The sequence below is a fragment of the Ruegeria sp. P8 genome, from assembly GCF_056534665.1.
On record NZ_JBQERC010000004.1, the window covers coordinates 1 to 55592 of the forward strand.

Below are 55592 nucleotides of genomic sequence, written 5' to 3' on the forward strand. Positions count from 1 at the left end.
CGGCCGGCAAAAAAAAGCCCCGCCTAATATATAGAGGGTCCCTTTTTTGTTACTTCAAATCAACCTACTGATCTTTGCCCAGCATGTGATCCATCGAGATCGACGGCTGATCGCATCCGGCCTCGCCCACGATCTTGGCCGGGATACCGGCAACGGTCTTGCACGGCGGAACGTCCTGCAACACCACCGAACCGGCGGCGATACGACTGCAATGGCCGACCTTGATGTTGCCCAGAACCTTTGCCCCGGCCCCGATCAGAACACCGTCTCCGATTTTGGGATGGCGGTCTTCCTCTTCCTTGCCGGTTCCGCCCAGCGTCACCGAATGCAGCATCGACACGTTGTCTCCGACCACGGCGGTTTCACCGATGACAATGGAATGGGCGTGGTCGATCATGATCCCCTTGCCGATCCTTGCAGCCGGGTGAATGTCGATGCCGAAAATCTCCGACGATCGCATCTGGAAGAAATAGGCCAGATCATAACGCCCCTTGCGCCACAGCCAATGCGCGACGCGATAGGCCTGCATGGCCTGATAGCCCTTGAAATACAGGATCGGCTGCAACAACCGATGGCAGGCCGGATCACGCTCATAAACCGCCATCAGATCGGCGCGGGCGGCTTCCAGCAAACCGGGATCATTGGCATAAGCCTCGTCCACGATCTCGCGCAGAACCATCATCGACATTTCGTTCGAACACAGCTTGGCCGCGATCCGATAGGACAGTGCACGCTCAAGGCTGCGGTGATGCAGGATACAGGCGTGCACAAGCCCGCCCATAAGCGGCTCTGTCTCGACGGCTGCTTGGGCCTCGGATGTGATACGGTTCCAGACCGGATCGACCGGTGTCACGGGGCTGCGTTTTTCAAACATAGCTTTTGATCCTTTGCTGCGCCTAGAATGCCATTTAGTGGCAAAAAGGCCAAACGCAAACCCGTGATCCGCGATACAACGAAAATGAATGAGTCCGAACGCGCATATTTTGAAACACGAATTCACGAGCGTCTGGCCGAACTGGATCAATTGTCCGCATCAGGCCAGCAGGCTCAGGCCGTTGTTGAACTGGATCAGCAGGCGGTTGGTCGCCTCAGCCGCATGGATGCGTTGCAAAACCAGGCGATGGCAAAGGCGCAACAGGTGAATCGCAATGTCGAAACCCGCCGCCTTCAAGCCGCGTTAAAGCGGCTGGACGAGGGGGAATACGGATATTGCGAAGATTGCGGCGACCGTATTCCCGATGAGCGATTGTCTCTGGATCTGGCCGCCAGCAAATGCGTCAGCTGCGCGACCGGGTGATCAGAAACTCGGCAAGATGGTGCAAAACCATCGAAAAACACTGACAATATTGCAAATCGTCAAACCCCGGCTCATCGGCCAGCACCCTGTTGCGCGCAACCGCCATCAGCGATCCGTTGCCGTAAACCGGATGCAGCTGACCCGTGCGCGCCCGGTGTATGTCGGCCAGTTCCGCTTCATGGATCATCCGGACGCATAAGCGGGTCCGCTCTGGCGGCGGCGCCGCCAACAAGGCGCGCGCCGCGGCACTTACATCACCGTGCAATAGCGGTCGCATCGGGCCGCTTACCCGACAACCAGTCGCGCCATCGCACCGGGGCCGTAAATGGCCGACACCTGCGCAATCCCGACCTCATATGACCCGGTCAGACCATCTGCCGCCTTCAATGCCGCCGAATAGGACCACCCTGGCAGGGATGTCATCTCTTCACGAACAAGGGTTCCCCCAGCAAAGACACGCACAAGATAGGATTCGCTTTCCTCGCCCAGTGGAACCTCCAGCCCTGACCAGTCATCCCCATCCAACCGGGTGCGCCGCACCCAGGTCAGGTGATCGCCGGTTGCGTCGGATCGCACCCGGAGGTGAACCGGGGAAAACGGGCGCAAACCATTGCCGTCGAATGAGGCGATCAGATGCTGGTAAGCCGGATCATCGTAACCACGGGTCGCCGGGCCGATGCGATAGTGTTTGGCCAAACCCCGCTCGTTGCGCAACAGGTTGATCTGCTGCACCTGATCGTTCAGCAACACGAATATGGACCCGTCTGGCCAGACATCCGGTATCAGGGCATCCGACCCCAACTGGCCTCTCAACCGCCCGCACAACGCGTAAACGCCGGGGGACTCAAGCGTGGCATCCGAGAACTGGAACACCTCCCAGTTGCCGGGTGTTCCGTCGCCGATGGCCGCCAGATTGACACCGTTCAGAACCGCGCCACGCGGACGCGATTCCAACTGACCGGCCAACAGCCGCACCTTCACGGCCGCGCCTTCGTCCCAGACGCCGATACTGGCGCGCCTCAGCGGTGTTTCGGTCACGCCCACAATGGCCTGACCGGGGATCACATCACTCAGGCTGTACCCCTCATCGGTTGAGGAGGAATAAACCGTCGCGGCCCCCGGCCAGGGATCAGCGGTCACCGCAAGATAAGGTGCATGCGGGACCTCTGCCCCGGTGATCAGCGGCAGGTCCAGAAACACCGGCAACACGGGAACGGGCGCGGCATAGGGTCTGACAACCGCCGGGTCGTCGCGCAATTGCGATGCCTTATACACACCCTGTTCAACCCGGACCGCTTCGACCAGTTGCAGATCGGCCGATTCCAGTCGGTCAATCCGGTAAAGGGGGCTGTTTTCGGTTTCTGACAACCGCACCAGATCACCTGCGCCCAGATGCAGCAGCGATGGCGGCAAGGCAAACCGCACCGTATCGCGGGAAACACGGGCCTCGCTCAACCAGCGCTCAGCCGTTTGCCGGCCTTCGGTGCGTGTCATGGACAACGGCATCTCGTTGACCGAGACAGAATGCGTGCTGTCCTCGGGCAGAACCGCCTCTTCCGCAACCAGATCGTGATCCGCATCCGACTGGACAAAGCGCAGGCGCACGCGGCCCGTCATCTCGGCCTCAGCTTCACGCCGGTGTTCAACCGTGCCATCCAGATCACCGCTGATCGCCAGATGATCGGGGTTCAGGGCAATCGCGCCATAGCCATCCCGCATCTGAAAGCGCAAGATGCCGTTCCGTTCGATCGCGTCGAACCCATAGCGCAGCATCAGCGGCTGCAAAGCCGACCGCGCATTTGTCACATCTTCGATGACATATCCCCGAACCACGCCATAAAGCCCGGTAACATCGATATCTGTCACCCCTGCCGCGTGGCATATCTCAGTCACGACCGAGGCCAGCGTGCGCGAGCCGGACCGGCCGTTCAGCCAATGCCCCCGGTCATAGTTCGCCCCATCATCCCACTGGCTTCGCAGATTTGGAAAGGTCGGAAACGGGCGGGTATCCCACGCCCAGACATAGGCATTCGCCAGGTCCAGCATTGGTCCGCCATAGACTTGCGACACCGGGTTGACGTCCGGGTCGCTCCAATATCCAAGGGTCGCCGCCAGGTACTGGACCTGAATGAAGTCGTCACGCAGCCCGTTTGAATATGCAGGCAACAGCGATTCAGACGATTTCGGATCCAGAAACTTGTTCGGCTGGTTCGTGCCTTTGTCGATTGCCGCACATCCCAACTCGGTAAACCAGATCGGCTTTGATCCGGGCACCCAGTCGGTCGGATTGGGCTGACGAACACCGCCGATCCGCTCGTGATGCAGACTTGACCACCAGCCGCGCAGGTCCTTGTAGCGCCAGACCCATGGCTCATCATGCTCCTGATCTTCGATGGGCGTTCTGATCTGTGCCTCGGCCTCTTCCGGCGCGGCATAATACCAGTCATACCCCTCGCCCCCCTCGATATTGCCGCGCAGATACCCAAGGTCGTAGACCGACGGCGCACCTGCCTCGGCGTCCACGTGGTTTTCTCCATCACGCCAGTCGGACAAAGGCATGTAATTGTCGATGCCAATGAAATCGATGTTGTCATCCGCCCATAACGGGTCGAGGTGAAAATACCTGTCTCCGCTTCCATCCGGCTGGTATCCGAAATACTCGCTCCAATCCGCCGCATAGCCGATCTTGGTGTCCGGGCCCAGAATCTGGCGCACCTCTGCCGCCAGCGCACGCAGTTGCGCAACGGCGGGAAACCCCGAAGCCCCGCGGATCTGAGTCAGGCCACGCATCTCGGACGAGATACAGAAGGATGACACCCCACCAGCCGCCTTGCACAACATGGCATAGTGCAGAATGAACCGGCGCAGGCCCCATTCCTGCGGGCCGGAGTATTTGACGATTTTCGTGGCCGGAACGGGACCATTGCCAAGCAAGCCGCCAAACGTGCCGCCACCGTTTACCCATTGCAAATCGCCAGGCCCGCGGTCATCCGGCCGCCCGCCAAGCACGGGGCCCGAGCCTCTGACGCCGCTGCCGCCGCCCGTGTCCACCGGGGCGTCAAATCCTTCGTTGATCGTAAAATCCGCAGCACTTGCCGTCCCAAAGAACGCGGCCACCTGCGCGTCCGCCGCCGCGGTCTGATCAGCAGACCCTGCGCGCCCCGGCGCCACATCCAGCGTGATCCGTCCCCGCCAAGGCAGATGGGGCTGGTTTGTAGCCTCCGACCAGGGGTCCGGCAGCCCGTTTCCCGGCAATTGCTCCATCAGGATGAACGGATAGAACATGACCCGCTTTCCCGACTGGTTGAGGTGTCGGATCGCCTCGACCACCGCCGGGTCTGCGGGTGTCCCGCCATAGACCGGGCGACCGTCCTGCCGCGCGACCTGGCCCGCCGTGCTGCGGACCTGGTCCGACACGATCCACGGCATGTTGCGGCTGTCCGTGTCGCTCTGTTCGACCTTGGGCCGGATCGTGCATGCGCCGCATCTCAGATCGTCACCGAACCACGAAACCACCAACGAGGCCGCGTCGCAATTTGGCAGCTCGGTCTCCAGCGCACGCGTCGAGCTCACAAGATCCGATACACCGGACGCGGAATGCACATTGGCCGCCCAGCTTGTCCCGGATTGCGTATAATTCACCTGCGAACGGGCCAGCGCATACTCGCCCGTACCCGGAATCATCGCCACGCCCCGCACGATCTGCGGCAGGGCGCTTGGGTAATCCGGCATGTCGCGCTGCGCGGGGCGCACCACCTCGAACGAGAACTGCGGCACCCGGTTGCCAAAACTCGCAAGCTGGAAATCCTCGATCACGACATAGGCTGTACCGCGATAGGCCGGCACCGTGCCCGCCCCTTCGATTGCTTCGATAAGGGGATCGGGCAACTGGTCTTGCGTGCCGTGATAGATGCGCATGTTCAACCCGGATCGGTCCTGTTCTTCCCCGTCTGCCCAGATGCGCCCGACATCGGCGATTTCACCCGCGCCAACGGCAATGGCCAGCGAAATCGAATAGCTGTAGCTGACGGTGGTCACTTCGGGCGCCTTGGGTTTGCCTTTGCCCCCGCCTCCGCCGCCCTGCGTTTCCCGGGTCTCGGTCTCCAGAAAGTCCGAGGCCCAGATGACCTGACCGCCCACGCGCATACGCCCAAAGACCGTTGTCACCGGCGCGCCCTCGCCGGTTTCCGTCAGCCTGAACCGGTCCATGCGGCCTGTTTCGACGACTTCGCTGCCACTGCCCATGACCGACTGGCTGAAGAACCTCTGGTCGATGACCCGCCCAACCGTCGCGCCAATGGCCCGGCCGATGATTGCGGTGGACAGGCCCGCGACTGTTCCGCCGATTGACCCGCCCAGCGCCGCCCCGGCTGCGGAAAGAAGAATAGTAGCCATCAGAGCACCTCCAACGGGAATTCGAAACAGGAAACGATTCTGCGACGCCAAGGGCCGCTCAGCGCGTTCTCGACAACGCCATGGCCGGAATAGGCGTGAATGAACCTCGGCTCAGGGCCTGCGACGCTGACGATGCCAAGATGTTTGGCCACGCTGCCATCGCGCATCCGGAACAGCAGCACATCTGCGACCGCGAAATCGCCGACCGGTTTTTCGACCAGATGCCGCCGCGCCGCCGCCCACATGCGTTCCTCGCCCTGCGGCTCGGACCAGTCCAGACTGTAGACCGGAACCGCCTCGGGCTCCTGTCCGATCACGGCGCGCCAGACGCCGCGCAGCAGGCCCAGACAATCCGTGCCCGCCCCCTTGGTCGAGGCCTGATGCACATAAGGCGTCCCCAGCCAGCTGCGCACTTCTGCGACAATATCCTGCCTGTGTATCGTCACCTCAGGCTCCCTCCGCTGTTGGCTTTGCTCTGTTTGGGAACGGCCATCACCCAATCTTCGCCCGGAAGATCGGGAAAGCCCTGAAAGTTCAGAAGGTTGTTGAACTTCAAACGACAGGTCTCCATGCGTTTGTCGCACCCCGCCCTCAGCCTGACCGTGTCACCCGGCACCAGGCTTTCCCCGAAACCGGACCAGAGCGTGATCTGCCGCCCGTCCGCCACCTGCTGGTCATGCTTGATTGATGACCAGAGCCCCTTCGCCGCTCCCGACACAACGTCAATCCTGCCGCGCTCGAACCAGCCGTCTTCGATGGTTGCCCCGCCCGCGACAAGCAGAACGGTTCCACCATCAAAACCGGTGACGGCGCCCTCAATCCAATAGCCGGGCGTATCCATGTCGAACCGACAGGTCCGGTCCCCCAAAACGGCAGTACAAGGCTTCTGATACACGCGCCCCAACGGGCGGTTCAGCAAATCGGTCAGGCCACGCAACTCGGCGTGGAATGCACCGCCTGCGCGCCGCAATTCCCCGATCGAGCCCCGGAACTGAAGGATGCGCTGATCCGGGTCGGCCCAGTTGACCAGCCACGCGCGCACTTCGGCCCCGTCGAACCGCCCCGCCTCGATATCCTCTTCGCGAATGGCCGCATCCGACAGCGCGCCCATGGCTTCGGTGTTGTCAATGGACAGGCCGGTGGCCTGCTCGATGGCCGCCGCCGTCAAACCGGTGCTGGCCCTGAACGTCAATCCGTCAAAGCCAAGTTCCAGATCATGATCGGTGAACCCGTATTCCTGACCATCCCGGCGTCTGATCGCCCAACACCGGCACACGGTGGTCATCCCGCTTTGCAGATGCGCGTGCAGGCCCTGTTCATCCACAGCCATCAGACACGCACCTCAACCACGGGAACGTTCGGCGCCTCTCCGGCCTGAAAACTGGCGACGCTGGTATGGATCTTGTCGGTGTCAAACCGCACCGGCACATCGAATTCGAACCCGGCGGTGATATCCACCTCTTCCGGTGGCGGGTCGGCAAAGGTGATCCGGCCTGTTGCCAGATCAACCTCGAATTCCACGCCCTCCCGGATCTCATCCTGATCCAGCCCCAGACGCACCGTCCCAAGCACCGGCTTGACGATGGGGCGGGCATAGCTGACCCCGCCCGAGCTATAGGTCTTGATCAGCTGAAACTCGGTCCGCACACCGTCGCCGCGTGCGATAACCTGATCTCCGACATCGACATCCAACGTGGCCTTGCCGGATTTGAAATCCGACCAGTCCTTCCAGCGAAACCCGTACATCTGGCCCTGCCGCGCCTCGAAGAACGAGATCAGCGTCTCGATATCGTCCAGCGAGCGCATACCCAGCCCCGCGTCATACCTGCGCCGGGAATGGGCCCAGGGCGTGTTGCGCTCTTCGAACCCGTTGGCCAGCGTCACGATATCCGTGCGCCGCTCGGGGCCCCCGACCGAGCCAAAGCTCAGGCTGGCGGGAAATCTCACCTCGTGGAAAGTCATCACCTGCTCCCTGATTTACCTGTTGCGATTGCCGCGCCCCAACGCACGGCTCATCTGTGCTGCAATCTGTCCCTGCGAGCGGCGGAACCCCTGCACATCCGGGGTCGTGATGTTCATCACCACATTCACCGAACGCCCACCGCCCTGCGTGCGCACGCCCAGCTTGCCGTCCGCGCCGCGCGCCAGCGGCATGATCGCCTCGGGGCCGGCCTCGCCCATCAGCCCGGTGCCGCCGCGCATCGGAAACATCGTCGGGCTGCTGACCACGCCGCCATTGGCAAACGGCATCACCCGGCCCTGGCTGAAACTGCCGCCATCGGCAAAGGGCAGAAGACCCTGCACCAACCCGCCGACCGAGTTTGCCAGCAATCCGCCAAAATGATCCGTCACCGGCTTGATCGCGGCTGCATAAGCCGTTTGGATCAACGAGTTCTTCAGCACATCCAGCGCGCCCGACAGGCTCATCCCGTCCAGAACCACGCCATCGAACGCCTTGCGCAAACCGCTGGACATGCCCCGTTCCAACGTGGCGACATCCTTGCCGGTTTCCTCGAACGCGGCGCTGATCCGCTTCATCTGGCTGTCAAACGCCGCGGCCATCGTCGCAGCATCACCCAGGGCATCGCCCAGCGCTGCCCCCCGCTCCTGCAAGTCGTCAAACCCGTCACGATCCGTCATCACGCTCTCCTTGTTGCTTGTCCGGGAAGGCGGCCAGCAGCGCGTCAAGGCCTGCCCGGTTCATCGCGGACATCCCGGCGCCCTGCCCCAGCATCAGCCGCAGTTCTGCCGGGGTCAGACGCCAGAACTGATCCGGCGTCAGCCGCAGCCCCAGAAACCCGGCCCGCATCAGGGCGGGCCAGTCAAACCCGCTCATGTCGTTTCCGGCACCATGAAGGCGCGGGCCAGCAGTTCGGCCGCCGCTTTGGCCGCAGCCATCGGGCCGCCCTCGATTTCGGCATGAAGCAGGTCGGCGCGGCTGGTATCCCGGCCCCCGCCCCGCAATCCGGCAACGATCAGCGCCAGCACGTCACTGCTGGAATACGCGCCACCCTCGAACCGCTGCACCAGCTCGACCAGGGATCCGGTGTTCAGCTCCTGCTCCAGTTCCGCCAAAGCGCCCAGCGTTAGCTTGAGCACCCGCCGCTCTCCATCTATGGTCAGTGCCACCTCGCCCGTCCACGGATTGGCCATGCGATTACAGCGCCGTAAAGCTCAGCGCACCGGCGCTTGCCATGCTCATCTCATAGGTCGCCTCACCGTTGTGCGAGCCTGCATATTCGATGCCCGTCACCTGAAACGCCCCCTCGACAATGCCGAAATCGGGGATAATCACCTGAAACGCCGGGGTCTCGCCGTCAAAGAACAGCTGCCGCGCGCGTTCGTCCGTACCTGCATCCTTGAACACGCCCGAGCCCGAGATCGAGGCCGATTTGACCCCCGCCCCCGACAACAGCTCGCGCCAGCCCCCCTGGCTTTCCAGGCTGGTGACATCCACGCTTTCGGCGTTGAAACTGATCCGCGTGGCCCGCAGGCCCGCAATGGTCTGGAACAGGCCCGTGCCGTTCATATCCACTTTGACCAAAAGGTCTTTTCCGTTCTGGGCAGCCATGTGCTCTCTCCGTTGATTGCTTAGTCGTCTTCCACGCGGGCGCGGAATCTCAGGTCGATCTGGCGGATGCTGCCGCCTGTCCCGGTTCGCCGGGCCGAGGCGCGCTCGAACCACAGCCCGACCAGATGCCCGCGGCTCAGAACCAGCGGCGCATTGTCCAGCGCGTCACACACCGCCCCGGCCAGCGTCTTTGCCGCGCCAAACCCGGCGGCTTCGGACACCACCGAAACCGTAAAGCGGTGGATCGCACCCGCGCCCGACCGGTCCGAGGCGTCGCGGACCTCTTCCGGGCCCAATGTCACATAGGTCTGCGGAACCGTTCCCGTGGGCACCGCGTCATAGATCGCGCCACCGGACTGGCCGCTGACATCCGCATCCCCGGTCAGGTGCTGAAACACCGCCGCCTGCAAGGCGGCTGATATGCCATAGCTCATGCCGCCACCTCTTCATCCGCGAAACAGGTCAGGTACTGGCCGCGCGCGTCGCGCTCAGCCACGGCGCGGATGACGAACCGGCGATTGCCCTCGCGAAACCGCTGATCCGGCGCCGGGCGCATGGTCGACCCCTCGGGCGCGCCCCGCACCACGATGCGATACCCCACGCGCGAGACGGAAACGCCGGCGATCTGCCGTTCCGCGCCACTGCGCGCCGTGACCTCGGCCCACAGCGTTCCCAGCGCGGCCCATGCCTCGGTATATCCCCCGGACCCGTCAGCGCTGCGCATCGGGGCCTCAAGCACCAGCTTGCGGTTCAGACGCGGCGTGTTCATTGCACCACCCCCGCCCCAAAGCGCACCATCCGATAGCGCTGGATCAGGCTGGTGACGCCAAACGGCATACACCCCGCGCCCAGCGCGGTCTCGTCCCGGTATTCGTAATAGTGCGCCGCCAGCAACAGTACCGCCTGGCCAAGATCGGCAGGCAAACCGGCCCAATCCGTGGCCATCCCGGCCGTGAAGGAGATCTTCACCGCACCCCCCGTTGCAATCGCAGGCAGGGCCGACCCGACCGGCCGCAACCGCGGGCGCTGGCCATCGCGTTCCAGCCGATACACCGCCGCATCCGCAACGGTTTCAGAACCTGCCGCATCGGTCAGCGTCACGGCCTGCACCGATGTCACCGGAGCAACCGGCAAAACCTCGCCCGACGGATCGCGCCAACCGCTCAGGCTCCATGAAAAGTCGCGCTCGATCAGAACCTTACCGGTGCGCGCCTCAATCGCGGCCATGGCCGCCCGCAGGAACCCCTTCAACACCTCGTTCTGAACGTCATCCTCGGCAAAGCCCCTGCCCAGCCGCAGATGCGCCTTGAACTGATCCACCGGCAGCGCCGCATCCGCGATGGCGGTTTCTTCGATCAACATCATCCATTCACTCCGCAATCTCGGACCCCACCGGGGGCCTCAGTCAGGAAAATGACGGGCACGCGCCGCCCCACGTTGCTCGGACGGAGGGGAGCAGCTAGACAACGCGGGGGATCTCACCCCGGCCCGCGCCCGCCGCCCGAGGGGCCGATGGCCCCCCGGATTCGCCACCGCTTAGGCGATGCCGAATTTCACCAGCTTGATGGCTGCAAAGTCGCTCACATCGCCGCCCACACGCTTGGTCGCATAAAACAGGACATGCGGCTTGGCGCTGAACGGGTCGCGCAGCACGCGCAGATCGGGGCGTTCAGCGATGGTGTAACCGGATTTGAAGTCGCCAAACGCGATCGAGAAGCTGTCCGAGGCCGCGTCCGGCATGTCCTCGGCAATCAGTACCGGATAGCCCATCAGGCGCGCGGGCTCACCGGCGGCCAGACCGTCCGACCACAGGAAACGGCCATCGCTGTCTTTCAGCTTGCGGATCACACCCGCCGTTTTCGAGTTCATGACGAATGTGCCATTGACCCGGTATTGCGCGCCCAGCGCATAAACCACATCGACAATCGCATCCGCATCGACGCCGCCATCGATGCCGGTGGCAACATACCCCAGGCTACCCCAGGACCATGTGTCATCGGAAACCGCACGGTGGATCATCAGACCCTTGGGTTTGTCCACACCGTCACCCGTGATAAAGGCCGCCGCCTCGGCACGGGCGAACTTGTCGGCAATCCGACCGGCCAGCCAGCCCTCGACATCGAACGCGCTGTCATCCAGCAAGCGCTGCGAGGCTTTGGGCAGCGCGCTCAACTCGTGCAGCGGGATCGAGATGCGATCGATCGACGGGGTTCCGGTTTCGGAAGTGGCCGAATTCTCATCTGCCCAGCCGGCACCGACATCGGTATGGTCGATCAGCACATCGAACGAATTCGCCTCGACATTCACCACCGACGCAATCGAACGGATCGACGCAGTTGCGTTCAGAACCGACTTGATCGTCTCGGCAGTCTGCGGATCGACCAGATACCCGCCATCGCTGTTGACGGCTGTGGACAGCGATTTGCTCTCCATCTCCAGCCCGCGCAACCCGTCATCCTCGCCCGAGCGCACATAGGCGTCGAACGCCTTCTGGTGCGGGGCACCGTCCAGGGTCGAGGCCGCAAGATGCGGGCGCGCCGCGATGGTTGATTTACGATCCAGCATGGTCAGTCGCTCTTCTGTCTGTTGCAATTTGGTTTTAACTTCAGCCTTCAGGCCCTTGAATTCATTCACGAAGCCAGCCATCGCCTGCTTCACCTCCTGAACCAGGGGCGCACCCTCTCCGGTCAAGGCCGGGATCTCGGTCTTGCTCATCAGCATGTCCTGTTTTTGGGTGGGTTTGAGGCGCGCTAGGTCCGCGCCAGCTCCTGCCGGGCGTGGTCAAACACCTCGGCAATACTGCGCCAGGTGTTCTCGGCGTCGGGGTCGCTCCCCTTTGCCGCCACCCGCGCACTGGGCAGCATCGGGAAGGTCACCAGCGACACCTCCCACAGCTCCAGTTCCGTCAGGACCCGCTGGCCCTTGTCATTCTTTACGGCCCGTTTGGTGCGATAGCCGATCGACAGGCCATCCATCGCACCCGCCCGGATCAGCTCGGCCGCTTCCCGGCCTTTCTGGGTGCTTTCCAGCAGGCGACCCTTGACCCACAGGCCCTTGTCGTCCTCGCGCACCTCGTCCCAGACACCAATGGGTTGCGCCGGGTCGTGCTGCCACAGCATCTTGACCCGCTGACCCGCCTTGGCGAGCCCCTCAAGCGAGGCGCGATAGGCCCCGCGTTGCACCGTATCACTGCCCTGATCGACTTGCCCGAACAGGCTGGCATAGCCTTCGATCATCGCATCCTCGGTCACTGACAGGATGTCACCGAACCCTGCGAACTTATGTTCTAAATCCATGAACTTCTCCATGTAACCCACTGAACTTATGGCGTTACCACCAGAAATGACTGAAACGCCTGCGCCAGGATCACTGCGGCCACGCCATAGACCGTCAGCCACAGCCGTTTCTCCAGCCGCTCCATCATCTCTTCGATCTGATCCAGCCGCCTGCACAGATGCGCGTGCTGGATCTCGGCCACCCGCTCATGCGCGGCCAGACGTAGCCCCGGCGCGCAGTCGAACGGCGGATACCCCTCAGCCATCGGCACGCTCCGGCAGCCCCAGCAACCTGCGTTTTTCTACATCGCTCAGGAATTCCGCCCGGTTGACCCGCGCCCATTGCGCATCCCGCTCGGCGGACAGGGCCGTTACCTGATCCAGATCGGGCTTCAGGATCAGATCCTCGCCGGTAAAGCCCGTCAGCCACTCCGACACCGCCGCCGCCACCCGCGTCACCAGGGGAAGCACGGTCAGGCGGTAAAACGCCCGGTTGGCCTCCTGATAGTTCGAATAGGTCGCGTCGCCCTGTATCCCCAGCAGCATCGGCGGGACCCCAAAGGCCAGCGCGATCTCGCGGGCGGCGGCTTCCTTGGTCTTCTGAAACTCCATGTCTGAGGGGGAAAAGCCCATCGGCTTCCAATCCAGCCCCCCCTCCAGAACCATTGGACGGCCAGCATTGCGCGCCCCGCGATAGTTCTGCTCGATCTCGTCGGACAGGCGGCGGAACTGCTCCTCGGCCATCATTCCGTGCCCATCACCGCCCTTCCACACCAGCGCCCCCGAGGGCCGCGCGGCATTGTCCAGCAGCGATTTCGACCACCGCGAGGCGCTGTTGTGCACGTCAATCGCCGTCGCCGCCGCCTGCATCGGCGAGAACCCGTAATGATCATCCTGCGGGTGGAACGTCTTGATATGACAGATGGCCTCGGCCGAGAACCGGTGCGTCTTGCCACCGACGCTGTAATCATAGGCCTTGGGCCACCCATCCGCCCCCGGCACCACGCTCATCCGGTCCGAACGCAAAACGTGCAGCTCAACCGGCAGCCCGTCCTCGGCCTGCACCGCCTCGACATAAGCATTACCCGACAGCAGCAACTGCCCGAACAGGGCCTCCAGCATCTCTGCCCGCCCCTGCGCCGCATTCGGGCGTCGCAACAGGGCCAGGATCGGGTGCGCATCGAAACGCTGCCCCTGACCCTGCAATATCAAGGGCAGAGCCGCCGCCGATTCAGCAATCAGCTTGACCGACCGAAACCCCACCGGATTGCCCGAAAACCCCGTCCGCGTCAGAGACACCGTGTCCCGCGGGCTCCACGCCACGCGCCCGCCAGTCTGCCACGCCACCACAGGCCCCGTCGCGCTCGCCTTCGCCTCGGGCGCGCTGCCGGCCGATCCACGACGCAAGAAATCGAATACCATCTGTGCTCCTTTCTGCCGCCGCTCTGCCCGGCTTGTTGAAAGGAGTTATGACGGAAAGACGTTTAAGCCTTGGGAATGGGGCGTACGGGGGGGGGGCAACGGGTCAGTTCTGAATTGAGGAAAGAAGTGAACTACGTGCTGCAATCATACCTTCACGCACTTCGTCAATGGACAGACTTTCGAAATCACCAGGACGATTTGTAGTTTCGACCGTCAATCGAAAACCTGTTCCGAAAGGTTGCCAAATCGAACATTCCCTCACTAATTTTGTTTCAGCATCCCAAAGACAACTAAAACCCTCCCGCACGTCACCTTGCCTAAAAACATCAGGTGAGTCCCAATTCCAGTAGTATGCAGGTTTCCCAGGGTCTGCCGGGGAAGAAACACTGAACTCCACCAACAACGGCATGAAGTGGTTAGAGTAATTGCTGCACCAAGACGGCGGATCAGACGCCATACAAACAGCAGACAAGGATTTGTGTACGGCTACAGGGTTGATCTTGATCTCATTCACAGAAATTACTCGAGAAGCATTCTCGCTGATCCCACACAGGTAGGAGTGCTCTCTTTTTCTCTCTGGGTTGGCCCAGTATTTTTGCTTCTCTTCGGGCCATACGAGAGGGCGCATTTCCGAGGGTATACTTAGTTTTTGACCTGCAACGTTTACCAGCAGAGGTTTACCGTCGCAGGAGTTTGGCACGTACTGCCCCCACAACATACTTCCTGCGACCAGTGCTGCTAATCCACAAACAACAATTGCTGAAACCACTGCTGGCACTCCGAGCAAACGCAAAATTGCACCCCAACCGGCACCAGCCCCGGCAGCAAGCAACGACGCTACAACAACGATTACATAGCCAAGCCCATCATACTGCGTGCCTGAAGGCATTTGTCTGATAAACAGCAATGGCAGCGCGGCGAGCAACGCAGTGAAGAGCAGTCGCCAAAATGACCTAAATCGAACTGCCATAGCAGCACACATTGCGACTGCGACCAAGGTCAAGCTAAAGAGTGTGGGCGAATTTATTGGAAACAAATGACAAATACCCTTTGAATTCAAGATGCATCTGCCTGTCTCAAATATCCATTCTGGAATTCCTTACTCAGACTTCTAGCGGTATTTGCTATTCAATTCACAACGCCCGCACCCTCGGCCTTCTAAACACCCCCGCAGGCCCCACAACTAACTCATGCAGCGCCCAGACCAGCGCGTCGACCCGGTCGGGCGAGCCCTGCCCTTCAAACCCGCGCGCGGTCATCTGGCACATCTGCTCCTCCAGCGCGTCCAGCCCGGCCACATGGGCCACCCGCCCCTGCTCGTACAAAGCCGCGACCGGCTCGGCTCGCGCCACCTTGCCGCGGGAGGCCCGCACCGCACGATAAGGGACCAGAGGATCCACTTGTCGCACGACCTCTTCCACCAGTTGCCCGCCCTGATTGACCTCGGCCACCAGCCGTTCGGCCCCGAACTCATCCATCGCGTCAATCGCCGCCTGCGCCCAGCCTGCCGGGCCAACGCCCTGCACCGTCCGGTCAGCCAGCACATAGGCGCGCCACGCCTCGGGCGGGCCTTGCACTTGCGCGCCAACCACCACGATCCCGCAGGCATCCGCGCCTGACCCGGACGTCACCGCCGGATCCAGCGCCACCACGATGCGATCCAATTCGGGCACCTTTGCGCACCGCGCCGCCTCAAGCATCGAACCCGTCCACAGCGCGCCTTCCGCATCCGACAGCAGCACTCCGTCCAGCTCCTGCCGCCCCAGCCGTGTACCCGCATAGCGCGCGCGCACTTCTTCCAGAAACGACGCCGCCAGATTGGCCCGGTTCGCCTCGGTTGGCGCATGGGTCTGCACGGTGGAGGGCGACGCCAGCAAATCCTTCAAAACCTTCACATTGCGCGGTGTCGTGGTCACGCAGACCCGGGGCCTCTCGCCCAAACGCAGCGCAAATTGCAGCATGTCCCAGGTCTCGCCCGCTTTCTTCCACTTGGCCAGCTCATCCACCCAGGCCGCATCAAACTGCGGCCCGCGTAGCCCTTCGGGATCATGCGCTGAAAACGCCTGCGCCTCGGCCCCGTGGGGCCAGATCAGCTTGCGTTCGGATGCCTTCCACGTGGGCCGACGATCCGGGGGCGAGCATTGCAATATCCCGCTGTCGCCAAAGATCATCACGTCGCGCACCTGATCGAATGTTTCACCCACCAGCGCCACGCGGCACGCCTCGCCCTTGTCCAGCGGTTTCGGCCCCTCGACCATCGACCTTACCCACTCAGCCCCGGCGCGCGTCTTGCCCGCACCGCGCCCGCCCATGATCACCCAGGACCGCCAGTCGCCCTCGGGCGGCAATTGATGCGGCAGCGCCCAGAATTCAAACAGGAAAGGGAGGGCACACAGCCCCCCCTCCCCGATCTCACTCAGAAATCTCTCCCGCACCGCAGCATTGGCGGAGGCGAGCCAGCCTGCACCCGATCTCAAATCGGGCCCGCTCAAGGTCGAGCGCATAGCCCCCTTGGGCAATTCCGGCTTGTCTGTAATGTTGTTCGACAAAGCTTGTCTCCACTTTCTGGCAACTTCGGATCAGCCCCTCCAGCTGACCGAGTTGCTTGGCTGAACCAGCAAGATCTGCATCCTCCCCGGCACCGATCTGTTTGCGCAGGTCTTCTGCCGCTTGCCGCAGATCGCGAATGGACCTTTCCAGGGACTGCAACAGTTCAGCCGTCTGGGAAATCCGCTCTTCCGGGGTAATCAAAGTCATGTTTGCCTGTGACCTCATGCGTGAGTGTTCTCCGCACGAGAGAAACGAAAAAACGGCCACCGGGTCACCCCGAGGCCGTTCGCCCACTTCTTCTAGCATGACACAACCTATACGGGATAAAGCGCGCAAAGTCAAGGGTTTACGCAACAGTCGCGCAACAGGGATCGTACGGTGCAGGTTAACGGACAGTGAATTTCCGGCTGTAGTAACCCTCGGCCTAAACGCCGCCCCGCCCTTTTGCCTCCCTAGCCCTGACCGCTTCACCGACCAGAGGGGTTAATACAGGGTTACCCCCGTGCCGCTTTCAGCGTGTACAAATTGTACAACCCCCGCGCGGACGCGTGTACAAACCTGACATTTTCCGAAATCGCGCTCAAAATCGCCCGCATCACCCGATTTCGGCGCCGCAGGGTCCGGCGCGCTGCAAAACCAGTCCTTGACATTTCCCCCCGAAACCCTCATGTGCCCCTCATCACGGCGCCACCGCGTGAGCATCGTCGGGCTTCAGGCCCCACAGCGCCAACACATAACTCCCAGTTCCCCTTCACGCAGGGTTCTTTAGGCGATGGCCGGATGGCGCTGGATTCGCTCGCGCATCCCGAGGTCTCGCTCAACCCTGCCGGTCACATGAACGTGGCCAGTCATCACCTGCTCGCGGGGCTTAACCTGCGGGCTGTAAAGGATAATTTTTTGTTCGACTTCGACATGCTCGGCCTCGCGCCGACACTGAACGACGCGTTGAAACGCGCCAATTTTACTCAACCCACCCCGATTCAGAACCAGGCCATTCCGCTGGCCCTGAACGGGCATGACATCCTCGGGCTGGCCCAAACCGGCACCGGCAAGACACTGGCCTTTGGCCTGCCCCTGATCGACCACCTGCTGGCGCAGCCCGGCAAGCCCGATCCCAAAACAGCCAAATCGCTGATCCTCGCCCCTACACGCGAGTTGGTGAACCAGATCGCCGACAGTTTGCGCACCCTCACCAAAGGAACAAAGCTGCGGGTCGCCACAGTTGTTGGTGGCCAGTCGATCAACAAACAAGTGATGTTCCTTGCCCGCGGCACCGATATTTTGGTCGCCACCCCGGGGCGCCTGATTGACCTGATGGAACGCGGCGCTGTTGACCTTGGTTCGGTGCGCCATCTGGTATTGGACGAAGCAGATCAGATGCTTGACCTGGGCTTCATTCACGCTCTGCGTCGCATCGCGCCTGCACTGGGAACACCCCGCCAGACCATGCTGTTCTCGGCCACAATGCCGAAACAGATGGAGGAGCTCAGCCGTGCCTATCTGAACAATCCACAGCGGGTGCAGGTTTCACCCCCGGGCAAGGCGGCGGACAAGATCACTCAGTCCCTTCATTTTGTTCCAAAAGCCGAAAAACCCTCTAAACTTCGCCAAATCCTGTCGCAGGACGCGGATGCACTGACGCTGGTCTTCACCCGCACAAAACACGGCGCTGAACGGCTGATGAAAGGGCTGGTCGCCGATGGCTTCAACGCAGCATCCATTCACGGGAACAAAAGCCAGGGCCAGCGTGACCGGGCCATTAATGCCTTCCGCGCTGGAGAGGTGAACATACTGGTGGCCACCGACGTTGCCGCGCGTGGCATCGACATCCCCGGTGTCGCCTATGTCATCAACTTCGACCTGCCCGACGTACCCGACAATTACGTCCACCGTATCGGGCGCACCGCCCGTGCCGGGCGCGAGGGGGAAGCGATCGCTTTCTGTGCACCGGAAGAAGTCGACCTGCTGCGTCAAATCCAGAAGCTGATGAAAATTGAAATCCCTGTCACAAGCGGCACCATGCCGGAAGGGGTCGAGGTTCAGCAACCTGCACGTCGACAAAACAACCGCCGTCGCGGGTTCAAGCCCAAACCGGCTAACGGTGATGGGAAACCTTCCAGCAGCAGACGGCGCCGTCCCAACAAAAGACGTTCAGCCGCCTAAGGACTGAACAGGCTGCCAAAGAAAACGCCGACGCCAGTTTTCATACCGGCGTCGGCGTTTTCGTTGGCAAATCCAGCAATCCGCCGGGCTTAATTCCCCGAGCTTTGCTGTTCCTCAATTTCGCGCCATTTGGCAACATTGCGATTATGCTCCTGCAGGGTTTCTGCAAACGCATGACCGCCCGAGCCGTCGGCGACGAAGAACACATAGTTGGTGTCATCCGGCGCGACCGCAGCTTCAAGGCTCGCCAGACCCGGATTTGCGATCGGCGTCGGGGGCAGCCCGTCAATCTGATAGGTGTTCCACGGTGTCGGACGGTTCAGTTCGCTGCGCCGCAACCCGCGGCCCAATGTGCCCTGCCCCTTTGTCACGCCATAGATGACGGTCGGATCTGTTTGCAGGCGCATCCCCTGTTTCAGGCGGTTCACGAACACACTGGCGACCTGGCCACGTTCCTCCGGAACACCGGTTTCCTTTTCGATGATAGACGCAAGGATCAGCATCTCTTCCGGAGTGTCCAGTGGCAACCCGCCTTGGCGGCTTTCCCAAACCGCGTTGATCCGCAGTTGTTGCTTGTCCTGCATGGCCTGCAAAATCGCATTGCGATCCTGTCCGGCCACAACATCGTAACTGTCCGGGGCCAACATGCCCTCAGCCGGGATCTCGGTCACTTCACCTGACAGCGCTTCGAATGATTTCAGAGCTTCAACCACCTGCCACGAGGTCACACCTTCGGCCAGCGACACGCGATAGCGCGTGTCAGCTTCGTTGCGCTTCTCGGTATAGGCATCAGGCGTTTCTTCCTCTGCCGCATCAAATGAAGCAATCTCGACAAAATCCAATGTTGCCGGGTTCAATTCACGCACGCGGGTTTGGGTGCGTGTCACACCGATACGGTATTCGATTTCCGACCCACAAGTACTGGCGCCGCTGCTGGTGATCTCTTCGATGATCTGCGCCATAGACGCACCTTCGCGCACCAGAAAGCTGCCCGCTTTCAACCGCTGCGCCTGATCGGTATAGTCAGCGGCCATCCGAAACAGAATTGAACTGCGAATGGCACCCTGATCTTCCAGATCGCGACTGACACGTGTCATGTTCGAACCGCTTTTGACCTGAAGGCAAATCGCAGTTTCAAGCGGGCCTTCGGCCTTGTACTGCGACTGTCCCCACAGGATCAGACCGCCCACCAGAAACAGGCCGACCACCAGGATGGTCATCGCATTCGAAGCGATGGCCCGCCACATTTAACTGACCTTTCCGAAAATCACGCTGGCATTGGTTCCACCGAACCCGAACGAATTCGACAGCGCCACGTTAATCTCACGCTCGCGTTTGGCGTTGGGGGCAAGATCAATCGGGGTTTCAACTGCCGGGTTGTCCAGGTTGATTGTTGGCGGTGCGACCTGATCGCGGATCGCCAGGATTGAGAATATCGCCTCAATCGCACCCGCAGCACCCAGCAAGTGACCGGTTGCCGACTTGGTCGAGCTCATCGTCGCATTCCCGGCATGCTCGCCCAACAGGCGCTCGACAGCACCCAATTCGATCGTGTCCGCCATGGTCGAGGTGCCATGCGCGTTGATGTAATCCAGGTCTTTCGGCTCCAGCCCGGCGCTGCGCAACGCCGCTCTCATGGAGCGTTCGGCCCCGTCGCCATCCTCGGACGGGGCGGTGATGTGATAGGCGTCGCCCGACATACCATAGCCCAGAACTTCGGCGTAGATCTTGGCACCGCGCGCCTTGGCGTGCTCGTAATCTTCCAGAACCACGATGCCAGCGCCCTCGCCCATCACGAAACCGTCACGGTCCACGTCATAGGGTCGGCTGGCAGCCTTGGGATTATCTGCATATTTGGTCGACAGCGCCTTGCATGCGTTGAAGCCGGCGATACCGATCTCGCAGATACAGCCCTCGCCGCCACCTGCCACCATGACATCCGCGTCACCTGCCCGGATGATGCGGCTGGCGTCGCCGATTGCGTGCGCCCCGGTTGAACATGCGGTCACGACCGAGTGGTTCGGCCCTTTGAACCCGTGACGGATTGATACCTGACCCGAGGCCAGGTTGATCAGTGCGCCCGGAATAAAGAACGGAGATACCCGACGCGGACCCTTGTCGCGGATCAGGTTCGCGGTATTGGCAATCGATCCCAGACCACCAATGCCCGAGCCGATCAGAACACCAGTACGCAGGCGCGATTCTTCGTCTTCCGGCAGCCAGCCTGCATCCTTGCAGGCCATTTCGGCGGCCGCGATGGAATACAGGATGAAATCCTCAATCTTGCGCTGCTCTTTCAGCGGCATCCAGTCATCGGGATTGAAGGTCCCGTTGGTTCCGTCGCCGCGCGGCACCTCGCAGGCGTAGGTCGTTGCGACCCCGCTTGCCTCTGCATCGAAATGCGTGATTGGGCCTGCGCCGGACTCTCCGTCCAGCAGCCGCGACCAGGTTTCCTCGACCCCGCTGGCCAAAGGAGTGACCAATCCAAGACCGGTTACAACGACTCTGCGCATGAAGTGCCTCTTGCCTGCTTCCTCTTATGAGAACCGCTCATACCCCGGCCCGGGGTGCGGGGGCAAGAGCAACGGTTCTTTCCGTCCCGGCGTCCTGCCGCCGATTGCCCAAGGAAACCGGAAATTCGGCGCCTGCTAAAACCGCCCTTTCGCGCGTCCAGCCGAAAGGGCGGAGTTGCTTACTGAAACTGCGCGACCGGCTCGTGCGCCGATTTGGCAGTATCAAGTGCTTCGGTCAGGTCCAGTGTCTTGCGAAACAGCGCACGCCCGACAATCGCGCCCGAGATATTGGGGATGTATGCAAGCCGCGAGATATCGTCTGCTGTGCGCACGACGCCGCTGGCAATCACCGGGGTACGCGAATGGTTTGCCAGTCGCGAGATCAGACCAAGCTGTGCCTCGACATCTTCCATGTCACTGTCGATATCCGTCACCACGATGGCGGCAAAAGGCGCATCACCGAACGCGTCAATAAAGGCTTCGGGCGTGAACGCACTTTGGCTGCGCCAACCGTCAGTCATGACAAAGCCTTGCCAGACATCAACCGACAGCACGATCTGATCCGGGTGCAGCTTGGCCAGATCCTTGACCAGGTTCGGTTCACGCGCAGCAAGCGTACCAACCACGATGCGACCCGCGCCCTTGTCGATCCAGCGCTCAATCTGCTCGCGCGAGCGCATGCCACCCGCCAACTGCACCGGAATCTCGGCCTTGCGAATGATATCTTCGACCAGCTGCGCGTTGGTATCCTTGCCCTCGATCGCGTCGAAATCCGTCAGGTGCATCCATTCGGCACCCGCCTCTGCCCAGCTCCGTGCGGTTTCTACCGGATTCACGTGCCAGATCATCGCTTCTTCCAGACGACCCTTGTCCAGCGAGACACACCGGCCGTTCTGCAGTTCCATCGTGGGGTAAATCCTCATGAGCTCGGTCCTCCGCTCAATCGTTTAGAAATCCCCGGCACCATACAACTGGAATGCCCGCCCGAAATCTCCGGGATCGGCACAGTTTGGCCATTTTGCGGCATACTGATTAAGTGGCGAATTTACGCGCGGGCTGGCGGTCCGTTGCGTCGTAACAAGTGTACCGGGGTTTCATTATACACCCCTTCCCGCATCAGAACATAGCCAAGCTTCTTGGCGAGTTTCTGCGAAGACGTGTTGGACGCGTTTATCATCGCGACCAACGGTCCGGGAATCACCCGGTCAAACCAGTCATGCGCAGCCTTGGCGGCCTCGTATCCCAATCCCTGCCCCTGTGCTTCGGGGACCAGAACCCACCCTGCCTCGGGGAAGCCGTCGAAATCGTCGCCCATGCATCGGTTGCTATAGAAGAATCCGGCTTGCCCGATCAGCTTGCGATTCGATTGCTGCATTACGCCCCACTGACCAAAACCGGCCATCTGCCAATGCCCCGCATTACGCAGGAAAGAATCCCACGCCTCGCCACGCGATCGGGGAGAACCGCCGATATGCCGCACGACGCAAGGGTTACGCCAGATTTCCGCGAACCGGTCAAAGTCCTCTGGGCGCATAGCGCACAGCGTCAAACGCGCGGTATTTATCATCGGAGTGGATCTTATCATGCCCTGTCCACTTTGAGTTTTGCCTCAGTGGAAACAGTGCGCAGGCCACAATAGCCACGCAAGCCCGAAATTCGGCCGGGCATAAAAAAACGGCGCCCCCGTTGCCCGGAAGCGCCGATTTTAATCAGAAAGAAACGCTTAGGACGCTTCGCTGATGAACTTGACGGCGTCGCCAAAGGTCTGGATGGTCTCGGCTGCGTCATCGGGGATCTCGATGCCGAACTCTTCTTCGAAGGCCATGACCAGCTCAACAGTGTCCAGGCTGTCTGCGCCCAGATCGTCGATGAAGGACGCGTTTTCCACGACTTTATCTTCTTCAACACCCAGGTGCTCAACAACGATCTTCTTAACGCGATCTGCGACGTCGCTCATGTCTATTCCTCATTCCTTTACAGGGCGGTCCGCCCGATTCTGCCCTTGCCCGCACGGGTTGGCTTTGGTTTGCCCGTTTTGGGCGGTTTCGGTCCCGGCGAACCGGGAAATAGTAGGCCGACCTGAACGACCGGCCCCGCATAGATGCGCCGCCTATAGCATAGTCGACGCAAGAGGCAAACGCTTTCGCACTCGCCCCTGTCGCGCTCACAACATGGCCATACCGCCATTCACATGCAAGGTGCTTCCGGTAACATAGCCCGCTTCGGGGCTGGAAAGATACAGAACCGCAGCTGCAATTTCTTCCGGATCGCCCATGCGCCCGGCCGGAACCTTGAGCAACAGACCCTTTTTCTGTTCCTCAGTCAGTTTCTCGGTCATGGCCGTCGTGATAAATCCAGGTGCCACGGCGTTCACAGTAATGCCGCGTGTCGCAACTTCGTGGGCCAATGCCTTGGAAAACCCGATCATACCGGCCTTCGACGCTGCATAGTTCGCCTGCCCCGGATTGCCGATTGCGGCCACAACGGACGAGACATTGACGATACGGCCCCAGCGCGCCTTCATCATGCCCCGGATCACACCTTTGCACAGTTTCATGGTCGAGGTCATGTTCACGTCAATGACGCTTTGCCATTCCTCATCAGACATGCGCATGAACAGGTTGTCGCGGGTGATCCCGGCGTTGTTTACAAGAATGTCCACCGATCCCATCGCCTCGGCCGCTTGCTTTGGCAACGCTTCCACGGCTTCCGGATCGCTTAAATTGCAGGGCAGAACATGCGCGCGTTCGCCCAGTTCGTCGGCCAGAGCCTGAAGCGGTTCAACGCGTGTACCGGACAACCCAACCGTTGCACCTGCGCCATGCAACGCACGTGCGATGTGGCCTCCGATACCGCCCGAAGCACCGGTGATCAGCGCATTCTTACCTGTTAAATCAAACATTCGGTTTCCCTCTTGCTGCGTCGGTTACAACGCGAATTGAGCTTACGATTCGGCCTGAATGGCCTTCTGGACGTCTTCCGGTGTGCCCACAGCCTTACCCGCGATTTCGCGATCGATCTTGCGGATCATACCGGACAGCGCTTTGCCAGCGCCGATTTCCCATGTTTCGGTCACGCCTTGTGCCGCCATATATTGCACGCTTTCCCGCCAGCGAACCGAACCTGTCACCTGCTCGACCAGCAATTGACGGATCAGATCCGGATCGCTGACAGCCTCGGCGCGCACATTAGCCACCAAAGGTATGACAGGGGCCTTAATTTCGACGGCAGCAAGCGCTTCTGCCATTACATCTGCAGCAGGTTTCATCAGCGCGCAGTGAAATGGAGCACTTACAGGCAACATAACAGCACGTTTTGCGCCTTTTTCCTTGGCGATCTCGGCTGCGCGTTCGACAGCCGCTTTTGAACCCGACACGACGACCTGCGTAGGATCGTTGTCATTTGCGGCCTGACAGACCTCGCCCTGTGCGGCTTTTTCCGCCACAGCGCGCACGGCCTCCAGATCCAGCCCCAGAATGGCGGCCATGGCCCCCTCGCCCACGGGTACGGCGCTTTGCATGGCCTGACCACGGGTGCGCAACAGACGCGCTGTATCTGCAACAGACAAGGCACCCGCCGCGGCCAGGGCCGAGTATTCACCCAGCGAATGCCCCGCCACAAAAGCCGCCTTGCTGACTGATACGCCTTCGGCTTCCAAAGCGCGCATGGCTGCCATCGATGTTGCCATCAACGCGGGTTGGGCATTCTGGGTCAGTGTCAGGTCAGCAATATCGCCGTCCCAGATCAGGCTGCTCAACTTCTCGCCCAACGCGTCGTCCACCTCATCGAAGACGGCCTGAGCTGCCGGGTAGGCCTCAGCCAGAGCTTTGCCCATACCTATGGTCTGGGCGCCTTGCCCCGGGAAAACGAACGCGAGTGTCATTGCAACCTCATGGATGGTGTCAGGTTGCGGCGGGGTGTAAACTGACTGACCGTCTGGCACAAGTATTGCCTGCTTTCTGCATTCTGGCACCTTTTGTGTGCACCCGCGCTCACTTGTGTCTGTTTCATCCGGCTTTACCTTGGGCACACCCTAGAATCCCGGAGCGCCCGACATATGCAATCGACCAATTCCTTTTCAAGCTACGGCAGCATAGCAAAGACGTTTCACTGGCTGACCGCGTTGCTGATCTTCACAGCTTTGCCCCTCGGCTGGGTCGCGGACAATCTGGCGCATGCGGTATTACACTCGGCAACTGCCCCTACCGAGGTGGAAATTGCCCGCGCCGCGCGCGTGTTCTCGTTGCACAAGACCGTCGGGGTCGCCGTGTTTTTCGTGGCATTGGCCCGCATTCTTTGGGCGTTCACCCAAACCAAGCCCGGTCTTCTGAATGCTGACAACAAGCCCGAAGCCTTCGCCGCTGAAACCGTCCACTGGCTGCTTTACGGTTCGCTGGTCCTTGTGCCGCTGACCGGCTGGATTCACCACGCCGCGACCGAAGGCTTTGCCCCAATCCTTTGGCCCTTCGGCCAAAACCTGCCTTTTGTACCGAAATCCACCGCCGTGGCCGAGGTTACAGGAGTTCTGCATTGGCTTTTCATGTGGGTTCTGGTTGTTTCCCTTGTCCTACACGTTGCAGGTGCGCTGAAACATCACGTCATCGACAAGGACGGCACATTGCGCCGGATGTTACCGGGCCTGTCTGATGTGCCGGAACCACCACATCAAACCCATTCACTGACTCCAGCCGTCGCCGCATTGGTGGTCTGGGGTGTCGTCGTCACCGGAGGCTGGGCAACGGGTAAGCTTACCCCTAACGTAAGTGAAGCACCGGATGTCCAACTGGCCGAGGTTCAATCCGAATGGCAGGTTCAGAACGGCACGCTGTCGATTACGATTTCGCAACTGAACAGCCCCGTCACGGGTACGTTCTCTGACTGGACGGCCGCAATTACTTTTGACGAACCCACAGAGCCGGGCCCGGCAGGATCTGTCGATGTCACAATAGCCATAAGTTCGCTTAGTCTTGGAACCGTAACCGATCAGGCCATGGGACCGGATTTCTTTGACAATGCCCGGTTCCCGACTGCTCAGTTCAAGGCCGACCTTTATAAAACCGAAAGTGGGTACGAGGCGCGCGGTCCGCTTACAATTCGCGACAAGTCGATCGATGTCGTTTTGCCCTTCTCGCTGGATCTTCAGGGCGACACAGCCACAATGGCGGGCACAATCGAGCTTAACCGGCTGGAGTTTGATGTAGGCACATCGCAGCCTACCGAAGACTCGCTGGGCTTTACCGTCGCAGTATCCGTAGAACTCACAGCGGCACGCGGTCAGTAAGGCAAAAAAAACGCCGGTGATTTGATCACCGGCGTTTTTCTGTTCGTGATTCCGCGATTACTCGGCTTTTTGCGCCTCGACCGAAATCTGGATCTGCACTTCGTCGCTGACAAACGGTGCAAACTGACCCAGGTCGAATTCGCTACGGACCAGCGTTGTTGTGGCATTGAAACCCGCCCAGGGCTGATTTGCCATCGGGTGAGTGTCAGCCTTGTTGAGCTTTGCGTCCAGAACAACCGATTTGGTCACACCGTTCATCGTCAGATCGCCGGTGATGTTCGCGGTGTTGTCACCGGTCACTTCGATTCCTGTCGATGTAAAGGTGATCAAATCTCCTTCGGCCGCGCCAAAGAAATCCTCGGTCATGAAGTGATCTTCACGGGGCTTCCAGCCGGTAAACATCTCCAACACGGGCATCGAAACGTTCACGCTCGAAGCGGCGGGGTTTTCCTGGTCAAACATGATCTCGCCTTCAAAGCCGGAAAACATGCCAGTCGTGGTTGAAAACCCAAGGTGGTCATAGCTGAAAATGACTTGGCTGTGGCTGGGATCCAACACGTATTTCTCGGCGCTGGCGAATGCCGTTGTCGCTGATACGGCCAATGCAGCAGCAAGAAGGGTGGATTTCATATCAATCTCCGCGGTTTTGTGAATGCAGTCCGTCAGGACTGCCTGAATGCAAAATGTGCCACCCAAGGGCAGCACACAACCTTTTTTGATTCACAACTTCTGTTCTTTTTTGAACAGAATAAAACTCAGCCGAAAATTGTTACGCTTTTGCTAAGCTGACCTTTCAGCGCCCGGCTGACATCCGCCGATTCAAGTGGCAGCTTCATCAAAAGGCTGCCGTCCACGTCAAACAGATGAACTTCATTCTCTTCGAAACGTGCCCCACCCAGCGAGTCATAGCTGCGGCGCAGGACAGTCTGAGGGCGTCCGTCTTCGTTTTTCTGCAACACCCGGACTTCGCGGCGGATCGGGTCGAAATAGGCGTCAGGGCGCGGGTCAAGAACCTCGATCGTCAGCAGGGCGACGCCAACGACCAGAAACAGCATGGACGCCGCCATCTTGATCGGCCAAACATCTGCGCCAACGACCGATCCGGGCATCAACCACATGGAGAACGCAGAAACGATCAGGAACGCCCCGACCATCCGCGCCAGGATCAGGCGGGCCTTCCAGTTCGGTGCAAACGTGATCATTACCGGCACTGAATTTTCAAATCGCGAGCCGGCAACGCTTTCCTGATATGCGTTTGTGTTAGTAGCGGTCATAACACGTCACCCTTTTAAGGTTACTTTCGAAATTCTGTTGATCCGGTTGATGTCCGGTATGCAAAACAACTTTGAGCCGAAAAGCGTCAGCAATTGGGCGGCCTAAAGGAATTTGGGCGGCGTCTCAGAGGCATATGTGGCAGGGCTTGCCCTTGCGGCTCAGACGTGTATACGGGGCCATCCTTCGCAGTCGTATGAATCGCGCAGCCTCTCGTGGCAGGGTCGCGAAGGAACGTTTGGCCCCGCCTATGAAATGCGCCTTGATATAAACAGGAGTGCACATGCCACTGTATGAGCATGTAATGATCGCGCGTCAGGATCTGTCCAACGCGCAGGCGGAAAGCCTCGTCGAACATTTCGGCACCGTTCTGGCTGACAACGGCGGCAAGCTGGTTGATAGCGAGTACTGGGGCGTCAAGACGATGGCCTACAAGATCAACAAAAACCGCAAAGGCCACTATGCCTTTCTGAAAACCGATGCCCCCTCGGGCGCGGTGCAGGAAATGGAGCGCCTGATGCGTCTGCATGAAGATGTCATGCGCGTTCTGACCATCAAGGTCGACGGCCACGAAGATGGTCCGTCGGTTCAGATGCAGAAGCGTGACGAACGTGGCGAACGCCGCGAGCGCCGTTGATCAACGCCTGAGAAAAGGACTCTAAACCATGGCCGCAAAACCATTTTTCCGCCGCCGCAAGGTCTGCCCGTTCTCGGGTGAGAACGCGCCGAAGATCGACTACAAAGACACCCGTCTGCTGCAGCGCTACATCTCTGAGCGTGGCAAGATCGTGCCTTCGCGCATCACCGCCGTTTCGGCGAAAAAGCAGCGTGAACTGGCCCGTGCTATCAAGCGCGCCCGCTTCCTCGCCCTGCTGCCCTACGCTGTGAAGTAAGGAGAGACTGACATGCAAGTTATCCTGCTGGAACGCGTTGCGAAACTGGGTCAGATGGGCGACGTCGTTGACGTCAAGCCCGGCTACGCCCGCAACTTCCTGCTGCCCCAAGGCAAAGCCCTGAGCGCGTCCGACGCCAACATCGCGTCGTTCGAAGCCCAGAAAGCGCAGCTTGAGGCCCGCAACCTGGAAACCAAGAAAGAAGCTGAAGCACTGGCTGAAAAGCTGGACGGTCAGCAGTTCATCGTGATTCGCTCGGCATCGGATGCCGGCGCTCTGTACGGTTCGGTCACCCCGCGTGACGCCGCTGACGCCGCAACCGAAGCAGGTTTCACCGTCGACAAGAAACAGATTGTCCTGATCGCCCCGATCAAGGAGCTGGGTCTGCACACTGTCGCAGTCAAACTGCACCCCGAGGTTGAAGTCGAAATCAAAATGAACGTGGCCCGTTCGGCAGAAGAAGCCGAACTGCAGGCTTCGGGCAAATCGATTCAGGAACTGGCTGCTGAAGAAGAAGCCGCTGCTGAATTCGAGATCGCCGAACTGTTCGACGACATCGGCTCGGCCGCTTCGGATGATGATGACATGGTTGCCGACGCGGCACCGGTTGCAGAAGACGAAGCCAAAGCCTGATCTGGCTGCTTGTGAGCATTCTAAAGGCCGCGCCAAAGCGCGGCCTTTTCTTTTTTCCCTTTGTGTTCACGTGTCGTACCGGCAAGTTTCAGCCCATTTTCCCGTGTACGCTTGAAGGCTCATTGTCGTTCCGTATCATTGCCGCCGAAATCCAGAGGACCGAAAAATGCTTGTTTATCTGCGCCAAAGTTTCCTGGCACTGTTTCTATTTGTGTCGTTGGTTGCCTGCGGGTCAGACCAGGTCTCCAAGGCGGGTACGCCACATTTTGACCCGCCGCTCCACCCGAATGAAACGCCCGAGCTGAGAGCTTCGATCAACAGATGGGCGGACCATTACGAGATTCCGCGGGAACTGGTTCACAAGCTGGCCATTCGCGAAAGCACACACCGACCATGGGCCGTCAACCGGCCCTATTACGGCCTTCTACAGATCCTGCCAGCCACGGCGCGCTCGATGGGATACACCGGCAAAGCCGAAGGTTTGCTGGACGCCGACACCAACCTTGAGTTTGCCGGGAAGTACTTGCGCGGGGCGTGGATGCTTTCAGATGGGGACCAACGCAGGGCAATTTTTCTGTACGCCAAAGGTTTTTATCCCGAAGCTAAAGCCCGAGGAATGCTGGTCGAAACCGGGCTTAGGCCAACACCCTGACGGTCATTCGCGTCAGAATTCGATCGGAATCAGCACTTGAAACTGAATAGTGACAAAAATGTTCTATTGGGTGTCGCAATATGCGGTATTGCACAGACAATTAAGACCTCTCCTTGTCATGTTTAGAAAAGTATGATGTTCTGACGCAGTGAGGTAAACGGGTTCCACTCTGTGTAATACGCATGCTCGACGACACCATCGGGCGGCAAGATGGGCCACAGCTGGTAGGCGCCACATGGAAATTGTCGATCTGAGCACTCTGCCGGATTCTGAAGTTCGATATACCGAATTTCTAAGGCAAATCTGTGAGAAGCATGACATGGATCATGCTGCCTATGCTGGTATGAATCCGGCGGCAGGAACTGTGGCTGGCTTTGTCACCTATGACGACGCCTGGACCGAGCACTACCAGAAACAGGGTCTGATCATGATTGATCCGACCATCCACATGGCTCGCCGCAGTATTGCGCCGGTGGACTGGAGCCGTCTGGAAAGAAGTCCGGACTTTCAACGCGTGTTCCGGGATGCTCACGATTTTGGCTTGCCCAGTCAGGGTGTTACGATCCCGGTACGTGGCCCCTACGGTGATATTGGCCTGCTGAGCGCAACCCGTAATTGCAGCAAGGAAGAGTGGCGTAAGCTTTACACGAACTTTATCGGCGATTTGCAGGCCATGGCCGTGCACATCCACGACAACGTCGTGTCCTCGGATCAGCTGACCGGCGCACTATATCATCCGACATTGTCCTCTCGCGAAGCGGAAATCCTGCAATGGGTCGCTGCAGGTAAGTCGCAGCAGGATATCGGCGACATTTTGTCGATTTCGCACCGAACCGTGGAAGTACACTTGCGTTCGAGCCGGGAAAAGCTTAGTGCGCTGACCACCCCTCAGGCCGTAGGGCGGGCGATAGCGATCGGGCTTATTACCCCGGGATAAACAAAAAAATCCCCAAATTCCGCCAAAATACGGGAATCCCCCAATAGAAAAATCCTTCGAGAGCGGTAACGTCAATACTACCGAACAACCACTCGAAGGGGGAAGAAATGATCATCGTGGTAGATGGCCTGAACAGACATATGTTCAGCGAAGTTCTTGACGAAATGTTCGAGTTGAGAGCACGTGTTTTTGGCGGACGTCTTGGATGGGACGTAAAGATCGAAGACGGTAAGGAAATTGATGAATTCGATCATCTGGACCCGGCATATGTAATCGGACTCGACGACGGGGGGAATGTCGTCGCAGCCGTGCGTGCCCTTCAGACCACAGGACCTCATATGTTGTCGGATGTGTTTTCGGCAATCCTTTGCGGGGAAGCACCGCTTCGCAGCGCAACCATGTGGGAATCGACACGCTTCTGCGTGGACACGCAGCGTCTTACACGCGGCAAGGAAAAGAATTCTGTCTCTTACGCCACCTGCGAGCTGATGATCGGCTCTCTGGAATATGCCAAGAACGCAGGCATTCAGGATATCATCACCGTAATCGATCCGGTTATGGACCGGGTCCTGAAACGGTCGAACTGCGCGCCATATGACTATGTCGGCGAAACGGTTCCCATGGGGAAAGTTTCGGCACTGGCCGCGCTGTTGGATTGTACCGATGAACGCATCTCGGGCCTGCGTGAGTTTGCAGGCATCCATGAGAACGTCTTTATGGATGACGAAGAGGCGCTGGCACTGTTTGCAGCCAAGAAGGCAGCAACCCAGAGCCCGGCCAATCAGGATCACAAGCCACTGACCGATCTTGAGAAGTATTTTGTGGAACAGATGAGCGCCGCAAGAAACGAAGCTGAACGTCAGGACGTTTTGAAGCTGATCGAAGCGCTGTCGGATACGTTCACACCAGAGCAGAAGATCGCTCTGCTAGATACCCCCCGTGCTTTTGCTCATGAGGCCTGACCCCCTCACCTCATAGATACAAAAGCCACCCATGCGGAGCCGTCTGTTTACAGGCGGCTCCGTTTTTTTCACCCCTCTCTGAACAAAGAGGGAAGGAAGAGGATTATTCCTCTTCCAGTGCCTCAATGGCTTTTTGCAGGTCGTCTTTGCTGACTTCCTTGTCGCTGACCTGCGCCAGCTCGAACACATAGTCGACAACCTTGTCTTCGAAGATCGGCGCGCGCAGTTGCTGCTGCATCTGAGCGTTCTGCTGCACGAACTCGAAGAACTGGCGTTCCTGACCCGGGTACTGACGCGCCTGGTTCATGATCGCCTGGGTCATCTCGGCGTCGGTGACTTCCACCTCTGCCTTCTGGCCCAGCTCGGCCAGCAGCAGACCCAGACGCACGCGGCGTTCGGCCAGCTTGTTGTGCTCATCGGTGGGTTCGATCTCATCGTGGTCATGACCGGTTACTTCAGGGTTTTCCTCGTGCCACAGCTGATGTGCAATCTGCTTGGCTTCGGCTTCGACCAGCGACGGCGGCAGGTCGAATGACACTTTTTCGTCCAGCACGTCCAGCAGGGCCCGCTTCATGACAGCGCGCGACGCGCCCGCATATTCTGCTTCCAGGCGTTCCGAAATCTGAGTTTTCAGAGCGGCCAGATCCTCGGCGCCGAACTTCATCGCCAGATCATCGTTGATCTCGGCCGCGACGGGCTCCTTCACTTCTTTGATCGTGCAGGTAAAGACCGCGTCTTTTCCGGCCAGGTGTTCGGCACCATATTCTTCCGGGAAGGTCACGTTGACGTCTTTTTCTTCCTCGGCCTTCACGCCGACCAGCTGGTCTTCAAAACCGGGGATGAAGCTGTTCGAGCCCAGAACCAGCGGGTAATCTTCGGCCGATCCACCTTCGAATTCTTCACCATCAACCTTGCCGACAAAATCGAACACGATCTGGTCGCCTTCCTTGGCTTTCGAACCCTTGCGGCGGGCTTTGAAGTCCTGAGCGGTTTCGGCCAGGTTGTTCAGCGCTTCCTCGACGGCGGCGTCATCCGCCTTGACGATCAGCTTGTCCAGCGCAACCGATTTCAGATCGACCTCAGGGATCGCGGGCAGCGCTTCGTAGGACATCGCGACCTCGATATCGTCGCCTTCTTTCCAGTCCTCGTTGGTCATCTTGACTTCGGGCTGCAGCGCGGGGCGGTCGCCGCTGTCCTCAAAATGCTTGTTCATCGCACCGTCGATGGATTCCTGCATCGCCTCACCCAGCAGGCGCTGGCCAAACTGCTTTTTCAGCAGCGCCATCGGCACCTTGCCTTTGCGGAAGCCTTTCATTTCGATTTCCGGCTGTGCTTCGGTCAGCTTTTCATTGACCTTGTCGTCCAGTTCGGCTGCGGTCACAACAATGTTGTAGCCGCGTTTCAGACCTTCGTTCAGCGTCTCGGTAACCTGCATTTTGGTAGTCCCCATAGGATTCGGGGCGCGCAAAACGGGCGCGCCGGGCAAATTTGACGCCTTCTATTTGCCCTGCCGCCAACGTGCAAGGGGCAAAGGCTGAATCAACCTGGTTTTGGCAAAAAAGAACGCCCCGAAAACCGGGGCGTTCGTGTTGGCTCGCTGGAAGGCAATTAAAACTTCCAGCGCGCGCCCAGAACCCAGGCCTCGTTGTTTTCGAACGACGTTCCGTCATCGAAATCGTGGTTGCGATACTTCAGGTAAACATCGGTATTGATCGCTTCGACCTTCTGCACGACAGCGATACCCCATGCCTTGGTGTCGGACCCGTTGGTCTCGAAATCCGCGCCGTCATAATAGTCGATGCCGACACCTGTCTTACCCCAGGATACCCAGTTCCCCTCGTACGAGACCTTGCCGTACCAGTAATTCGGGTCCGTCTGGCCAGCTCGGTCATCGTCACGCGTGCCGCCGGCAATCGTGAACCCCAGACCGCTGGGCAACAGCACCGAGGCCGAACCGAGTGTATCCTTGCGATCCCCTGAATTGTCATCCCGCTCCCGCACAGAATACGCGACAGCTGCCGCAAACTCTACACCGCCTGCAAAGGTGTTTTCATAGAACACGCCGACATCGTAGTAGTCATCATCGTCACTGCTGGACAGAATGTTCTGACCATATGCAAAAGCGGCCGAGAATCCGTTAACCGTTGGTGTGTCATACCGCACACGCCCGCGACGTGAGCCGTCAAAGTTGCTGGAACTGTCACCAACCGTAATACCGCTCAGCACACCGTTTGTGCCACGATAGAAAAAGCCCGAGTTTTCATCGTTTGTGAACGAATACAGCGCGGTGCCGACATAGGACAGGTCCACCTCGGCAGCACCATCTGCCACCATGCTGCCCTGACCAGCCGAGAATTTGCCGTAGCTCCCCTTCAAGGCAAAATCCACAAATCGGATATCGTCGCGAGTCCAGCCGCTGAAATTTGTACCGGTCTGGTTCCATTCAGTCGAGTTCGGCAAGCCCAACGCCGTTTCCAAGCGAAAGGTAAACTCGTTCTGGCCAAATGGCTGCATCAGGCGCAGGCCAACCCGGCTGTTCGACAGATCGTTGTCGAGGACCCGGGTCTCGGTATCTTGCCCGTCATCAACAGAAATCAAGGCTGGGTTAAACTGCCCGTACAACAGCACATAGCCGCCACTGTTATTTTCGTATTTCAGCTCTGCGGCTGCCGGAACAGCGACCGTGGCAGTCAGAAAGGCAGCAACCGATATCTTTTTGATATTTGGGGTCATTTCACTCACCATAATTGGTTCGGGGTTCAGATACTGCCCATTTGTTTACTGAATCCGAGCGTTCCAGTGGTCTGCCCCTTGTCTTACGCAAGAATTGTATTTTAGCAACAGAACATACAAAGAATTTTGCTATTTTATATTATTTTTCATTAACTTACAAGACACAACCCCAGCGCGTACTGGCAGCTTGCAAACGAATAGTGATGCCTGCCTATGCACCTGGCAAATATGCGGTATGCATCTGCGCACATCTTGACAGCGAAAACATGCCATTCTGACAGAGCCTGAGCTGCTTTCTGCCCAAAACAACTAGATATTCAGCTGTTTGAAAACATCGGGCAACTGCTCAGGCAGATCCTCGGCGATCAATCCCGGCCCGAAACGACGCGCGCATTCCACGTGCAGCCACGCTGCTGTCTCAGCCGCCGCCATCGCATCGAATCCCCGCGCCAGTAGCCCGGCGATGTAACCGGCCAACACATCGCCTGACCCGGCGGTTGCAAGCCAAGGGGCTGCGCGATCATAGCATGCGGCATTGATCGAACATCGCCCGTCCGGGGCAGCAACGACTGTATCCGGCCCTTTGAACAACACGACACATCCCGCGCGTGCCGATGCCTCTCGCGTTGCGTCCACCTTGGAATAGGCGGGGCCTCTGACCGGCGTTTCGCTCAGCTTTTCAGCCAGATCGGGGAACAGCCGCGCAAACTCACCGCCATGCGGGGTCAGAACGCAGTGGTCATGCAACATTTCAAACAAGTTTCCGGGATCGCCCGCAAATGCCGTCAGCGCATCCGCATCCAGAACCGTCGCACGTTTCGCAATCAGGGCGACTGGCACCAAGTCCCGCGCTCGCTCCAACCCCAAACCGGGGCCCAGACAAAGGGCGTTCATCCGCACGTCCCGCAGTACGTCTGACAGCATTTGAGACCCATCAACGCACTGTAGCATGAGGGCGGTGATCCGGCTCGCAACCTCTGCCAAAGCCAAGGATGGCACCCCCAGCGTCACCAACCCTGCCCCAATCCGCAACGCCCCCCGCGCGGCCAGTCGCGCCGCACCGGTCTTGCCGGGCCCACCGGAAAGGATCAGGGCATGCCCATGGGTGTATTTGTGCGCAACGACTGAAGGCAGATGGCTGTACTTTGTCAAAAGCGCTCTTGCGCGCCGCCGGCTATCAAGCTCGTGGCCGTTTAAATCAATGCCGCGAGCAGGAACCCTGCCCGCTCCTTCTCCTTGCAAAAAAACCTGTCTCCAGTGCCGCTCCGACGTTTCATTCAGACCAATTGCTGCGACGCTCACTTTCCGGCAATAAACCGGACCGTCGCTCAACACATGCCCAAGTTTCCTTCGTTCGAAGGTTACTGTCAGATCCGCAGAAAGGGGTCTTGCATCGGTCAATATTTTCGCTCGGGCACCAAGCACCTTTCCGCTGTCCATGCACAGCCCCGAAGGAGAATCGACTGCGACAAAGCGAACACGTGATGACAAGCTGAAAAAATACTCCAACAATTGCCCAAGCACAGTATCAATCGGACGTGTCAACCCCGTGCCGAAAACCGCGTCCACCAGAATGTTAGGTACTCCAAAACTGGCTAGGCGGTCATTCTTCAAGCCTTCTTTTGAAAACGCGTTGATAACACCCAACTCACCCCATCGCTCATAATTCACCCGGGCATCCGGCGGCAACTTTTCGGGATCGCCATACAGGAATACCTCAACCTTCCAGCCCAGTTCCCGCAAAAGCCGCGCCACGACAAACCCGTCACCGCCGTTGTTGCCGGGGCCGCACAATACGACTGCACGCAGCGGATCCTCTTCATCTTTTTCCAAATACTCCGGGGAGCGCGAGGGGCTGGCCCCTCGCCTGTCCAGATCCGGCCATTCCTCGAAGATCGCCTCGACAACACCTTGCCCTGCCCGCTCCATCAACTCCAAGCCCGTAACCTCACCGGATTCGATGGCCGCGTGCTCGATGGCTTTCATCTGCGCTGCTGTCAGCAATTCCGTCATATCACACCTTCGCACGATTCAATTTCGATTACTTTTTGTGCAAACCGCCCAAAATATAGCATAGGGCCTGATTTCAACGGATACCGACCCGACCGATACCGCAATCACGTTGCCGCCCGAACTTAGACGTGATCACTGCGCCTGAGACAACCATTCAAGGTGAGCCGGAATGAAAAAGATCGAAGCGATCATCAAGCCGTTCAAACTGGACGAAGTGAAAGAGGCGTTGCAGGACGTAGGTGTTCAGGGTCTCAGCGTCGTCGAAGTCAAAGGTTTCGGCCGTCAGAAAGGCCATACTGAGCTGTATCGTGGCGCGGAATATGTTGTCGACTTTTTGCCCAAGGTGAAGGTCGAGGTCGTATTGGACGATGACCAGGTTGATGCCGCCATCGAAGCCATCGTGTCGGCTGCCAAGACCGACAAAATCGGCGACGGAAAGATCTTTGTCTCTCCGGTTGAACAAGCCATTCGCATCCGTACCGGCGAGACCGGCTCGGACGCACTGTAACACCACAATCTTCAAGTCAGAGGAATCAAGAGAATGAGCAAGGACGCAGTTCTTCAGCTGATCAAGGAAGAGGGCGCCGAATATGTCGACGTCCGTTTCACCGACCCCCGCGGCAAGCTGCAGCACGTGACCCTGATGGCCGATCAGGTCGACGAAGACTTCCTGGACGAAGGCTTCATGTTTGATGGTTCGTCCATCGCAGGATGGAAGTCGATCGAAGCATCGGACATGAAGCTGATGATCGATACCGAAAGTGCATATGTTGATCCGTTCTACGCAGAGAAAACCATTTGCGTGCACTGCTCGGTTGTCGAGCCCGATACAGGCGAAGCCTATGAGCGTGACCCGCGTGGCACAGCGCAGAAAGCCGAAGCCTACCTGAAAGCATCAGGAATCGGTGACGTCGCATATATGGGTCCCGAGGCTGAGTTTTTCCTGTTTGATGACGTCCGTTATTCGAACACAATCAACAAGGTATCCTACGAAGTTGATGCGACTGACGCATCGTGGAACACCGACACCGAATACGAAATGGGCAATACGGGCCACCGTCCGGGCGTCAAGGGTGGCTACTTCCCGGTGAACCCGATCGACGAAGCGCAGGACCTGCGGTCGGAAATGCTGTCGACCATGAAGCGTCTGGGCATGAAGGTCGACAAGCACCACCACGAAGTTGCGTCTTGCCAGCACGAGCTGGGCCTGATCTTCGACAGCCTGACCAAGCAGGCGGATGAGCTGCAAAAGTACAAATATGTCATCCACAACGTGGCTCATGCGTACGGCAAATCGGCAACCTTCATGCCGAAGCCTATCGCAGGTGACAACGGCACCGGCATGCACGTGAACATGTCAATCTGGAAAGACGGCAAGCCACTGTTCGCGGGCGACAAATACGCTGATCTTTCGGACGAAGCGCTGTACTTCATCGGCGGTATCCTGAAGCACGCCAAGACCCTGAACGCCTTCACCAATCCGGCTACCAACAGCTACAAGCGTTTGATCCCCGGTTTCGAAGCCCCCGTTCTGCGCGCCTACTCGGCCCGTAACCGTTCGGGTTGTGTCCGTATTCCATGGACCGAAAGCCCTAAAGCAAAACGTGTCGAGGCTCGTTTCCCCGATCCGGCTGCAAACCCCTACCTGGCGTTTGCCGCTCTGTTGATGGCCGGCCTTGACGGCATCAAAAACAAGATCGATCCGGGCGAAGCCATGGACAAGAACCTGTACGATCTGCCTGCCGAGGAACTGGCCGGTATCCCGACTGTCTGCGGCAGCTTGCGTGAAGCTCTGGAAGCGCTGGCATCGGATCACGACTTCCTGCTGCAAGGTGACGTGTTCACCAAGGACCAGATCGACGGCTACATCGCCCTGAAGATGGAAGAGGTCGAAACCTACGAGCACACACCACACCCGGTTGAATACGGCATGTATTACAGCTGCTAAGCAACCACGGCATGGATTTGCAGGGGCGCTCAAACGGGCGCCCCTGTTTCATTTGCGCCGGTCTGTCGCTGTTCAGCCTCATCGGGCGCCATAGCGCAGAATACACACTTTTTACCTTCGCCCTTGCTATGCGCCCGATGCTGAGGATCTGAAATCCTTCAAAGGCACTCCGCAGATCAATCAACAGGCATTTGCAGGAACGGTTGGAGACACTCCAACGAACCGCTTTGCCCAATTCAAAGCTCAAGGTAGGCTGGCCACAGATTTCAACACCATCGGATAATAATTATGTTTCGTCTTTACGTGTTAATCGCCCTGCTTGTGTCTTCGCCCCTTCTGGCCGCGCCTTGTGGGAATACCAGCGCGGGGTTCGAGGCCTGGAAGGCCGATTTCGCCCAGCAGGCCCGCAAGGCTGGTGTGAAAAAGAAGGGCCTTCAGGCGCTTGCCCAGGCGCAATACGCCACGGGCACAATCGCGGCGGATCGCAATCAGAAAAGCTTCAAATACACGCTGGACAAATTCATGCGTGTCAGAGGCGCTGATGCAATCGTCGCGCAGGGGCGCAAACGCAAGGCGGCAAATCCCGATTTCTATGCTGCTCTTGAACGGCAATACGGTGTTCCGGCGGGCGTTCTGATCGCCATTCACGGCATGGAAACCGGCTTTGGCAATTTTATGGGAGACAGTCAGGTTGTTTCCGCAATCACGACACTGGCCTATGATTGTCGCCGGTCCGAGTTCTTTGTTCCGCACGCAATCGGGGCACTGAAACTGGTCGATGCAGGAAGCATTACCGTGGCGACAAAAGGGGCAAAACATGGCGAGTTGGGTCACACTCAGTTCCTGCCGGGCAACGCCCTGATCTATGGCGTCGATGCCACCGGCGACCGTCGGGTGGACTTCTATGACATGACCGACGCGCTTGCCTCGACCGCCAATTTTCTCCGCAAGAAAGGGTGGAAGCCAGGGCGTGGCTATCAGCCAGGGGAGCGGAATTTTCAAGTGCTGAAACAGTGGAACGCGGCCTCTGTTTATCAGCAATCCATAGCAATCATGGCCGCCCGAATCGACCAATAGCCCGGTCGCACCAAAAACACACTCCGCACCCTCTTTCGCCACATTTCCGCCACAGTGACAAACAAAAGCCTTTAGTTTCTTGGTTTCCAATGCGTAACCAATGCCGGGGTAAAATCACCTTTTTTGCATTTTCCGCCAAATTCTCCTCACGAATGGTTGTTACAGTGTTTGCTGAACAGTACGCAAAAAAGGACAGTGCAGTGGCTCGAAAGCACAGCTACCATGGCGGCCTGCAATTCAATGGCGACGCAAATGGCGCGATCGAGCGTTTTGGCACAATCGTTGCCACGACGCTGGAAGATTACGGCCATCTGGTCGAACGCAAGGCGTTGCTGAGCAATTCCGAAGCAAGCATTGTTTCAAGTCAGTACCTTGTGCGACTGACCCTGGACACAGGCACCCCCGAGCAGGAAGACCGGTACGAGCGTATGGATCGCGCCGCGGGGCTAAAAACGATAACAAAACCCCGCGCCGCAAATCCGCAAAACAGGTTGGTTCTTTCGATCACGCCGGTTTCCCCCCTGCTGGATGACTCCGAGATTTCGGAACTGATGATGGTCGTCATTCTGTATCGCATGGTCGATATTTGTTCGACCCGGCGCGTTGAATGGCTGTCGCCACACACGGTTCTGACGGTCGAGCAGTTCATGAGCGCCTTTGACACTCTGGCCCCCAGCCGAACACGCGACAGAAAACAAATTTTTCAGTCGCTGACCGGGCAATTCTCGGGGGTGAATGTGCCCGAGAACGATGACACCATAAGTGTTCTTCATGCTTCGACGTCCCGCCCGATCCAACTGACAGATGAACAATTGCTCAGCATCGCGTTTCGCAGTGAAGATACAAACAGGCCAGGTCAGGAAACGTTCGATGACGAAGATGGTGTCGCGAAGCCAAGTGACGTTTTGCGTCTCAGCAGTTGGTGCATGACGGGTGTACTGGCTGGAGTTTCGACCCCGATTGCCCTGTCAATGGCTGCCGTCAATCTGATCCGGGGTGAGGATTTTCGCCTCAACACACAGGTGCTTGTCTTTACCTTCGCGATAGTTGCTCTGAACGCAACGAACGCGTTTGCCGATGTTGCGGCCGCCTTGGGCCAATAAGAGAATTACAGAAGACCCTCCTTGGATGCCCCGCCTTTAGGCGGGGTTTTCCATTTTGGGAACCGCGTTCGCGGCCAGAATATAAGTGTGGATTGAAAAGACGACCGCATCCGTTTTCGGCAAGCGCAGCAGGGTTTGCCGCTCACTTCGCAAGTAGGACGTTTTACGTCGACCTGTGTCGCCCCGCCTGTCACTGGCGCTTCGGGGCTGAAACAGTTCGGGGTCTTCATACCAAAGCGCGTTAAAACGCCAGAGCGGACGGCCGGGCTGTATCCCGTCGAACAAGCGCTGCACCCGCTTGGCGATATTTTCGTCGTAACTTGCGACAGGCACATGGATGTCGATCAGTGGTCGCATGAATTTTTCGGACAAAAGCCAGCTGGCCGGGAAACACAGGATTGCGCCGGTCAATACATGTTCAGTTCCGCGCTTTTGCAGGATGCAAAAATCCTCCTGAACCAGCCTGCACAATGTATCAAGCGGCTGCGCCCGGTCGACTGCGACACTTACTCCGTCGGGTCTGACGACCTCCTCACCCGCATTGGGATAGACCTGCGACAGCACAAGGTCGAGCAGCTCCCGAGCGGCGGGTTCTGCCTGCGGATCAAGCGCCAGAACGTCATCGCGGCGTTCCGTCAGCAGCTTCTGCCGGCGTTGCATCTGACCTGCAAAAGCTTCGTCCCGATGCAACCAGTTTTCCATCGTTGCAGGCTGGATACCCGGTAAAGCACGTAGGTCGCCGACATCATACGGTATTTTATCTTGCAGAATTTTATTCATACCAGTGGCTTAGCATGGGTCGAAATATTTGTCGGTCGAAAACGACAGGATCGCCGTCGCATTTTTCCAAGACGATCGATATGGGCACCTTAGGTTTGACTGAACAAGCAACGAGGTCCGTCATGAACAAGCATTACCGAGACACGCGCAAGATTGACCCCAGCCGAGGCGCTACGCTGGGTGATGGCACGCCAAACGAAAATGACCGGATCGAGATCGGACCGACACAGCAGGCTTTTGACGAATGGGCTGCTGCGGGGCTGGAACTGCCCAATCTTGCCCGGATGCGGGAACACCGCTGGAAACGACTGACGCAGGCCATCGTTGATCGCGGATATGGTGGCTTGCTGGTTTTTGACCCGCTGAACATCCGCTATGCGACCGACAGCACGAACATGCAGTTGTGGAACACGCATAACCCGTTTCGCGCGGTGCTGTTATGTGCCGATGGCTATATGGTGATTTGGGACTACAAGAACTCGCCTTTCCTCAGCACGTTCAATCCGCTGGTGCGCGAACAGCGTTCAGGCGCGGACCTGTTTTACTTCGACCGTGGCGACAAGGTGGATATTGCGGCAGATGTTTTCTCGAACGAGGTGCGCGTACTGATCGATGCGCATGGCGGCGGCAACAAACGTTTGGCTGTCGACAAGATCATGCTGCACGGTCTGCGCGCGCTTGAGGCGCAGGGCTTTGAGGTCATGGAAGGCGAAGAGTTGACCGAAAAGACCCGTGCCGTGAAGGGACCGGATGAGATTCTGGCCATGCGCTGTGCCAATCACGCCTGCGAAACCGCTGTGGCGGAGATGGAGCGCTTTGCACGCGCGAATGTCGGCAATGGAAAGACAACCGAGGATGATATCTGGGCTGTTCTGCACGCGGAAAACATCCGGCGCGGTGGCGAATGGATTGAAACCCGCCTGCTGGCATCAGGCCAACGCACGAATCCCTGGTTCCAGGAATGCGGGCCCCGCATCACGCAGCAAAACGAAATCATCGCCTTCGACACCGACCTGATCGGGTCATACGGGATATGCATCGATATCTCGCGCACTTGGTGGATTGGCGACCAAAAACCCCGCCCTGACATGATCTATGCCATGCAGCACGCGCATGAACATATCATGACCAACATGCAGATGCTGAAGCCCGGCGTAATGATCCCGGAACTTACCGCCATGTCGCACAGGCTTGATGACAAGTTTCAGGCGCAGAAATACGGCTGCCTGATGCACGGAGTGGGATTGTGTGATGAATGGCCGCTGGTTGCGTATCCGGACAAAGCCGTCGAAGGCGCATATGACTATCCGCTTGAGCCCGGCATGGTGCTGTGCGTCGAAGCCTGCGTCGGCGAAGTCGGTGGCGATTTCAGCATCAAGCTTGAGGATCAGGTTCTCATTACCGAAACCGGGTATGAGAACCTGTCCAGATATCCCTTTGACCCCCAGTTGATGGGGATCGAATAAGGCCGGGCCTTCAATTCGACCAATGGGACCGGCGGACATTTCCATGCCAATCTTCCGTGGCAGGGCTGATCTGAACCTGTGAACCACCTTGGGGCGCGGGCCAGGATTGGCCAATCGCGAACCCGGCAACGCCGGCCAAAACTATAGCCAGGATCATACGTGAACGCAGGTCTGGTATCCGGGGTGCAATATCTGCATGTGACATCTGTGTCTCCTGTTTCAGCTTTCAGGAACCACAAATGGGATGTTGAGAGACATAAGTGAAACGAATGTTTGTTTGGATAACCATCAAAATTCTTGATAATAAAAGAAGGTAAGAGCTCTGCCGCCATGCGGCCCGAAGGCGGCAGGGATCTTGCGCAGTCCGTGAAACACCCATTCGTTCTCACCTTCCCGTTACGCGTGTGACTTAAGGGTTGTGACCCAAAGGGCAAATACACAGTATTAGGCGTGTTCCCCCGTACCATTCAAGGAGCCGACATGCCCACGGAACGCATCACTTTTGCCGGACATGACGGCAGCCAATTGGCGGCGCGACTGGATTTGCCGGACGGACCGGTGCTGGCAACGGCCCTGTTCGCCCACTGCTTTACTTGCTCCAAGGATATCCCGGCCGCCCGGCGCATTTCTGCCCGACTGGCTGCCATGGGCATTGCGGTGCTGCGGTTCGATTTCACCGGACTGGGCCATTCCGAAGGCGAGTTTGCCAATACGACCTTCACTTCGAATGTCGAGGATCTGATTTCAGCCGCGCAATATCTGGCCGGTCGAAACATGGCACCTGCCCTGCTGATCGGCCACTCGCTTGGGGGCGCGGCGGTGTTGCGGGCGCGGGCAGGTATTCCCACTGTAAAAGCCGTCGTGACATTGGGTGCACCGGCGGACCCCGCCCATGTGTCGCATCACTTTGAGGCCGCGTTGCCTCAGATCGAAGAGGATGGCAGTGCCGAGGTCTCTCTGGGTGGTCGCCCCTTCCGAATTGGTAAAGCTTTTGTGGACGACATTGCCAAATCGGCCTTGTCATCTGCAATCGCCGACCTCAAAGCCGCCCTGCTGATCCTTCATGCCCCACGCGACGAAACGGTCAGCATCGACAATGCGAGCGCGATCTTTCTGGCCGCGAAACACCCCAAAAGCTTTGTTACCCTTGACGATGCCGATCACCTGATCACCCGTGCCTCTGACGCCGAATATGCGGCCGATGTCATTGCTGCATGGGTTTCGCGCTATGTGAAACTGTGCCCACCCGCGCCGCCACCGGGTGCGCCAGAAGGCGTCGTGCGCATAACCGAAGCAGATCCCGGCGGGTTCATGCAGGATATTCAGGCCGGTCCAAACCACCATCTGGTCGCGGATGAGCCCGCATCTTATGGCGGCACTGACAAGGGCATGTCGCCTTATGGCTTTGTCTCGGCCGGTCTGGGGGCCTGCACGTCGATGACAATACGCATGTACGCCCGGCGCAAGGGCTGGCCCCTGACAAATGTCAGCGTCGATGTGTGTCATGACAAGGTTCACGCGCAGGATGCCGGATTGGTGAATGACGGCAAGGTGGACCAGTTTCGCCGGAAAATCCGCCTGAGCGGCCCGCTGGATCAGGAGCAAAGGCAACGTTTGCTTGAGATTGCGGACAAATGCCCGGTTCACCGGACGCTTGAAGGCTCGGCCCGCATAACGACCGAGCTTCTTTCATAAGAAAGGCCGCCTGACAGGCGGCCTTTTGTTCCTTAGCGCCGCGGGCCCGGTCGATGAATGGGCGGGCGGGCAACCGGCGGACGCGCCACTGGTGGGCGCGGGCGCGCGGGAGGTTTGGCCACAGGTGGTTTCGGACGCTCGGGGCGCACTGGTCGATCAGGCCGGTTGGGGCGATCTATGTCAATGTCCACATCCACGTCATGGTAGTAGTCGTTCCACAGCATCGAGTCGTAAAACGGGTCATACCCGTACCCGACCCCAACTGTCACACCGTCACAGGCCGACAGCGTCAAAGTCGCGGTCCCCAACCCCAGCGCAAGGGACATCCTTTTGATCAGTCTAATGCTCATTGTCCCCTCCCTTACTGAAGCGCCCGGAACGACGCGAATACGGCGTTCAGATCATCAGCAAAACTCGGGTCTGCTCCGTCCCGCAGAATGGCAACTGCTATGGCAACCCGGCCTTGCGGAAGGTCAATGACGGTGGCGGTAAAGCTTACCCCCTTGCCGTCCCGGTGCCCGGTGCCCCGAAACACGCGTGCTGGCAACCCGCCAATACGGGTATCGCTGGTGCTGGTCATCGTCGGGTCTTTGACCAGAAACCTGTCGATATCCTGCAAGTACCGGACGCCGCCCTGAATTGTTCCAACCCCCGCAGGTGATACGAAACCCATCCACACCGCGTCGTCTGTCACTGGCCGGAACCCCATGACCCGTGCGACCGCACGGGCGTCACCCAGTTCGGTATCCTCAATCTCGCGCGGGCCGCCGGTGCGAAGAATCCAGAAGTCGGGCACTTCGAACCGAAAAAGCGATTGGCCTTCTTCGGTGTAGGTCACAGGTGTGTCAGCCAGTGCTAGTGCAGCTGTGCCGACGCAAAATGCACCACAAAGGGCAAGTTTCGAACATGATAATAAACGCATATCTCAATAACCTGATTACTTCCTTCCGTTCAGATTGAACTGTCAAAGCGCTGTTTGTCCAGCATCGCTTGGCAGCAAGGGCAAGACGGGCATCCACCCCAACTGGCAGCATGATCCGGTGAGAACTAGTGCAGGTACAAAACCTGTCTTTTTGCAGCACCCTGCCCGTCACTATCGTGCCATATCCTTTGAAGGACAGTTTTCCGAACCCGTCTGCTGCTGAAAAGCCCGAACAAACGATAAGAATCAGGGCAAACCGTCTCATATTCGCTCTCGCATCTTGTTCCCTACCCCGCACGCGGCTAAACCCCGCGCCAACGCCTCATCCAATCTGCAAAAAAGGTGCCGTCGCCTATGATACCCCGTTATTCCCGCCCCGACATGGTTGCCATCTGGTCGCCCGAGACCAAGTTCCGCATCTGGTACGAGATCGAGGCGCACGCGTGCGATGCCATGGCGGATCTGGGCGTGATCCCGCGTGAAAATGCCGAAGCTGTCTGGAAAGCCAAGGATGTGGAATTCGATGTCGCCCGCATCGACGAGATCGAGGCCGTCACCAAGCATGACGTTATCGCATTCCTGACCCATCTTGCAGAGCATGTTGGCAGTGAAGAGGCGCGTTTTGTGCATCAGGGCATGACCAGCTCGGACGTGCTGGACACCTGTTTCAACGTACAGCTGACCCGCGCCGCCGACATCCTGATTGCCGATTTAGAAGGGCTTCTGGCCGCGCTCAAACGCCGCGCAATGGAACATAAGAACACGGTTCGTATCGGACGCAGCCACGGCATCCACGCCGAACCGACAACCATGGGTCTGACCTTTGCCCGCTTCTACGCCGAGATGGACCGCAACCTGTCCCGGATGCGCGATGCACGTGCGGAAATCGCCACCGGAGCGATCAGCGGCGCGGTTGGTACCTTTGCCAATATCGACCCGCAAGTCGAGGAACATGTCTGTGACAAGCTGGGTCTGGTGCCTGAGCCGATCAGCACGCAGGTCATTCCGCGCGACCGCCACGCGGCCTTTTTTGCAACGCTGGGCGTCATCGCCAGCAGCATCGAGAACATCGCCATCGAAATCCGCCACATGCAGCGGACCGAGGTACTGGAGGGGGCTGAGTTCTTCTCGATGGGCCAGAAAGGCTCCTCGGCGATGCCGCACAAGAAAAACCCGGTGCTGACTGAGAACCTGACCGGTCTGGCACGCATGGTCCGCGCGGCCGTAATACCGGCGATGGAGAATGTTGCGCTCTGGCACGAACGCGACATCTCGCATTCATCTGTCGAGCGCATGATCGGTCCGGATGCCACAATCACGCTGGATTTTGCCTTGGCCCGCCTGACAGGTGTGGTCGACAAAATGCTGATCTTCCCGGAAAACATGCTGGAAAACATGAACAAGTTCCCAGGCCTTGTTATGAGCCAGCGGGTTCTGCTGGCCCTGACCCAGGCAGGTGTCAGCCGTGAGGACGCCTATGCCATGGTACAGCGCAACGCGTTGAAGGTTTGGGAACACCGCACCGACTTCAAGGAGGAACTGTTGGCGGATGCTGATGTAACTGCCGCACTCAGCCCCGCGGAGATCGAAGAGAAATTCGACCTCGGGTATCACACCAAGCATGTCGATACGATCTTTGCGCGCGTGTTTGGGGAATAACGGATATTTTTTCAGTCTGTTAGCCGGGGGTGCTCTGCCACATGCAGGGCACCCCCTTGCTTTTTGCCAGATCAACAGAAATGCGGTATCCTGCATGTGCTTTTTCCATACGAGGGAAACATCATGATCCGAACACTCCTAAGCGCATTGGCACTGGTTCTTGTGGCCTCGGTCGGGCTTGCCTGCGAACAACATTCCAAACAGACTCAATCCTGCGCACCCGGTACAGCGTGGGATTCTGAAACAAAAAGCTGCGCGAAATCTGTCAACAGCTGACAATTTTTGTCCAGTTCGTGAATAAAAGCGACCGTTCCCCTGTTAGCTTTTTTGTAGATCACACTATGATTTCAATAAGAGCCCCGAGAACGGAGTAAAGAAATGCGCCTTTTGTTAGCTTCTGCCCTTGCCTTGCAAGCCTTTGCCTTCGCGCCTGCTGTCCATGCTGCAGGTGGTGACAGCAGCAGCCCGCCGAAACCGACGAATACAACCAAGAAATGCCTGTTCGGCCGTGTATATGACGAAACCCGTGGAAAATGCGTCAAACCCGACAAGTCAAACCTGACCGATGATCAGCTGTATAATGCGGTCCGCGAACTGGCGTATGACGGGCAATACGGGCACGCTCAGGACATTCTGCGCATCATGGATCAGGACGACGATCGTGTCCTGACCTATTGGGGTTTCACCTATCGCAAAATGGGCGAGCTGGAACTGGCAAATGTCTTTTATCAAAACGCGATCAATGCCAATCCAGACAATCTATTGGCGCGCAGCTACATGGCGCAGGGGTTTGTGTCCGAAGGCCGAACCGATCTGGCGATCGAGCAATGGCGTGAAATAAAGGCCCGCGGCGGCGAAGGCACATGGGCCGAGGCGTCGCTGCGCGAAGCGATCCGAACGGGCCTGACATACAGCTATTAAGGTTCAGGGTTATTTAACCCGACTCTCTCTAATCTGCCTGTGGTTCGAAAACTTTGGCTCCACAGGCAGATGCAGAACACCAACGCATTAATTCAAACGGTTCAAGGGGCTTCGGCCCCGTTTTCCGCAGAGGCTGGCGACAACCCGCGCCTTGTTCCCCGATCTTTGACCAGCCGTCAGAAGGCAGCTGTCGTCGTGCGCCTGTTGTTGAACGAAGGCGCCGATCTTCCGTTGGAGGAACTTCCCGATGACCTGCAAGAAAAACTGACACACCAATTGGGGGAAATGGGCCTTGTGGACCGGGTGACTCTGGGTGCTGTGGCACAGGAATTCAGCGAAGCCCTGGACAATGTCGGTCTGGCCTTTCCACATGGGCTTGCCGGAGCCTTGGATGCCGTCAGCGGAAAGATCACGCCCGCAACAGCGGCGCGTTTGCGCAAAGTTGCCGGAGTTCGCCAGATCGGTGATCCCTGGCAAAGGTTGCGCGACATTCCGGCCCAGGACCTTGCGGCCATGGCACAGGCGGAAAGCACTGAAGTTGCAGCTGTGATGCTTTCAAAAATGGATACAGCACAGGCGGCACAGATGCTGGGCCACATGCCGGGTCCGGTGGCGCGGCGGATCACCTACGCAATTTCGAAAACAGCAAATGTCACACCCGAAGCGGTTGAGCGGATCGGCTGGTCACTGGCTGCTCAACTGGATCAGCGGCCTGTTCAGGCCTTCAATGACGGTCCGGGCGCGCGTGTGGGTGCGATTCTGAACCAGTCTGCGTCCGCCACGCGCGACGACCTGCTGAACGCGCTGGATGAGGACGACGCCGATTTTGCCGATCTGGTGCGCCGCTCGATCTTTACCTTCGCCCATATCTCCAGCCGGATTTCCCCACGTGATGTTCCAGCCATATTGAGGGAAGTCGATCAGCCTGTTCTGGTCGCGGCCCTTGCTGGTGCCGCCGCGGATGATGACAAGGCATCTGTCGAGTTTCTGCTGTCGAATATCTCCTCCCGCATGGCAGAAAACCTGCGCGAGGAAATCGCGGAACGCGGGCGGGTCAAGCAATCTGAGGCCGAAGATGCCATGACCCAGATCGTTGGGGCGGTTCGTACCTTGTCTGACGCCGGAACAATTACGCTGATTGAAAAGGAAGACGACGAAAACACGGGTTGAGGCAGGAACAGGCGCACCCGCCAGATCGTTAGGGCAGCCATTTCGCCAGGGTGCTTGAGGTTACGGGTACCGGGTTGTATGTCTGAGGCAACATTTCGCAACACGCGGTGAGACACCTCCATGCCCGTCGAAAAGTCGGAGCTCAGCCGGTTTGAGCTTGGAAAATACTATGTCGCCAATCTGCTCCTGCAGGGAATCATCGGCGCTATGCGCCTGCTTCCTTATGAAAGGCGCATAGCAACCATGGGTGCAATCATGAAAACCCTTGCACCCGTCGTTGGATTTCGCACCCGTGTCCGCCGGAATCTAAAGCTCACCTGCCCTGAATTGTCTGACACCGAGATCACAAAGATCTATCGTGACGTGTCGGATAATGCCGGTCGGGCAATAATGGAGCATTTCTCACCCGAAGGTTTCATCGAACGTCAGGTGAACGCCAAGATATCCGGGCCCGGTATTGCTGCGTTTGACGCCGCGATTGCCGAAGGGCGCCCGGTGATGATGATCACTGCGCATTTCGGTCACTATCTGGCCGCTCGTGTTGCCCTGCAGAAACACAGCGGCAAGCCGATTGGATGCCTCTATCGGCGGATGGCCAATCCCTATTTCAACGACGCCTATGTCGAAGCTTTTTACAAAACCGGCGCGCCGATGTTCGAACAGGGGCGGCGTGGCATGGTCGAAATGGTCCGGTCACTCAAGAACGGTGGAATCATTGCCATCGTGTCCGACCTGCATGCGCTAGGGGGCGAAGAGCTGACATTCTTTGGCAAGCCTGCCGTGACATCCGTGCTGAACGCAGAGTTGGCCATCAAGTACAAGGCCGTACTGATACCGTGCTATGCCGTGCGCCAGCCTAATGGCATCGACTTTGAAATCATCCTGCATGATCCCGTTCCGCACACAGACCCAAAGACGATGACTCAGTTCACCAATGACGATCTGGAACAGATCGTGCGGCAGCATATGGGACAGTGGTTCTGGATCCACCGGCGTTGGAAAAGCTGGAACGGGCTCGGCGTCCAACCGGACGACATGCCCTGATCACTTGGCCCAAGACGCGGCAACTATTGGCCCGTGACCGGTCCTTTGCACAAGCACGACGGCTGGCAAGCCTGGTTTCAGCTGCGCCGAGTATGTCTGCGGCGTTTGCCCATCCCACCGGCCCGCAATCTGCCAGGTCTCGACAACATTGGCATAATCCAATTCTCGCCCGGCTAGTTCACCACGGCGGATCGAGGCATGGCGCAGAGGCGAATACTGAACGATACGCACGTCATAGATCTCACCTGCGGGCAATTCCACAGGCGTCACACTCACGGTCACTTCGTCAGCGTCTCGGGTTGCTGTCACCGCTGCCTCGGGGGCGGCCTTTAGATGCGCATCAATCAGACGGTCGAGCTCCTGAGCCTGAGCGCCGACAATATCGTGCTGACCATTAATGATCATCTGAGGCGTATAGATCATGGATTTTCCGTTTTCGCGGGCATAGGCCCGTTGCCGGAGCGTGTGATCAGGATCGGCAAATTCGTCCTTCCAGCCGATGTAATCCCAATAGTCGACATGCAGCGCCAGCCCGATGACATCGTCGCGTTTCGCCAGCTCATGCATGATCCGATCTGCCGGCGGGCAAGACGAACACCCCTGTGAGGTGAACAGCTCAACCACCACAGGATCCTCACCGGCCATGGGCTGGGTGGCGAGCAGGCAGGATATCAGGGCGGTCAAAGCAGCGGGTCTGAACATAAAAACTCTCGGATAAAGCGGGTGTTCTCTGGGATAGCCGTTTTGCCGCTCAACCGCCAATCAACGTTTCTTGAGGGCGGTACTTGCAATTCTCCGCCTAAATGTGTGCAATGGTATACAAAATTGCAAATCCAGTGTCATTGAACCTTGAACCAGCGGCTTGGGTGATGCAGATAACATTCAGCGATGCCCGAAATCCAAGTCATTTGAGAAGGGAGGCCACCCGATGCCCATTAAAGTCGGACAGGATACCGCTAAGACACGCCGCAGCCTGAACGTGAATGGCAAATCCATTTCCTACTATTCGATCCCCGCCGCGCAGCAGGCCGGTTTGGGTGATTTTTCCAACCTTCCTGCCGCGTTGAAAGTCGTGCTGGAAAACATGCTCCGATTTGAAGACAGCGGCTTTTCGGTCTCGGTCGATGACATCAAAGCATTTGCCGAATGGGGTGCCAATGGCGGCAAGAACCCGCGCGAGATTGCATACCGCCCTGCCCGCGTGCTGATGCAGGACTTCACCGGTGTTCCAGCGGTGGTCGATCTGGCCGCCATGCGCGACGGGATCAAGGGCCTGGGCGGCGACGCACAGAAGATCAACCCGTTGAACCCGGTCGATCTGGTTATCGACCACTCGGTCATGATCGACGAGTTCGGGAACCCGCGTGCGTTCCAGATGAACGTCGACCGCGAATACGAGCGCAACATGGAACGTTATCAGTTCCTGAAATGGGGTCAGAACGCGTTCAACAATTTCCGCGTTGTGCCTCCCGGCACCGGTATCTGTCATCAGGTGAACCTGGAATATCTGGCACAGACTGTCTGGACTGACACCGATCAGAACGGCGAAGAAGTTGCCTATCCCGACACACTGGTTGGCACTGACAGCCACACCACCATGGTCAACGGCATGGCCGTTCTGGGGTGGGGCGTTGGCGGGATTGAGGCCGAAGCCGCAATGCTGGGTCAGCCGATCTCGATGCTGATCCCTGAGGTGATCGGTTTTGAGTTAACCGGCTCGATGGTCGAAGGCACCACCGGTACAGACCTTGTTCTGAAAGTTGTCGAAATGCTGCGTGCCAAGGGCGTGGTGGGCAAATTCGTCGAATTCTATGGCGAGGGGCTGGACCGCCTGCCGCTGGCTGACCGTGCAACCATCGCCAATATGGCGCCGGAATACGGAGCGACATGCGGCTTCTTCCCGATCGACGGAGAAACCCTGCGCTACATGCGCAACACCGGCCGCGACGAAGACCGCATCGCGCTGGTCGAAGCCTATGCCAAGGAAAACGGGTTTTGGAGAGGCCCGGACTATGCGCCGATCTACACTGACACTCTGTCACTGGACATGGGCACAATCGTTCCTGCAATTTCAGGCCCGAAACGCCCGCAGGACTACGTCGCGCTGACCGGCGCCAAGGCCGCTTTCACCAAGGAAATGGAAGAGACCTTCAAGCGCCCCATGGGCAAGGAAGTCGCCGTCAAGGGCGAAGACTACACCATGGAGTCGGGCAAGGTTGTAATTGCTTCGATCACCTCCTGTACCAACACGTCGAACCCTTACGTGATGATCGGTGCAGGCCTTGTGGCTCGCAAAGCCGCAGCTCTGGGTCTGAACCGCAAACCTTGGGTTAAAACCTCGCTGGCACCCGGTTCGCAGGTTGTATCTGCTTATCTTGAGGCCGCTGGACTGCAAGAAGATCTGGACAAGGTCGGTTTCAACCTTGTTGGGTACGGCTGCACCACCTGCATCGGCAACTCGGGCCCGATCCAGAAAGAAATCTCGGAAGCCATTGCCGAGGGCGATCTGGTCGCCACGTCGGTTCTGTCCGGCAACCGGAACTTCGAAGGCCGTATCTCACCGGATGTCCGCGCAAACTACTTGGCTTCGCCGCCGTTGGTTGTTGTCTATGCGCTGGCAGGTACGCTCGACATCGATCTGACGTCCGAGCCCATCGGTCAGGACAAGGATGGCAACGACGTCTTCATGAAGGACATCTGGCCAACCCAAAGTGAAATCGCGGAACTGGTCGAAGCAACCGTAACCCGCGAAGCGTTCCAGTCGAAATATGCGGATGTCTTCAAGGGGGATGAGAAATGGCAAAGCGTCGAGGTTCCGCAACAGGAAACCTATGACTGGCCGCCAACGTCGACCTACATCCAGAACCCGCCCTATTTCCAGGGTATGGGGGCGGAACCGGGCACGATCTCGAACATCGAAGACGCCAAAGTTCTGGCCATTCTGGGCGACATGGTAACCACCGACCACATCTCACCTGCAGGGTCATTCGCTACCACGACGCCGGCAGGCAAGTATCTGACCGACCGTCAGGTTCAGCCGCGCGAGTTCAACTCGTATGGCTCGCGGCGGGGCAATCACGAAGTCATGATGCGCGGCACCTTCGCCAATATCCGCATCAAGAACGAGATGTTGGATGGAGTTGAAGGTGGATACACCAAAGGTCCGGATGGCGAACAGACGTCGATCTACGATGCCTCGATGGCCTATCAGGCCAATGGCACCCCGCTGGTCGTGTTCGGCGGCGAACAATACGGCGCGGGCTCAAGCCGCGACTGGGCGGCCAAGGGCACGGCGCTGCTGGGCGTCAAGGCCGTAATCGCCGAGAGCTTTGAGCGTATCCACCGATCCAATCTGGTTGGCATGGGCGTGATCCCGTTCGAATTCACCGGTGGAGATACCCGCAAAACCCTGGGTTTGAAGGGGGACGAAACCGTCTCAATCCACGGGCTGGATACGGTCGAGCCGTTGCAGGACGTGCCCTGCACCATCACCTACGCAGATGGAGCTGAGACGACCATCCAGTTGAAATGCCGGATCGATACCGCGCCTGAGATCGAATACATCGAAAACGGCGGTGTGCTTCAATACGTGCTGAGGAATCTGGCGAAGGCCAACTAAGCCTGACCAGTCTGGACAAATGACAAGGGCGCCTGCGGGGCGCCCTTTCCTTTTCTGTATTTCAGTATCCCGTTCACGCATTTTTAAATGGATTCCTTGACCCTGCTACAAAAACCGGAGACGCGTATGCAGGAAGCCGTCATTGTCAAATCCACTCCCCTGCCGGGGAAATTCGCGGCGCTTGCCAAACTGATCGGGGATCTGGTTGCCGAAACCCGAAAATTCCCCGGATGTCGTGCCGCTTATCTTCTGCTCTCGCCCGCAAACAACGAACAAGTCGTTGTTCACATCTGGGAAAACCCCGACGCGCTTGAAGCCTACCTGAACTGGCGTGCCGACAAAGGCGATTTTCTGCGAATCAACGAGTTTCTTGAGGTCGAGCAGGATTTCCAAACCTACCAGCTCGCCTGAACCAGAGGTTGAAAGACCCTACTCTGCCGCTTTCTCAAGCGCAGGCCGGATGGTGCTTTCAATGACACGTTGCGTGATCGGGCCTGCAAAGCGCAGAATGATCGTTCCATCACCGTCGATCACGTAGGTCTCGGGAACACCGTACAAACCCCAATCAATCGCCATGCGGCCCTGTTCGTCGCGGCCCATGGCGACGTAAGGATCGCCAAGATCAGCCAGAAAAGCCTCGGCACTGCTCAGCTTGTCTTTGTAGTTGATGCCATAAACAGGGATGCCTTCAGCTGCCAGTGCTTCGAGATTGGGGTGCTCGACGCGGCATGGGGCGCACCAGCTGGCCCAATAGTTGACCAGCTTGACCTCTCCGTCCCGCAGCGTTTCGTCGTCGAAAAGGGTCTTTCCCGGAAACTCGGTTAGAACCACGGGCGGCGCCGGTTGGCCTTCGCGGGCCGAGGGCAAAGCGTTGGGATCTTCGCGAAACATGCCGATGCCTGCGAGAACCGCGAATGCGCCAAATATCAGAGGTGGCGCAATCATCAGGGGCGAGATTTTAGCCATTGCGCGACATCCTCTGTTCGACCTTTTCCATTTCCGCACGCACCTTGCGCCCGCGCATCACGCTGAACGCAACCAGTGCCACGATAAGGGCAATGGAAACGACATAAGACGACAAAACAGCGTCTGCATATTTTCCAAGATCGGGGATCATCCGCCCACCCTTTCCCGTGCCTGTAGAGCCTTGATACGACGGGCGCGAATTTCCGTTCCGGTGCGGTACAACACCAAGGCGATGAACAGCAGAACAAATCCGATGATGCAGGCCAGCAGAGGGTAGAAAAAGACATTGCTGACTTTCTCTTCCGTATCCGCCCCGGTAACGGCCCCGGCCCGCATGACCGATGCGCCCTGATGCAGGCCCTGATTCCAGAAATTCACCGCATACCGGCTGAGGATCGCAAAGACCGACCCAACAAGACACAGAACCGAGGTCAGATCGGCTGCGGTATCAGGGTCCTCAATAGCTTCCCACAAGGCGACATAGCCAAGGTAGAACAGAAACAGGATCAGAAACGATGTCAGGCGCGGATCCCAGGCCCACCATGTGCCCCACATGGGCTGTCCCCAGATGGCCCCCGTCAGCAGCGCAATCAGGGTCATTACAATCCCGATCGGCGCAGCAGCCCGTGCCGCAAGCGCGCTGACATGGTGGCGACGCAC

59 protein-coding genes and 2 pseudogenes (1 of these 61 running past the window's edge) are annotated in these 55592 nt (G+C 58.6%); 21 read left to right on the forward strand and 40 right to left on the reverse strand.

Annotation, left to right across the window (positions count from 1 at the left end; translation table 11 throughout):
- Positions 1-64: 64 nt before the first annotated feature.
- Entirely contained in the window at positions 65-874 is an 810-nt protein-coding gene (cysE, locus tag ACR0BZ_RS07725) for a serine O-acetyltransferase (RefSeq protein WP_267364267.1), read from the reverse strand.
- A gap of 27 nt (positions 875-901) precedes the next feature.
- On the opposite strand from cysE, the gene ACR0BZ_RS07730 reads away from it, so the two are divergent.
- On the forward strand, positions 902-1297 hold the full coding sequence (locus ACR0BZ_RS07730; RefSeq protein WP_480919908.1) for a TraR/DksA family transcriptional regulator: 396 nt from the start codon (positions 902-904) through the stop codon (positions 1295-1297).
- On the opposite strand, the gene ACR0BZ_RS07735 is transcribed toward ACR0BZ_RS07730, so the two are convergent.
- The 20 genes and pseudogenes from ACR0BZ_RS07735 to ACR0BZ_RS07830 all read right to left on the reverse strand — a co-directional run bounded on the left by ACR0BZ_RS07735 (position 1278) and on the right by ACR0BZ_RS07830 (position 16717).
- A complete protein-coding gene (locus tag ACR0BZ_RS07735) occupies positions 1278-1574 on the reverse strand; it encodes a DUF7742 family protein (protein WP_480919909.1) in 297 nt (98 codons plus the stop codon). The two genes, ACR0BZ_RS07730 and ACR0BZ_RS07735, sit on opposite strands and share 20 nt — an antisense overlap.
- A gap of 8 nt (positions 1575-1582) precedes the next feature.
- Positions 1583-4198 (reverse strand): annotated as a pseudogene (locus ACR0BZ_RS07740) (baseplate multidomain protein megatron); the annotation flags it as partial.
- A gap of 162 nt (positions 4199-4360) precedes the next feature.
- Positions 4361-5692: pseudogene (locus ACR0BZ_RS07745) on the reverse strand (baseplate multidomain protein megatron); the annotation flags it as partial.
- Positions 5692-6138 (reverse strand): C40 family peptidase, encoded by a 447-nt coding sequence (locus ACR0BZ_RS07750; protein WP_480919910.1) that lies wholly within the window; start codon positions 6136-6138, stop codon positions 5692-5694. The gene ACR0BZ_RS07750 and the pseudogene ACR0BZ_RS07745, both read right to left, overlap by 1 nt.
- Positions 6135-7022 (reverse strand): DUF2163 domain-containing protein, encoded by an 888-nt coding sequence (locus tag ACR0BZ_RS07755; protein ID WP_480564265.1) that lies wholly within the window; start codon positions 7020-7022, stop codon positions 6135-6137. The genes ACR0BZ_RS07750 and ACR0BZ_RS07755 overlap by 4 nt, the downstream gene beginning before the upstream one ends.
- Positions 7022-7654, reverse strand: a complete 633-nt coding sequence (locus tag ACR0BZ_RS07760; protein WP_267364987.1) for a DUF2460 domain-containing protein — start codon at positions 7652-7654, stop codon at positions 7022-7024. The genes ACR0BZ_RS07755 and ACR0BZ_RS07760 overlap by 1 nt, the downstream gene beginning before the upstream one ends.
- Before the next feature lie 15 nt (positions 7655-7669).
- On the reverse strand, positions 7670-8332 hold the full coding sequence (locus tag ACR0BZ_RS07765; RefSeq protein ID WP_480480413.1) for a phage tail tape measure protein: 663 nt from the start codon (positions 8330-8332) through the stop codon (positions 7670-7672).
- A complete protein-coding gene (locus ACR0BZ_RS07770) occupies positions 8319-8528 on the reverse strand; it encodes a rcc01693 family protein (RefSeq protein ID WP_267364990.1) in 210 nt (69 codons plus the stop codon). Before ACR0BZ_RS07770 ends, ACR0BZ_RS07765 begins: the two co-directional genes overlap by 14 nt.
- Entirely contained in the window at positions 8525-8845 is a 321-nt protein-coding gene (locus tag ACR0BZ_RS07775) for a gene transfer agent family protein (RefSeq protein WP_267364992.1), read from the reverse strand. The genes ACR0BZ_RS07770 and ACR0BZ_RS07775 overlap by 4 nt, the downstream gene beginning before the upstream one ends.
- A gap of 4 nt (positions 8846-8849) precedes the next feature.
- Positions 8850-9263 carry a phage major tail protein, TP901-1 family gene (locus ACR0BZ_RS07780; RefSeq protein ID WP_267364994.1) on the reverse strand — a complete coding sequence of 138 codons (414 nt, stop codon included), beginning with the start codon at positions 9261-9263 and terminating at the stop codon, positions 8850-8852.
- Between the two features lie 20 nt (positions 9264-9283).
- On the reverse strand, positions 9284-9697 hold the full coding sequence (locus ACR0BZ_RS07785; protein ID WP_480919911.1) for a DUF3168 domain-containing protein: 414 nt from the start codon (positions 9695-9697) through the stop codon (positions 9284-9286).
- Positions 9694-10032: a phage head closure protein gene (locus ACR0BZ_RS07790; RefSeq protein ID WP_480485293.1), complete on the reverse strand. Its 339-nt coding sequence runs from the start codon at positions 10030-10032 to the stop codon at positions 9694-9696. The genes ACR0BZ_RS07785 and ACR0BZ_RS07790 overlap by 4 nt, the downstream gene beginning before the upstream one ends.
- The gene (locus ACR0BZ_RS07795) at positions 10029-10628 is read right to left on the reverse strand and encodes a head-tail connector protein (RefSeq protein ID WP_480919912.1); all 600 of its coding nucleotides are present in this window, start codon (positions 10626-10628) and stop codon (positions 10029-10031) included. The genes ACR0BZ_RS07790 and ACR0BZ_RS07795 overlap by 4 nt, the downstream gene beginning before the upstream one ends.
- A gap of 171 nt (positions 10629-10799) precedes the next feature.
- Positions 10800-11978 (reverse strand): phage major capsid protein, encoded by a 1179-nt coding sequence (locus ACR0BZ_RS07800; protein ID WP_267365002.1) that lies wholly within the window; start codon positions 11976-11978, stop codon positions 10800-10802.
- Between the two features lie 35 nt (positions 11979-12013).
- Positions 12014-12571 (reverse strand): HK97 family phage prohead protease, encoded by a 558-nt coding sequence (locus ACR0BZ_RS07805; protein WP_480480403.1) that lies wholly within the window; start codon positions 12569-12571, stop codon positions 12014-12016.
- Between the two features lie 14 nt (positions 12572-12585).
- Positions 12586-12804: a GTA head formation protein, RCAP_rcc01685 family gene (locus ACR0BZ_RS07810; protein WP_480480401.1), complete on the reverse strand. Its 219-nt coding sequence runs from the start codon at positions 12802-12804 to the stop codon at positions 12586-12588.
- Positions 12797-13960 carry a phage portal protein gene (locus tag ACR0BZ_RS07815; protein WP_480919913.1) on the reverse strand — a complete coding sequence of 388 codons (1164 nt, stop codon included), beginning with the start codon at positions 13958-13960 and terminating at the stop codon, positions 12797-12799. Before ACR0BZ_RS07815 ends, ACR0BZ_RS07810 begins: the two co-directional genes overlap by 8 nt.
- A 103-nt stretch (positions 13961-14063) precedes the next feature.
- Positions 14064-14930 carry a hypothetical protein gene (locus tag ACR0BZ_RS07820; protein WP_480504735.1) on the reverse strand — a complete coding sequence of 289 codons (867 nt, stop codon included), beginning with the start codon at positions 14928-14930 and terminating at the stop codon, positions 14064-14066.
- Between the two features lie 163 nt (positions 14931-15093).
- The gene (locus ACR0BZ_RS07825) at positions 15094-16464 is read right to left on the reverse strand and encodes a DNA-packaging protein (RefSeq protein WP_480919914.1); all 1371 of its coding nucleotides are present in this window, start codon (positions 16462-16464) and stop codon (positions 15094-15096) included.
- The gene (locus ACR0BZ_RS07830) at positions 16373-16717 is read right to left on the reverse strand and encodes a hypothetical protein (RefSeq protein ID WP_480473381.1); all 345 of its coding nucleotides are present in this window, start codon (positions 16715-16717) and stop codon (positions 16373-16375) included. Before ACR0BZ_RS07830 ends, ACR0BZ_RS07825 begins: the two co-directional genes overlap by 92 nt.
- A gap of 690 nt (positions 16718-17407) precedes the next feature.
- Here ACR0BZ_RS07830 and ACR0BZ_RS07835 point away from each other — a divergent pair.
- The gene (locus ACR0BZ_RS07835; protein WP_480486454.1) at positions 17408-18673 is read left to right on the forward strand and encodes a DEAD/DEAH box helicase; all 1266 of its coding nucleotides are present in this window, start codon (positions 17408-17410) and stop codon (positions 18671-18673) included.
- An 89-nt stretch (positions 18674-18762) separates the two neighbouring features.
- On the opposite strand, the gene mltG is transcribed toward ACR0BZ_RS07835, so the two are convergent.
- From mltG to fabD, 7 genes are all read right to left on the reverse strand, one after another.
- Positions 18763-19920: an endolytic transglycosylase MltG gene (gene mltG / locus ACR0BZ_RS07840; protein ID WP_480919915.1), complete on the reverse strand. Its 1158-nt coding sequence runs from the start codon at positions 19918-19920 to the stop codon at positions 18763-18765.
- Positions 19921-21186, reverse strand: a complete 1266-nt coding sequence (fabF, locus tag ACR0BZ_RS07845; RefSeq protein WP_209596796.1) for a beta-ketoacyl-ACP synthase II — start codon at positions 21184-21186, stop codon at positions 19921-19923. It lies immediately after the preceding gene.
- A 179-nt stretch (positions 21187-21365) separates the two neighbouring features.
- Positions 21366-22109, reverse strand: coding sequence for a 1-(5-phosphoribosyl)-5-[(5-phosphoribosylamino)methylideneamino]imidazole-4-carboxamide isomerase (locus ACR0BZ_RS07850; protein ID WP_480919916.1), 744 nt, complete (start codon positions 22107-22109; stop codon positions 21366-21368).
- A 122-nt stretch (positions 22110-22231) separates the two neighbouring features.
- Positions 22232-22771, reverse strand: a complete 540-nt coding sequence (locus ACR0BZ_RS07855) for a GNAT family N-acetyltransferase (RefSeq protein WP_267364575.1) — start codon at positions 22769-22771, stop codon at positions 22232-22234.
- 138 nt (positions 22772-22909) lie between these two features.
- Positions 22910-23143, reverse strand: a complete 234-nt coding sequence (locus ACR0BZ_RS07860) for an acyl carrier protein (RefSeq protein ID WP_050602116.1) — start codon at positions 23141-23143, stop codon at positions 22910-22912.
- 207 nt (positions 23144-23350) lie between these two features.
- On the reverse strand, positions 23351-24088 hold the full coding sequence (gene fabG, locus ACR0BZ_RS07865) for a 3-oxoacyl-[acyl-carrier-protein] reductase (RefSeq protein WP_209596801.1): 738 nt from the start codon (positions 24086-24088) through the stop codon (positions 23351-23353).
- A 42-nt stretch (positions 24089-24130) separates the two neighbouring features.
- The gene (fabD, locus tag ACR0BZ_RS07870; RefSeq protein WP_480919917.1) at positions 24131-25069 is read right to left on the reverse strand and encodes an ACP S-malonyltransferase; all 939 of its coding nucleotides are present in this window, start codon (positions 25067-25069) and stop codon (positions 24131-24133) included.
- 174 nt (positions 25070-25243) lie between these two features.
- Between fabD and ACR0BZ_RS07875 the strand changes: the two genes are divergently transcribed.
- Positions 25244-26467 carry a cytochrome b/b6 domain-containing protein gene (locus tag ACR0BZ_RS07875; protein ID WP_480919918.1) on the forward strand — a complete coding sequence of 408 codons (1224 nt, stop codon included), beginning with the start codon at positions 25244-25246 and terminating at the stop codon, positions 26465-26467.
- 57 nt (positions 26468-26524) lie between these two features.
- Here ACR0BZ_RS07875 and ACR0BZ_RS07880 read toward each other — a convergent pair whose 3' ends face one another.
- Together ACR0BZ_RS07880 and ACR0BZ_RS07885 are read right to left on the reverse strand one after the other, a co-directional pair.
- Positions 26525-27097 (reverse strand): YceI family protein, encoded by a 573-nt coding sequence (locus ACR0BZ_RS07880; protein ID WP_267364582.1) that lies wholly within the window; start codon positions 27095-27097, stop codon positions 26525-26527.
- 125 nt (positions 27098-27222) lie between these two features.
- Positions 27223-27669, reverse strand: a complete 447-nt coding sequence (locus ACR0BZ_RS07885) for a hypothetical protein (RefSeq protein ID WP_480473389.1) — start codon at positions 27667-27669, stop codon at positions 27223-27225.
- A gap of 353 nt (positions 27670-28022) precedes the next feature.
- On the opposite strand from ACR0BZ_RS07885, the gene rpsF reads away from it, so the two are divergent.
- The 6 genes from rpsF to ACR0BZ_RS07915 all read left to right on the forward strand — a co-directional run bounded on the left by rpsF (position 28023) and on the right by ACR0BZ_RS07915 (position 31816).
- Positions 28023-28376, forward strand: a complete 354-nt coding sequence (rpsF, locus tag ACR0BZ_RS07890) for a 30S ribosomal protein S6 (protein WP_209503558.1) — start codon at positions 28023-28025, stop codon at positions 28374-28376.
- A gap of 28 nt (positions 28377-28404) precedes the next feature.
- Positions 28405-28632 carry a 30S ribosomal protein S18 gene (gene rpsR, locus ACR0BZ_RS07895; RefSeq protein WP_005608650.1) on the forward strand — a complete coding sequence of 76 codons (228 nt, stop codon included), beginning with the start codon at positions 28405-28407 and terminating at the stop codon, positions 28630-28632.
- A gap of 12 nt (positions 28633-28644) precedes the next feature.
- Positions 28645-29265 carry a 50S ribosomal protein L9 gene (gene rplI / locus ACR0BZ_RS07900; RefSeq protein WP_267364588.1) on the forward strand — a complete coding sequence of 207 codons (621 nt, stop codon included), beginning with the start codon at positions 28645-28647 and terminating at the stop codon, positions 29263-29265.
- A 166-nt stretch (positions 29266-29431) separates the two neighbouring features.
- Positions 29432-29917, forward strand: coding sequence for a transglycosylase SLT domain-containing protein (locus ACR0BZ_RS07905; RefSeq protein ID WP_480919919.1), 486 nt, complete (start codon positions 29432-29434; stop codon positions 29915-29917).
- 235 nt (positions 29918-30152) lie between these two features.
- Positions 30153-30854, forward strand: coding sequence for a LuxR family transcriptional regulator (locus ACR0BZ_RS07910; protein WP_267364591.1), 702 nt, complete (start codon positions 30153-30155; stop codon positions 30852-30854).
- Between the two features lie 107 nt (positions 30855-30961).
- On the forward strand, positions 30962-31816 hold the full coding sequence (locus ACR0BZ_RS07915) for an acyl-homoserine-lactone synthase (RefSeq protein WP_480480382.1): 855 nt from the start codon (positions 30962-30964) through the stop codon (positions 31814-31816).
- A gap of 103 nt (positions 31817-31919) precedes the next feature.
- Here ACR0BZ_RS07915 and tig read toward each other — a convergent pair whose 3' ends face one another.
- The 3 genes from tig to ACR0BZ_RS07930 form a co-directional block, all read right to left on the reverse strand.
- Positions 31920-33251 carry a trigger factor gene (tig, locus tag ACR0BZ_RS07920; RefSeq protein WP_480909754.1) on the reverse strand — a complete coding sequence of 444 codons (1332 nt, stop codon included), beginning with the start codon at positions 33249-33251 and terminating at the stop codon, positions 31920-31922.
- 173 nt (positions 33252-33424) lie between these two features.
- On the reverse strand, positions 33425-34549 hold the full coding sequence (locus ACR0BZ_RS07925; protein ID WP_480919920.1) for a porin: 1125 nt from the start codon (positions 34547-34549) through the stop codon (positions 33425-33427).
- A 309-nt stretch (positions 34550-34858) separates the two neighbouring features.
- Positions 34859-36562, reverse strand: a complete 1704-nt coding sequence (locus ACR0BZ_RS07930) for an NAD(P)H-hydrate dehydratase (RefSeq protein WP_480919921.1) — start codon at positions 36560-36562, stop codon at positions 34859-34861.
- Positions 36563-36731: 169 nt separating this feature from the next.
- On the opposite strand from ACR0BZ_RS07930, the gene ACR0BZ_RS07935 reads away from it, so the two are divergent.
- The 4 genes from ACR0BZ_RS07935 to ACR0BZ_RS07950 all read left to right on the forward strand — a co-directional run bounded on the left by ACR0BZ_RS07935 (position 36732) and on the right by ACR0BZ_RS07950 (position 40690).
- Positions 36732-37070, forward strand: coding sequence for a P-II family nitrogen regulator (locus ACR0BZ_RS07935; RefSeq protein ID WP_209503542.1), 339 nt, complete (start codon positions 36732-36734; stop codon positions 37068-37070).
- Positions 37071-37103: 33 nt separating this feature from the next.
- Entirely contained in the window at positions 37104-38510 is a 1407-nt protein-coding gene (gene glnA / locus ACR0BZ_RS07940; protein ID WP_267366350.1) for a type I glutamate--ammonia ligase, read from the forward strand.
- 288 nt (positions 38511-38798) lie between these two features.
- Positions 38799-39587 carry a lytic murein transglycosylase gene (locus ACR0BZ_RS07945; RefSeq protein WP_480919922.1) on the forward strand — a complete coding sequence of 263 codons (789 nt, stop codon included), beginning with the start codon at positions 38799-38801 and terminating at the stop codon, positions 39585-39587.
- Positions 39588-39787: 200 nt separating this feature from the next.
- Complete coding sequence (locus ACR0BZ_RS07950; RefSeq protein ID WP_480504707.1) at positions 39788-40690, forward strand: hypothetical protein; 903 nt, start codon at positions 39788-39790, stop codon at positions 40688-40690.
- 36 nt (positions 40691-40726) lie between these two features.
- Here the strand turns inward: ACR0BZ_RS07950 and ACR0BZ_RS07955 are convergent, their stop codons facing one another.
- On the reverse strand, positions 40727-41470 hold the full coding sequence (locus ACR0BZ_RS07955) for a heme-dependent oxidative N-demethylase family protein (protein ID WP_480919923.1): 744 nt from the start codon (positions 41468-41470) through the stop codon (positions 40727-40729).
- Positions 41471-41592: 122 nt separating this feature from the next.
- Between ACR0BZ_RS07955 and dddP the strand changes: the two genes are divergently transcribed.
- On the forward strand, positions 41593-42936 hold the full coding sequence (dddP, locus tag ACR0BZ_RS07960; RefSeq protein WP_480919924.1) for a dimethylsulfonioproprionate lyase DddP: 1344 nt from the start codon (positions 41593-41595) through the stop codon (positions 42934-42936).
- A 480-nt stretch (positions 42937-43416) separates the two neighbouring features.
- Complete coding sequence (locus ACR0BZ_RS07965) at positions 43417-44631, forward strand: bifunctional alpha/beta hydrolase/OsmC family protein (RefSeq protein WP_480919925.1); 1215 nt, start codon at positions 43417-43419, stop codon at positions 44629-44631.
- A 32-nt stretch (positions 44632-44663) separates the two neighbouring features.
- Here the strand turns inward: ACR0BZ_RS07965 and ACR0BZ_RS07970 are convergent, their stop codons facing one another.
- Together ACR0BZ_RS07970 and ACR0BZ_RS07975 are read right to left on the reverse strand one after the other, a co-directional pair.
- Positions 44664-44981, reverse strand: a complete 318-nt coding sequence (locus tag ACR0BZ_RS07970; protein ID WP_480621969.1) for a hypothetical protein — start codon at positions 44979-44981, stop codon at positions 44664-44666.
- 11 nt (positions 44982-44992) lie between these two features.
- The gene (locus ACR0BZ_RS07975; protein WP_480919926.1) at positions 44993-45553 is read right to left on the reverse strand and encodes a hypothetical protein; all 561 of its coding nucleotides are present in this window, start codon (positions 45551-45553) and stop codon (positions 44993-44995) included.
- A gap of 354 nt (positions 45554-45907) precedes the next feature.
- Here ACR0BZ_RS07975 and purB point away from each other — a divergent pair, with 354 nt between their 5' ends.
- The 4 genes from purB to ACR0BZ_RS07995 all read left to right on the forward strand — a co-directional run bounded on the left by purB (position 45908) and on the right by ACR0BZ_RS07995 (position 50347).
- Positions 45908-47212, forward strand: coding sequence for an adenylosuccinate lyase (gene purB / locus ACR0BZ_RS07980; protein ID WP_480919927.1), 1305 nt, complete (start codon positions 45908-45910; stop codon positions 47210-47212).
- 378 nt (positions 47213-47590) lie between these two features.
- Positions 47591-48133 (forward strand): tetratricopeptide repeat protein, encoded by a 543-nt coding sequence (locus ACR0BZ_RS07985; RefSeq protein WP_267364901.1) that lies wholly within the window; start codon positions 47591-47593, stop codon positions 48131-48133.
- A 69-nt stretch (positions 48134-48202) separates the two neighbouring features.
- On the forward strand, positions 48203-49303 hold the full coding sequence (locus ACR0BZ_RS07990; RefSeq protein ID WP_480919928.1) for a flagellar motor switch protein FliG: 1101 nt from the start codon (positions 48203-48205) through the stop codon (positions 49301-49303).
- 120 nt (positions 49304-49423) lie between these two features.
- Positions 49424-50347, forward strand: a complete 924-nt coding sequence (locus ACR0BZ_RS07995) for a lysophospholipid acyltransferase family protein (protein WP_480919929.1) — start codon at positions 49424-49426, stop codon at positions 50345-50347.
- Here ACR0BZ_RS07995 and ACR0BZ_RS08000 read toward each other — a convergent pair whose 3' ends face one another.
- Positions 50348-51049 carry a DUF1223 domain-containing protein gene (locus ACR0BZ_RS08000; RefSeq protein WP_480919930.1) on the reverse strand — a complete coding sequence of 234 codons (702 nt, stop codon included), beginning with the start codon at positions 51047-51049 and terminating at the stop codon, positions 50348-50350.
- Between the two features lie 226 nt (positions 51050-51275).
- On the opposite strand from ACR0BZ_RS08000, the gene acnA reads away from it, so the two are divergent.
- Positions 51276-53966, forward strand: a complete 2691-nt coding sequence (gene acnA / locus ACR0BZ_RS08005; RefSeq protein ID WP_480919931.1) for an aconitate hydratase AcnA — start codon at positions 51276-51278, stop codon at positions 53964-53966.
- Positions 53967-54092: 126 nt separating this feature from the next.
- On the forward strand, positions 54093-54377 hold the full coding sequence (locus tag ACR0BZ_RS08010) for a putative quinol monooxygenase (protein ID WP_480919932.1): 285 nt from the start codon (positions 54093-54095) through the stop codon (positions 54375-54377).
- 18 nt (positions 54378-54395) lie between these two features.
- Here the strand turns inward: ACR0BZ_RS08010 and ACR0BZ_RS08015 are convergent, their stop codons facing one another.
- The 3 genes in view from ACR0BZ_RS08015 to ACR0BZ_RS08025 are tightly spaced (each overlapping or abutting the next) and all read right to left on the reverse strand, a layout consistent with a single transcriptional unit that may run on beyond the window.
- Entirely contained in the window at positions 54396-54932 is a 537-nt protein-coding gene (locus ACR0BZ_RS08015) for a DsbE family thiol:disulfide interchange protein (protein WP_480480346.1), read from the reverse strand.
- Positions 54925-55083, reverse strand: a complete 159-nt coding sequence (gene ccmD / locus ACR0BZ_RS08020) for a heme exporter protein CcmD (protein WP_480919933.1) — start codon at positions 55081-55083, stop codon at positions 54925-54927. Before ccmD ends, ACR0BZ_RS08015 begins: the two co-directional genes overlap by 8 nt.
- Positions 55080-55592: the 3' portion of a heme ABC transporter permease gene (locus tag ACR0BZ_RS08025; protein WP_480473412.1), read on the reverse strand. It continues 261 nt past the right edge of the window; the window shows 513 of its 774 coding nt (coding positions 262-774); the start codon falls outside the window, past its right edge; the stop codon is at positions 55080-55082. Before ACR0BZ_RS08025 ends, ccmD begins: the two co-directional genes overlap by 4 nt.

Bases quoted from the DNA above. Each gene is read 5' to 3' on its own strand.
- cysE (WP_267364267.1), bottom strand. From the start codon at position 874: ATGTTTGAAAAACGCAGCCCCGTGACACCGGTCGATCCGGTCTGGAAC.
- ACR0BZ_RS07730 (WP_480919908.1), top strand. From the start codon at position 902: ATGCCATTTAGTGGCAAAAAGGCCAAACGCAAACCCGTGATCCGCGAT.
- ACR0BZ_RS07735 (WP_480919909.1), bottom strand. From the start codon at position 1,574: ATGCGACCGCTATTGCACGGTGATGTAAGTGCCGCGGCGCGCGCCTTG.
- ACR0BZ_RS07755 (WP_480564265.1), bottom strand. From the start codon at position 7,022: ATGGCTGTGGATGAACAGGGCCTGCACGCGCATCTGCAAAGCGGGATG.
- ACR0BZ_RS07760 (WP_267364987.1), bottom strand. From the start codon at position 7,654: ATGACTTTCCACGAGGTGAGATTTCCCGCCAGCCTGAGCTTTGGCTCG.
- ACR0BZ_RS07765 (WP_480480413.1), bottom strand. From the start codon at position 8,332: ATGACGGATCGTGACGGGTTTGACGACTTGCAGGAGCGGGGGGCAGCG.
- ACR0BZ_RS07770 (WP_267364990.1), bottom strand. From the start codon at position 8,528: ATGAGCGGGTTTGACTGGCCCGCCCTGATGCGGGCCGGGTTTCTGGGG.
- ACR0BZ_RS07775 (WP_267364992.1), bottom strand. From the start codon at position 8,845: ATGGCCAATCCGTGGACGGGCGAGGTGGCACTGACCATAGATGGAGAG.
- ACR0BZ_RS07780 (WP_267364994.1), bottom strand. From the start codon at position 9,263: ATGGCTGCCCAGAACGGAAAAGACCTTTTGGTCAAAGTGGATATGAAC.
- ACR0BZ_RS07785 (WP_480919911.1), bottom strand. From the start codon at position 9,697: ATGAGCTATGGCATATCAGCCGCCTTGCAGGCGGCGGTGTTTCAGCAC.
- ACR0BZ_RS07790 (WP_480485293.1), bottom strand. From the start codon at position 10,032: ATGAACACGCCGCGTCTGAACCGCAAGCTGGTGCTTGAGGCCCCGATG.
- ACR0BZ_RS07795 (WP_480919912.1), bottom strand. From the start codon at position 10,628: ATGATGTTGATCGAAGAAACCGCCATCGCGGATGCGGCGCTGCCGGTG.
- ACR0BZ_RS07800 (WP_267365002.1), bottom strand. From the start codon at position 11,978: ATGAGCAAGACCGAGATCCCGGCCTTGACCGGAGAGGGTGCGCCCCTG.
- ACR0BZ_RS07805 (WP_480480403.1), bottom strand. From the start codon at position 12,571: ATGGAGAAGTTCATGGATTTAGAACATAAGTTCGCAGGGTTCGGTGAC.
- ACR0BZ_RS07810 (WP_480480401.1), bottom strand. From the start codon at position 12,804: ATGGCTGAGGGGTATCCGCCGTTCGACTGCGCGCCGGGGCTACGTCTG.
- ACR0BZ_RS07815 (WP_480919913.1), bottom strand. From the start codon at position 13,960: ATGGTATTCGATTTCTTGCGTCGTGGATCGGCCGGCAGCGCGCCCGAG.
- ACR0BZ_RS07820 (WP_480504735.1), bottom strand. From the start codon at position 14,930: ATGGCAGTTCGATTTAGGTCATTTTGGCGACTGCTCTTCACTGCGTTG.
- ACR0BZ_RS07825 (WP_480919914.1), bottom strand. From the start codon at position 16,464: ATGCGCTCGACCTTGAGCGGGCCCGATTTGAGATCGGGTGCAGGCTGG.
- ACR0BZ_RS07830 (WP_480473381.1), bottom strand. From the start codon at position 16,717: ATGACTTTGATTACCCCGGAAGAGCGGATTTCCCAGACGGCTGAACTG.
- mltG (WP_480919915.1), bottom strand. From the start codon at position 19,920: ATGTGGCGGGCCATCGCTTCGAATGCGATGACCATCCTGGTGGTCGGC.
- fabF (WP_209596796.1), bottom strand. From the start codon at position 21,186: ATGCGCAGAGTCGTTGTAACCGGTCTTGGATTGGTCACTCCTTTGGCC.
- ACR0BZ_RS07850 (WP_480919916.1), bottom strand. From the start codon at position 22,109: ATGAGGATTTACCCCACGATGGAACTGCAGAACGGCCGGTGTGTCTCG.
- ACR0BZ_RS07855 (WP_267364575.1), bottom strand. From the start codon at position 22,771: ATGATAAGATCCACTCCGATGATAAATACCGCGCGTTTGACGCTGTGC.
- ACR0BZ_RS07860 (WP_050602116.1), bottom strand. From the start codon at position 23,143: ATGAGCGACGTCGCAGATCGCGTTAAGAAGATCGTTGTTGAGCACCTG.
- fabG (WP_209596801.1), bottom strand. From the start codon at position 24,088: ATGTTTGATTTAACAGGTAAGAATGCGCTGATCACCGGTGCTTCGGGC.
- fabD (WP_480919917.1), bottom strand. From the start codon at position 25,069: ATGACACTCGCGTTCGTTTTCCCGGGGCAAGGCGCCCAGACCATAGGT.
- ACR0BZ_RS07875 (WP_480919918.1), top strand. From the start codon at position 25,244: ATGCAATCGACCAATTCCTTTTCAAGCTACGGCAGCATAGCAAAGACG.
- ACR0BZ_RS07880 (WP_267364582.1), bottom strand. From the start codon at position 27,097: ATGAAATCCACCCTTCTTGCTGCTGCATTGGCCGTATCAGCGACAACG.
- ACR0BZ_RS07885 (WP_480473389.1), bottom strand. From the start codon at position 27,669: ATGATCACGTTTGCACCGAACTGGAAGGCCCGCCTGATCCTGGCGCGG.
- rpsF (WP_209503558.1), top strand. From the start codon at position 28,023: ATGCCACTGTATGAGCATGTAATGATCGCGCGTCAGGATCTGTCCAAC.
- rpsR (WP_005608650.1), top strand. From the start codon at position 28,405: ATGGCCGCAAAACCATTTTTCCGCCGCCGCAAGGTCTGCCCGTTCTCG.
- rplI (WP_267364588.1), top strand. From the start codon at position 28,645: ATGCAAGTTATCCTGCTGGAACGCGTTGCGAAACTGGGTCAGATGGGC.
- ACR0BZ_RS07905 (WP_480919919.1), top strand. From the start codon at position 29,432: ATGCTTGTTTATCTGCGCCAAAGTTTCCTGGCACTGTTTCTATTTGTG.
- ACR0BZ_RS07910 (WP_267364591.1), top strand. From the start codon at position 30,153: ATGGAAATTGTCGATCTGAGCACTCTGCCGGATTCTGAAGTTCGATAT.
- ACR0BZ_RS07915 (WP_480480382.1), top strand. From the start codon at position 30,962: ATGATCATCGTGGTAGATGGCCTGAACAGACATATGTTCAGCGAAGTT.
- tig (WP_480909754.1), bottom strand. From the start codon at position 33,251: ATGCAGGTTACCGAGACGCTGAACGAAGGTCTGAAACGCGGCTACAAC.
- ACR0BZ_RS07925 (WP_480919920.1), bottom strand. From the start codon at position 34,549: ATGACCCCAAATATCAAAAAGATATCGGTTGCTGCCTTTCTGACTGCC.
- ACR0BZ_RS07930 (WP_480919921.1), bottom strand. From the start codon at position 36,562: ATGACGGAATTGCTGACAGCAGCGCAGATGAAAGCCATCGAGCACGCG.
- ACR0BZ_RS07935 (WP_209503542.1), top strand. From the start codon at position 36,732: ATGAAAAAGATCGAAGCGATCATCAAGCCGTTCAAACTGGACGAAGTG.
- glnA (WP_267366350.1), top strand. From the start codon at position 37,104: ATGAGCAAGGACGCAGTTCTTCAGCTGATCAAGGAAGAGGGCGCCGAA.
- ACR0BZ_RS07945 (WP_480919922.1), top strand. From the start codon at position 38,799: ATGTTTCGTCTTTACGTGTTAATCGCCCTGCTTGTGTCTTCGCCCCTT.
- ACR0BZ_RS07955 (WP_480919923.1), bottom strand. From the start codon at position 41,470: ATGAATAAAATTCTGCAAGATAAAATACCGTATGATGTCGGCGACCTA.
- dddP (WP_480919924.1), top strand. From the start codon at position 41,593: ATGAACAAGCATTACCGAGACACGCGCAAGATTGACCCCAGCCGAGGC.
- ACR0BZ_RS07965 (WP_480919925.1), top strand. From the start codon at position 43,417: ATGCCCACGGAACGCATCACTTTTGCCGGACATGACGGCAGCCAATTG.
- ACR0BZ_RS07970 (WP_480621969.1), bottom strand. From the start codon at position 44,981: ATGAGCATTAGACTGATCAAAAGGATGTCCCTTGCGCTGGGGTTGGGG.
- ACR0BZ_RS07975 (WP_480919926.1), bottom strand. From the start codon at position 45,553: ATGCGTTTATTATCATGTTCGAAACTTGCCCTTTGTGGTGCATTTTGC.
- purB (WP_480919927.1), top strand. From the start codon at position 45,908: ATGATACCCCGTTATTCCCGCCCCGACATGGTTGCCATCTGGTCGCCC.
- ACR0BZ_RS07985 (WP_267364901.1), top strand. From the start codon at position 47,591: ATGCGCCTTTTGTTAGCTTCTGCCCTTGCCTTGCAAGCCTTTGCCTTC.
- ACR0BZ_RS07990 (WP_480919928.1), top strand. From the start codon at position 48,203: ATGCAGAACACCAACGCATTAATTCAAACGGTTCAAGGGGCTTCGGCC.
- ACR0BZ_RS07995 (WP_480919929.1), top strand. From the start codon at position 49,424: ATGCCCGTCGAAAAGTCGGAGCTCAGCCGGTTTGAGCTTGGAAAATAC.
- ACR0BZ_RS08000 (WP_480919930.1), bottom strand. From the start codon at position 51,049: ATGTTCAGACCCGCTGCTTTGACCGCCCTGATATCCTGCCTGCTCGCC.
- acnA (WP_480919931.1), top strand. From the start codon at position 51,276: ATGCCCATTAAAGTCGGACAGGATACCGCTAAGACACGCCGCAGCCTG.
- ACR0BZ_RS08010 (WP_480919932.1), top strand. From the start codon at position 54,093: ATGCAGGAAGCCGTCATTGTCAAATCCACTCCCCTGCCGGGGAAATTC.
- ACR0BZ_RS08015 (WP_480480346.1), bottom strand. From the start codon at position 54,932: ATGGCTAAAATCTCGCCCCTGATGATTGCGCCACCTCTGATATTTGGC.
- ccmD (WP_480919933.1), bottom strand. From the start codon at position 55,083: ATGATCCCCGATCTTGGAAAATATGCAGACGCTGTTTTGTCGTCTTAT.